At 60.6% G+C, this 56,548-nt stretch carries 51 protein-coding genes (1 of these 51 cut by a window edge); 24 read left to right on the top strand and 27 right to left on the bottom strand.

Annotated elements, in window-relative coordinates:
* The 4 genes from CKW24_RS23330 to rpsU all read right to left on the bottom strand — a co-directional run.
* Window positions 1-1,417, bottom strand: the start of a protein-coding gene (locus CKW24_RS23330; RefSeq protein WP_095170600.1) for a bifunctional diguanylate cyclase/phosphodiesterase. It extends 2,327 nt beyond the left edge of the window; 1,417 of the gene's 3,744 nt are visible here — the first part of the coding sequence; its start codon is at window positions 1,415-1,417; its stop codon lies off the left edge, out of view.
* A 123-nt stretch (window positions 1,418-1,540) separates the two neighbouring features.
* Entirely contained in the window at window positions 1,541-3,388 is a 1,848-nt protein-coding gene (gene rpoD / locus CKW24_RS23325) for an RNA polymerase sigma factor RpoD (protein WP_095170598.1), read from the bottom strand.
* A 67-nt stretch (window positions 3,389-3,455) separates the two neighbouring features.
* Complete coding sequence (dnaG, locus tag CKW24_RS23320; protein ID WP_095170596.1) at window positions 3,456-5,414, bottom strand: DNA primase; 1,959 nt, start codon at window positions 5,412-5,414, stop codon at window positions 3,456-3,458.
* A gap of 488 nt (window positions 5,415-5,902) precedes the next feature.
* A complete protein-coding gene (gene rpsU / locus CKW24_RS23315) occupies window positions 5,903-6,118 on the bottom strand; it encodes a 30S ribosomal protein S21 (RefSeq protein ID WP_002551877.1) in 216 nt (71 codons plus the stop codon).
* 199 nt (window positions 6,119-6,317) lie between these two features.
* Between rpsU and tsaD the strand changes: the two genes are divergently transcribed.
* Window positions 6,318-7,343, top strand: coding sequence for a tRNA (adenosine(37)-N6)-threonylcarbamoyltransferase complex transferase subunit TsaD (gene tsaD, locus CKW24_RS23310; RefSeq protein WP_095170594.1), 1,026 nt, complete (start codon window positions 6,318-6,320; stop codon window positions 7,341-7,343).
* Between the two features lie 34 nt (window positions 7,344-7,377).
* Here the strand turns inward: tsaD and plsY are convergent, their stop codons facing one another.
* On the bottom strand, window positions 7,378-7,947 hold the full coding sequence (gene plsY / locus CKW24_RS23305; protein WP_095170592.1) for a glycerol-3-phosphate 1-O-acyltransferase PlsY: 570 nt from the start codon (window positions 7,945-7,947) through the stop codon (window positions 7,378-7,380).
* A gap of 74 nt (window positions 7,948-8,021) precedes the next feature.
* Between plsY and folB the strand changes: the two genes are divergently transcribed.
* Together folB and folK are read left to right on the top strand one after the other, a co-directional pair.
* Entirely contained in the window at window positions 8,022-8,375 is a 354-nt protein-coding gene (folB, locus tag CKW24_RS23300) for a dihydroneopterin aldolase (RefSeq protein WP_095170590.1), read from the top strand.
* On the top strand, window positions 8,366-8,884 hold the full coding sequence (folK, locus tag CKW24_RS23295; protein ID WP_095170588.1) for a 2-amino-4-hydroxy-6-hydroxymethyldihydropteridine diphosphokinase: 519 nt from the start codon (window positions 8,366-8,368) through the stop codon (window positions 8,882-8,884). The genes folB and folK overlap by 10 nt, the downstream gene beginning before the upstream one ends.
* A gap of 78 nt (window positions 8,885-8,962) precedes the next feature.
* On the opposite strand, the gene CKW24_RS23290 is transcribed toward folK, so the two are convergent.
* The 11 genes from CKW24_RS23290 to CKW24_RS23240 form a co-directional block, all read right to left on the bottom strand.
* Window positions 8,963-10,192 carry a multifunctional CCA addition/repair protein gene (locus CKW24_RS23290; RefSeq protein WP_095170586.1) on the bottom strand — a complete coding sequence of 410 codons (1,230 nt, stop codon included), beginning with the start codon at window positions 10,190-10,192 and terminating at the stop codon, window positions 8,963-8,965.
* Window positions 10,193-10,255: 63 nt separating this feature from the next.
* On the bottom strand, window positions 10,256-11,818 hold the full coding sequence (locus tag CKW24_RS23285) for a SpoVR family protein (protein ID WP_095170584.1): 1,563 nt from the start codon (window positions 11,816-11,818) through the stop codon (window positions 10,256-10,258).
* Complete coding sequence (locus CKW24_RS23280; RefSeq protein ID WP_095170582.1) at window positions 11,815-13,086, bottom strand: YeaH/YhbH family protein; 1,272 nt, start codon at window positions 13,084-13,086, stop codon at window positions 11,815-11,817. The genes CKW24_RS23285 and CKW24_RS23280 overlap by 4 nt, the downstream gene beginning before the upstream one ends.
* Window positions 13,087-13,288: 202 nt before the next feature.
* Window positions 13,289-15,211 (bottom strand): PrkA family serine protein kinase, encoded by a 1,923-nt coding sequence (locus CKW24_RS23275; protein WP_095170580.1) that lies wholly within the window; start codon window positions 15,209-15,211, stop codon window positions 13,289-13,291.
* Window positions 15,212-15,497: 286 nt separating this feature from the next.
* A complete protein-coding gene (gene glpE / locus CKW24_RS23270; RefSeq protein WP_095170578.1) occupies window positions 15,498-15,827 on the bottom strand; it encodes a thiosulfate sulfurtransferase GlpE in 330 nt (109 codons plus the stop codon).
* A 33-nt stretch (window positions 15,828-15,860) separates the two neighbouring features.
* A complete protein-coding gene (locus tag CKW24_RS23265; RefSeq protein WP_095170576.1) occupies window positions 15,861-16,742 on the bottom strand; it encodes a symmetrical bis(5'-nucleosyl)-tetraphosphatase in 882 nt (293 codons plus the stop codon).
* Entirely contained in the window at window positions 16,742-17,122 is a 381-nt protein-coding gene (gene apaG, locus CKW24_RS23260) for a Co2+/Mg2+ efflux protein ApaG (protein WP_095170574.1), read from the bottom strand. The genes CKW24_RS23265 and apaG overlap by 1 nt, the downstream gene beginning before the upstream one ends.
* 208 nt (window positions 17,123-17,330) lie before the next feature.
* The gene (gene rsmA / locus CKW24_RS23255) at window positions 17,331-18,143 is read right to left on the bottom strand and encodes a 16S rRNA (adenine(1518)-N(6)/adenine(1519)-N(6))-dimethyltransferase RsmA (protein WP_095170572.1); all 813 of its coding nucleotides are present in this window, start codon (window positions 18,141-18,143) and stop codon (window positions 17,331-17,333) included.
* Window positions 18,140-19,129, bottom strand: coding sequence for a 4-hydroxythreonine-4-phosphate dehydrogenase PdxA (gene pdxA / locus CKW24_RS23250; RefSeq protein WP_095170570.1), 990 nt, complete (start codon window positions 19,127-19,129; stop codon window positions 18,140-18,142). The genes rsmA and pdxA overlap by 4 nt, the downstream gene beginning before the upstream one ends.
* Window positions 19,126-20,442, bottom strand: a complete 1,317-nt coding sequence (surA, locus tag CKW24_RS23245) for a peptidylprolyl isomerase SurA (RefSeq protein ID WP_143501275.1) — start codon at window positions 20,440-20,442, stop codon at window positions 19,126-19,128. The genes pdxA and surA overlap by 4 nt, the downstream gene beginning before the upstream one ends.
* A complete protein-coding gene (locus tag CKW24_RS23240) occupies window positions 20,423-23,224 on the bottom strand; it encodes an LPS-assembly protein LptD (RefSeq protein WP_095170566.1) in 2,802 nt (933 codons plus the stop codon). Before CKW24_RS23240 ends, surA begins: the two co-directional genes overlap by 20 nt.
* Window positions 23,225-23,354: 130 nt before the next feature.
* Between CKW24_RS23240 and CKW24_RS23235 the strand changes: the two genes are divergently transcribed.
* From CKW24_RS23235 to CKW24_RS23225, 3 genes are read left to right on the top strand one after another with little or no spacing between them, the layout of a single operon-like run.
* Window positions 23,355-24,380 carry an aminoglycoside phosphotransferase family protein gene (locus CKW24_RS23235; protein WP_095170564.1) on the top strand — a complete coding sequence of 342 codons (1,026 nt, stop codon included), beginning with the start codon at window positions 23,355-23,357 and terminating at the stop codon, window positions 24,378-24,380.
* Entirely contained in the window at window positions 24,377-25,048 is a 672-nt protein-coding gene (gene murU, locus CKW24_RS23230) for an N-acetylmuramate alpha-1-phosphate uridylyltransferase MurU (protein ID WP_095170563.1), read from the top strand. Before CKW24_RS23235 ends, murU begins: the two co-directional genes overlap by 4 nt.
* A 1-nt stretch (window position 25,049) precedes the next feature.
* Window positions 25,050-25,817: a TerB family tellurite resistance protein gene (locus CKW24_RS23225; protein ID WP_095170561.1), complete on the top strand. Its 768-nt coding sequence runs from the start codon at window positions 25,050-25,052 to the stop codon at window positions 25,815-25,817.
* A 27-nt stretch (window positions 25,818-25,844) separates the two neighbouring features.
* Here the strand turns inward: CKW24_RS23225 and CKW24_RS23220 are convergent, their stop codons facing one another.
* Window positions 25,845-26,834, bottom strand: coding sequence for an alpha/beta hydrolase family protein (locus tag CKW24_RS23220; protein ID WP_095170559.1), 990 nt, complete (start codon window positions 26,832-26,834; stop codon window positions 25,845-25,847).
* A gap of 74 nt (window positions 26,835-26,908) precedes the next feature.
* On the opposite strand from CKW24_RS23220, the gene CKW24_RS23215 reads away from it, so the two are divergent.
* The 10 genes from CKW24_RS23215 (at window position 26,909) to trpE (ending at window position 39,145) form a co-directional block, all read left to right on the top strand.
* Entirely contained in the window at window positions 26,909-29,311 is a 2,403-nt protein-coding gene (locus tag CKW24_RS23215) for a PAS domain S-box protein (RefSeq protein WP_095170557.1), read from the top strand.
* Between the two features lie 17 nt (window positions 29,312-29,328).
* The gene (locus CKW24_RS23210) at window positions 29,329-29,958 is read left to right on the top strand and encodes a response regulator transcription factor (RefSeq protein ID WP_084318557.1); all 630 of its coding nucleotides are present in this window, start codon (window positions 29,329-29,331) and stop codon (window positions 29,956-29,958) included.
* Between the two features lie 339 nt (window positions 29,959-30,297).
* Window positions 30,298-31,422 (top strand): ABC transporter ATP-binding protein, encoded by a 1,125-nt coding sequence (locus CKW24_RS23205; protein ID WP_095170555.1) that lies wholly within the window; start codon window positions 30,298-30,300, stop codon window positions 31,420-31,422.
* A 44-nt stretch (window positions 31,423-31,466) separates the two neighbouring features.
* Entirely contained in the window at window positions 31,467-32,510 is a 1,044-nt protein-coding gene (locus CKW24_RS23200) for an ABC transporter substrate-binding protein (RefSeq protein ID WP_095170554.1), read from the top strand.
* A 139-nt stretch (window positions 32,511-32,649) separates the two neighbouring features.
* Window positions 32,650-33,897: an ABC transporter permease gene (locus CKW24_RS23195; RefSeq protein ID WP_095170552.1), complete on the top strand. Its 1,248-nt coding sequence runs from the start codon at window positions 32,650-32,652 to the stop codon at window positions 33,895-33,897.
* A gap of 13 nt (window positions 33,898-33,910) precedes the next feature.
* The gene (locus CKW24_RS23190; protein WP_095170550.1) at window positions 33,911-34,735 is read left to right on the top strand and encodes an ABC transporter permease; all 825 of its coding nucleotides are present in this window, start codon (window positions 33,911-33,913) and stop codon (window positions 34,733-34,735) included.
* A gap of 139 nt (window positions 34,736-34,874) precedes the next feature.
* On the top strand, window positions 34,875-36,023 hold the full coding sequence (locus tag CKW24_RS23185; protein ID WP_095170548.1) for an iron-containing alcohol dehydrogenase: 1,149 nt from the start codon (window positions 34,875-34,877) through the stop codon (window positions 36,021-36,023).
* Between the two features lie 80 nt (window positions 36,024-36,103).
* A complete protein-coding gene (gene rpe, locus CKW24_RS23180) occupies window positions 36,104-36,778 on the top strand; it encodes a ribulose-phosphate 3-epimerase (RefSeq protein ID WP_095170546.1) in 675 nt (224 codons plus the stop codon).
* A complete protein-coding gene (locus CKW24_RS23175) occupies window positions 36,775-37,593 on the top strand; it encodes a phosphoglycolate phosphatase (RefSeq protein WP_095170544.1) in 819 nt (272 codons plus the stop codon). The genes rpe and CKW24_RS23175 overlap by 4 nt, the downstream gene beginning before the upstream one ends.
* A 70-nt stretch (window positions 37,594-37,663) precedes the next feature.
* Complete coding sequence (trpE, locus tag CKW24_RS23170; RefSeq protein ID WP_095170542.1) at window positions 37,664-39,145, top strand: anthranilate synthase component I; 1,482 nt, start codon at window positions 37,664-37,666, stop codon at window positions 39,143-39,145.
* Between the two features lie 66 nt (window positions 39,146-39,211).
* On the opposite strand, the gene estP is transcribed toward trpE, so the two are convergent.
* Entirely contained in the window at window positions 39,212-41,122 is a 1,911-nt protein-coding gene (gene estP, locus CKW24_RS23165; protein ID WP_095170541.1) for an esterase EstP, read from the bottom strand.
* Between the two features lie 400 nt (window positions 41,123-41,522).
* On the opposite strand from estP, the gene CKW24_RS23160 reads away from it, so the two are divergent.
* From CKW24_RS23160 to CKW24_RS23145, 4 genes are all read left to right on the top strand, one after another.
* The gene (locus CKW24_RS23160; RefSeq protein ID WP_095170539.1) at window positions 41,523-42,116 is read left to right on the top strand and encodes an aminodeoxychorismate/anthranilate synthase component II; all 594 of its coding nucleotides are present in this window, start codon (window positions 41,523-41,525) and stop codon (window positions 42,114-42,116) included.
* 9 nt (window positions 42,117-42,125) lie between these two features.
* Complete coding sequence (trpD, locus tag CKW24_RS23155) at window positions 42,126-43,175, top strand: anthranilate phosphoribosyltransferase (protein WP_095170537.1); 1,050 nt, start codon at window positions 42,126-42,128, stop codon at window positions 43,173-43,175.
* Entirely contained in the window at window positions 43,172-44,008 is an 837-nt protein-coding gene (gene trpC / locus CKW24_RS23150; protein ID WP_095170535.1) for an indole-3-glycerol phosphate synthase TrpC, read from the top strand. Before trpD ends, trpC begins: the two co-directional genes overlap by 4 nt.
* Before the next feature lie 66 nt (window positions 44,009-44,074).
* Window positions 44,075-44,776 (top strand): lipoate--protein ligase family protein, encoded by a 702-nt coding sequence (locus CKW24_RS23145; protein ID WP_095170533.1) that lies wholly within the window; start codon window positions 44,075-44,077, stop codon window positions 44,774-44,776.
* Here the strand turns inward: CKW24_RS23145 and crp are convergent.
* Complete coding sequence (gene crp / locus CKW24_RS23140; RefSeq protein WP_095170531.1) at window positions 44,773-45,417, bottom strand: cAMP-activated global transcriptional regulator CRP; 645 nt, start codon at window positions 45,415-45,417, stop codon at window positions 44,773-44,775. The two genes, CKW24_RS23145 and crp, sit on opposite strands and share 4 nt — an antisense overlap.
* A gap of 238 nt (window positions 45,418-45,655) precedes the next feature.
* Between crp and CKW24_RS23135 the strand changes: the two genes are divergently transcribed.
* Entirely contained in the window at window positions 45,656-46,078 is a 423-nt protein-coding gene (locus tag CKW24_RS23135; RefSeq protein WP_005792019.1) for an OsmC family protein, read from the top strand.
* Between the two features lie 109 nt (window positions 46,079-46,187).
* Here the strand turns inward: CKW24_RS23135 and coq7 are convergent, their stop codons facing one another.
* The 6 genes from coq7 to hemJ form a co-directional block, all read right to left on the bottom strand.
* Window positions 46,188-46,835 (bottom strand): 2-polyprenyl-3-methyl-6-methoxy-1,4-benzoquinone monooxygenase, encoded by a 648-nt coding sequence (gene coq7, locus CKW24_RS23130; protein WP_095170529.1) that lies wholly within the window; start codon window positions 46,833-46,835, stop codon window positions 46,188-46,190.
* Between the two features lie 107 nt (window positions 46,836-46,942).
* Window positions 46,943-47,281 carry a histidine triad nucleotide-binding protein gene (locus tag CKW24_RS23125; RefSeq protein ID WP_095170527.1) on the bottom strand — a complete coding sequence of 113 codons (339 nt, stop codon included), beginning with the start codon at window positions 47,279-47,281 and terminating at the stop codon, window positions 46,943-46,945.
* 81 nt (window positions 47,282-47,362) lie between these two features.
* Window positions 47,363-48,151, bottom strand: coding sequence for an SDR family oxidoreductase (locus tag CKW24_RS23120; protein ID WP_095170525.1), 789 nt, complete (start codon window positions 48,149-48,151; stop codon window positions 47,363-47,365).
* A gap of 62 nt (window positions 48,152-48,213) precedes the next feature.
* Window positions 48,214-49,119, bottom strand: a complete 906-nt coding sequence (locus CKW24_RS23115; protein ID WP_095170524.1) for a DUF805 domain-containing protein — start codon at window positions 49,117-49,119, stop codon at window positions 48,214-48,216.
* Between the two features lie 81 nt (window positions 49,120-49,200).
* Window positions 49,201-50,169 (bottom strand): nitronate monooxygenase family protein, encoded by a 969-nt coding sequence (locus CKW24_RS23110; RefSeq protein WP_095170522.1) that lies wholly within the window; start codon window positions 50,167-50,169, stop codon window positions 49,201-49,203.
* 33 nt (window positions 50,170-50,202) lie between these two features.
* Window positions 50,203-50,634, bottom strand: a complete 432-nt coding sequence (gene hemJ, locus CKW24_RS23105; RefSeq protein ID WP_095170520.1) for a protoporphyrinogen oxidase HemJ — start codon at window positions 50,632-50,634, stop codon at window positions 50,203-50,205.
* Between the two features lie 135 nt (window positions 50,635-50,769).
* Here hemJ and argC point away from each other — a divergent pair, with 135 nt between their 5' ends.
* Complete coding sequence (gene argC, locus CKW24_RS23100) at window positions 50,770-51,804, top strand: N-acetyl-gamma-glutamyl-phosphate reductase (protein WP_095170518.1); 1,035 nt, start codon at window positions 50,770-50,772, stop codon at window positions 51,802-51,804.
* A gap of 166 nt (window positions 51,805-51,970) precedes the next feature.
* Window positions 51,971-52,321 carry an iron-sulfur cluster insertion protein ErpA gene (erpA, locus tag CKW24_RS23095; RefSeq protein ID WP_027617200.1) on the top strand — a complete coding sequence of 117 codons (351 nt, stop codon included), beginning with the start codon at window positions 51,971-51,973 and terminating at the stop codon, window positions 52,319-52,321.
* Window positions 52,322-52,394: 73 nt separating this feature from the next.
* Here the strand turns inward: erpA and CKW24_RS23090 are convergent, their stop codons facing one another.
* Window positions 52,395-53,486, bottom strand: a complete 1,092-nt coding sequence (locus tag CKW24_RS23090; protein WP_095170517.1) for an anhydro-N-acetylmuramic acid kinase — start codon at window positions 53,484-53,486, stop codon at window positions 52,395-52,397.
* 3 nt (window positions 53,487-53,489) lie between these two features.
* Entirely contained in the window at window positions 53,490-54,908 is a 1,419-nt protein-coding gene (locus tag CKW24_RS23085) for a peptidoglycan DD-metalloendopeptidase family protein (RefSeq protein WP_095170515.1), read from the bottom strand.
* Window positions 54,909-55,117: 209 nt separating this feature from the next.
* Here CKW24_RS23085 and tyrS point away from each other — a divergent pair, with 209 nt between their 5' ends.
* Window positions 55,118-56,317, top strand: a complete 1,200-nt coding sequence (gene tyrS / locus CKW24_RS23080; protein WP_095170513.1) for a tyrosine--tRNA ligase — start codon at window positions 55,118-55,120, stop codon at window positions 56,315-56,317.
* Window positions 56,318-56,548: the final 231 nt, after the last annotated feature.

Here is a 56,548-nt window from a genome sequence, read left to right as displayed (position 1 = left end):
GGCCGATCTGCTCCTCGAAGGCCTCGTTGACTTCCAGCAGGCAACCGTCGGACAGGCGCGCAATCACCAGGATGTCCGGGCACTGCTGGAACACCGAGGCAAACTTCTGCTCGGAGAGGCGCAGGGCTTCTTCGGTGCGCTTGGCTTCGCTGATGTCGATCATCAGGCCACGCATGATCGGCTCGTGGCCGTGTTCGATCAGACTGACGATGTCGCGTACCCACAGGCAACGCCCGTCGGCCGTGATCACTCGGTAGTCGAGGCTGTGATCGCGCCCGGCCAGCACTTCGTGATCGCAGAAGCTCTGGGCCCGTGTCAGGTCGGCGGGGTGAATGATGTTGCGCCAGAAGCCGGGGATCAACCAGTGGGACAGGGGGTAACCGAGTAGATCTTCGGCGTGGGGCGACACGTAGCTGTAGGTGAAGTCACTGATGCGTGCTTCCCAGGCGATGGCGGACAGGCTCTCCACCAGGCCGCGGTAATGGTATTCGCTGCTGCGCAGTTCCTGTTCCAGGGCGACCCGCCGGGAAATTTCCGAGCTCAGGCGGCGATTGATGCGGATCACCACGGCGAGAATCGCGATCAGCAAGCCCACACCGGGCAGGCCATAGATCAACAGGTCGGACCAGAAGCCCCGGTGATCGAGGACGTTGCCTACCCAGTGCTCCTGGATGGCGCTGATTTCCCCGGGGCTCATGTCGGCCAGCACTTTGTCGAGGATGCTTACCAGCAGTTTGTTATCCCGTGGCACGGCCATCGCCAGTTGGTAGCGATAGGGGGTTTCGCCGCTGACGTAGAGCCCATCGAGCTTGAGTTGGCGCAGGCTCCAGACACTGGACGCGAGGTCGCCGACAACCGCGTCGACCTCATCGGTAGCCAGGGCCTGCAGCGCCGAGCTGACATTGGGCAAGGGCACCAGGTTGAGATCGGGGTGCTGGGTGCGCAGCAGTTCGTGCGGGGCGTAGTTTTCCACCACGGCGATTTTCAGGCCGTAGAGGTCCTCAAGGTTATGGGGCTGGGCGCCTCCCACATGGGCCAGGATAACGATGGGGAAATCCAGGTAGGGTCGGGTGAAGGCCAGGTAGTTCTGGCGCTCGGGGGTGGACATGATGCCGGGCAGCAGGTCGAGCTTGCCCTTTTTGACCTGGTCCAGCACCTCGGTCCAACTGACCGGCTCCACGGGAGTAACCTTGACGGCCAGACGATCGCGCACGACGTTGATGTAGTCCGCCGCCAGGCCCTGGTAGCGGCCTTGCTCGTCACGAAACTCGAATGGCGGCCACGACGCGTCGACGCCCAGGCGTAACTCTGGATGAGCCGCCAGCCAGCCACGTTCTTCGTCATTAAGAGTCAGCGCGCCAGCCGTTGCGGTCCAGGTCATCAGCGACAGTAGCAGCACGGCCGGGAGTCTGGGCATAACGGTCTCGTTATGGCTTGGGGGGGAATGTTTCGAGTGTAGACGGGCTGGGCGGCGGGAGCGATGTCGCGAGGATTTAATCTGCATAAAGCAAAACCCCCGGCAGGGCCGGGGGTTTTGTGATCACTCGTCGAGGAAGGAGCGCAGATGCTCGCTTCTCGTCGGGTGGCGCAGCTTGCGCAGCGCCTTGGCTTCGATCTGACGAATCCGTTCACGGGTAACGTCGAACTGCTTACCAACTTCCTCGAGGGTGTGGTCGGTATTCATGTCGATGCCGAAACGCATGCGCAGGACCTTGGCTTCACGGGCAGTGAGGCCGGAGAGTACTTCGCGAGTCGCTTCTTTAAGGCTCTCAACGGTAGCGACATCGATTGGCGACTGCATGGTCGAGTCTTCGATGAAGTCACCCAGGTGGGAGTCTTCGTCATCACCGATCGGGGTTTCCATGGAGATCGGCTCTTTAGCGATCTTCAATACCTTGCGGATCTTGTCCTCAGGCATTTCCATGCGTTCGCCCAGCTCTTCCGGGGTCGGTTCGCGACCCATTTCCTGCAGCATCTGCCGGGAAATACGGTTGAGCTTGTTGATCGTCTCGATCATGTGCACCGGAATACGGATGGTGCGGGCCTGGTCGGCGATCGAGCGAGTGATCGCCTGACGGATCCACCAGGTGGCATAAGTCGAGAATTTGTAGCCACGACGGTATTCGAACTTGTCCACCGCTTTCATCAAGCCGATGTTGCCTTCCTGGATCAAGTCAAGGAATTGCAGGCCACGGTTGGTGTACTTCTTGGCGATGGAGATCACCAGACGCAAGTTCGCTTCGACCATCTCTTTCTTCGCGCGGCGGGCCTTGGCCTCACCGATCGACATGCGACGGTTGATGTCCTTGATCTCGGCGATCGTCAAACCGGTTTCGGTTTGCAGTGCGGTCAGCTTCTGCTGGCAACGAATGATGTCCGGTTGCAGGCGACCGATGGCTTCAGCGTATTTGCTTTTGCCTTTGGCCAGTGCTTCGGTCCAGCTTTCGTCTACTTCGTTGCCCGGGAACTGGCGCAGGAAGTCGGCACGCGGCATACGTGCATCACGTACGCAGAGTTGCATGATCGCGCGCTCTTGCTGACGCAGACGATCCAGGGCACTGCGCACACGCTCGACCAGGCCTTCGAATTGCTTGGGCACCAGCTTGATCGGCATGAACAGCTCGGCCAACGCGACCATTTCGGCAATTGCTTGCTTGTGGTCACGACCGTGCTTTTTCAGGGCCTTGCGGGTAATTTCCATCTGGTCGGCAACAGCGCCAAAACGCTGGGCTGCGATGACCGGATCCGGACCGCTTTCGGCTTCTTCTTCGTCGTCACTGGCTTCAGCGTCGTCTTCTTCGGCATCGTCGGCAGCAGGCGCTGCTTTCGGGTCGACAGGCGGCGGCACTTCTGCAGCAGGCGGCGCAATGCCGTCGTCCGGGTCGATATAACCGCTCAGGACGTCAGACAGGCGACCACCTTCGGTGGTGACGCGAGTGTATTCGGAGAGAATGTGATCAACCGTGCCAGGGAAGTGCGCAATCGCGCCCATCACTTCACGGATGCCCTCTTCAATACGCTTGGCGATTTCAATTTCGCCTTCACGAGTGAGGAGCTCTACGGTACCCATTTCACGCATGTACATGCGCACTGGGTCGGTAGTGCGACCAATGTCGGTCTCAACCGCTGCCAACGCTGCTGCTGCCTCTTCGGCCGCGGCTTCGTCGGTATCGGCGTCGGCCAGCATAAGGGAATCCTTATCTGGCGCAACCTCGAATACGTTGATCCCCATGTCGTTGATCATGCGGATGATGTCTTCCACCTGTTCCGGATCTGAAATATCCTCCGGCAGGTGGTCGTTGACCTCCGCGTAAGTCAGGTAGCCCTGCTCACGACCGAGTGTGATCAACTCTTTGATACGAGACTGCTGTTGCGCTTTTCCGGACATAACACCCTATCCACTGAAGGTCTTGGCGGGCAAAAAACAAGCCGAGGATTATACCTGAGCTATGACCTCACGCGCCAGTTGAGGTCGGGCTTGATGCGGAAACATTGCGACTTAGAAGGTCGCGCAGTTGGTTTTTCTCATCGCTACTCAGCTCACTTTGACGTGCTTTCCTGAGCAGTTGTTCCAGGTTTCGCTCGCGTTGGCGGGCTGACAAGCTAGTTATGGTGTCGAAAAACTGTTGTTCAAGGTTGTCGCCATCAATCAACCATTCCTTTTCGGCCAATGCCTTGAGCAGGCGACCTTGTTCGGTCCCGTGCCAGCGCGCAATCAACTGAAATGAGTTTAGCTTGGGATTCTTCTGTACCGCTTCGAGCAGTGCCACCAGCAATTGCGTGTTGGAGTGGTCCTCGGCCGCGAAGTGCCCGGCGTCCTCGACTTTTTCCGCCAGTTGCGGGTGGTGCAGTAGCGTGCGTAAAGCGGCCAGTGTTGGTGGTTCGACGGCGGCTGGGACGCGCGGGGCACGTGGCTGATCGCGATCGCCGCCTCGCTTGCCTTTTTTGTCCCAGGGTTTGTCTTCCCATTTCTTGCCGCCGCCAGACTTTTTCGGCGTCCACTCCTGCTGGGGCGCGTAGGCTTCCTGCGGTTGATGGTAGTCGGAATAATCCGGCATGGCGTCGTAATCGATGCCTGGATCGTAGGCTGGCGGCGCTTCTTGTGGTGCGCTTTGCACCAGTTGGCTGACCGCTTCGCTGTTGAGGCCAGTGATTTCGCTCAGGCGCTGGCGCATCAGGGTGCGCAGATTTGCCCCGGGCACCTTGTCGATCAGCGGCGCGGCGAGGGTGGCCATGTGGGCCTTGCCCTCAAGCGAGCGCGGGTCGGACTCTTCGATCAACTGCTGGAAGAAATAGTCGGCCAGGGGTTGTGCGTGCTGGTTGATGCGGGCACGAAAGGCGTCGGTGCCTTCGGAGCGGACCAGGGTGTCCGGGTCTTCGCCTTCCGGCAGGAACAGGAAGCGTGCGCGTCGTCCGTCCTGCAGGCTCGACAGCGTCGACTCCAGGGCGCGCCAGGCGGCATTGCGCCCGGCTTGGTCGCCATCGAAGCAGAACAATACGCTGGGCACCACCCGAAACAGGCGCTTGAGGTGTTCTTCGCTGGTGGCGGTGCCGAGGGTGGCGACGGCGTTGCGCAGGCCTTGCTGGGCCAGGGCGATGACGTCCATGTAACCCTCGACGACGATGATCTCGTCGAGGTTGCGGTTGTTCTTGCGCGCTTCATACAGGCCGTAGAGTTCCTGGCCTTTATGAAAGACCGGGGTTTCCGGTGAGTTCAGGTATTTCGGCTTGTCGTCGCCCAGGACCCGGCCGCCAAAGGCGATGATGCGTCCACGGCTGTCGCGGATCGGGAACATCACGCGATCGCGAAAGCGGTCGTAGCGCTTGCCGCTTTCGGCGTTCTCGATCAGCAGGCCGGCATCGATCATGGCTTTCTGTTGCAGGGTGTCGCTGCTCAAGTGTTTGAACAGGTTGTCCCAGCCAGGAGGCGCAAAACCCAGGCCGAAATCCCGGGCGATCTCACCGGTCAGGCCGCGGCCCTTCAGGTAGTCGACCGCGGCTTTGCGCGCCGGATGGCTTTTCAGGGCCTGGCGGTAAAAGTCGGCAGCGGCGCTCAGGAGCGGGTACAGCGGCGAGTCGGTGGGTTGCCGGGGTTTGTGCGGGCGGCCACTTTCTTCGCGGGGAATTTCCATGCCGGCGGCTTTGGCCAAGTCCTCGACGGCCTGGGGGAAGTCCAGGTTGTCGTGGTCCATGAGGAAGCCGAGGGCATTGCCTCCGGCGCCGCAGCCAAAGCAGTAATAGAACTGTTTGTCCGGGCTGACGCTGAAGGAGGGGGTCTTTTCTTTGTGGAATGGGCAGCAGGCAGTGTAGTTCTTGCCGGCTTTTTTCATTTGCAGCCGCGAGCTGACCACATCGACGATGTCGGTGCGGTTCAGAAGGTCGTCAATAAAGCTCTGGGGAATCAGCCCGGCCATGGCGTTCTCGTCATCACTGCATGTGAGTATCTGGCCCACGCGAGAGGCGAGTGGATACCGGTCATGATTTTGAGGCGCGGCAAGTGTGCGGCTCGACCAGGTATCGTCTGCGTATTCGCGGTAGGGGAGTGTATCCGCCGAAAATCCACTGAGGTTAGTCCCAATCAGGGTTCGACTGTTCGAAAGTATTGCGCTGAGTCCCGCAGTGCCCGGTGACAGGCCTCGGATAGCTCAAAAGCAGGCACGCAAGAAGGCGCCTTGGGCTGATCGTCGTTGAGAGGAATCAGTAGGGTGTGCTCGTCAGTAGCCTTGGAAGGCTCGTCAGAAGAGACGTGCACTGCTGGCAAAAGAGCCAGGTCTGACGTGTAAAGCAGTTTGTCGCGGTCGCGTCTGCGGCTTTGACAGTGAAGCATCAAGCGATATCCGCAAATGCCATAAGCCCGGCTGAGGGCCGGGCTTGGCAGAAGCTTGCTACGATCGTCTGTGTATTAGTACAGACGAACGGCGCGGCGCTGTTCGCGCTGAACTTTCTTGGCGTGACGCTTAACAGCGGCTGCTGCTTTGCGCTTACGCTCAGAAGTTGGCTTCTCGTAAAATTCGCGGCTACGAACTTCAGCCAGTACACCGGCTTTTTCGCAGGAGCGCTTGAAACGACGCAGAGCTACGTCGAAGGGTTCGTTCTCTTTTACTTTGACGGCTGGCATCCAGAGCTACCTTCATTCATTACCGGGGTCAACATCCTCGCGGCAAAAGAGCACTTGAAGACGTCGGTTTTTAAGGGTTGCGGATGTTAACCCCTCATCGCTCGGAATGCAAAGCCTCTGATCGAAAACCGCTGGTCGGGGCATCCCATGGGGACTATTATGCGCGCCTTCGAATTTAGCCTAAACAAGGCGCAAACCCATGCTAGTACTGGGATTAGAAACCTCCTGCGACGAAACCGGCGTCGCACTTTACGACAGTGAAAAAGGTCTGCTGGCCGACGCACTGTTCAGTCAGATCGACCTGCACCGTGCCTATGGTGGCGTGGTGCCAGAGCTGGCTTCACGGGATCACGTCAAACGCATGCTGCCCTTGATCCGTCAGGTCTTGGCTGAGGCGGACTGCGTGCCGACCGAGATCGACGCGATCGCCTACACCGCGGGTCCCGGCCTGGTGGGCGCCTTGCTGGTGGGGGCTTCCTGCGCCCAGGCGCTGGCGTTTGCCTGGGGTATTCCGGCCCTCGGCGTGCACCACATGGAAGGGCATTTGCTGGCGCCGATGCTCGAGCCGCAACCGCCCGAATTTCCGTTCGTCGCTTTGTTGGTCTCCGGTGGGCATACGCAACTGGTGCGGGTCGATGCAATCGGTCAATACGAGCTGTTGGGCGAGACCCTCGACGATGCCGCGGGTGAAGCATTCGACAAGACGGCGAAGATGATGGGACTCAATTACCCCGGCGGTCCGGAAATCGCTCGTCTGGCAGAGCACGGTGTACCGGGACGATTCACCTTCCCGCGGCCGATGTGCGACCGGCCGGGCCTGGCGTTCAGCTTCAGTGGCCTGAAAACCTTTGCGCTGAACACCTGGCAGCAGTGCGTCAGCGCTGGAGACGACAGCGAGCAGACTCGTAGCGACATCGCACTGGCCTTCCAGCAGGCGGTGGTGGAGACTTTGACCGTCAAGTGCAAGCGCGCCTTGAAACAGGCGGGTCTCAAGCGTCTGGTGATCGCTGGCGGCGTGAGCGCGAACAAGGCTTTGCGGGTTTCCCTGGAGAAAATGCTCGGTGACATGAAGGGCGACGTTTACTACGCCCGCCCGGAGTTCTGCACCGATAACGGCGCGATGATCGCTTTTGCCGGCTGCCAGCGTCTGCAGGCTGGGCAGCATGAAAGCCTGGCGATCAGCGTGCAGGCACGTTGGCCAATGGAGCAGTTGTCGGCGCTGTAAACCGGGTCTGGTGAAGGTGGCTCAGGGGGCGGGGTTAAAAATGCCGTTCGCGCCCGGCAAACAGGTCGCGTAGATTGCCGCGGTGGCGCCAGACGATCAGGATCGTCAGGACGCTCATGGGCAGCAGCGCTGCTGGCTCCTGCCAGGCCAGCAATGGCAAGGTCAGGGGTGTGGCGATCAACGCCGCCAGCGAGCTGGTGCGGGTCAGGTAGAAGGTCAGCAGCCAGCCGCCAATGGCCAGGAGTGCAGCCGGCGGGTAGAGCCCCAGCAGCATGCCGGCGGCGGTCGCCACGCCTTTGCCGCCGCGAAAGCGAAAGTACAGCGGGAACAGGTGGCCGATGACGGCGCAGATACCGACCCAGGCCTGTTGTTGGATCGACAGCCCGGCGATGGCCGCCAGCAGAACCGGCAGCAGGCCTTTGCACAGGTCGCCCAGCAACGTCAGGACCGCGAGTTTTTTTCCCGCCAGGCGTAACATGTTGGTGGCGCCGGCATTACCCGAGCCACTCATTCGCGGATCGGGGTTACCGGTCAGGCGGCTGAGCAAAATGGCGAAGGACAGCGAGCCAAGCAGGTAGGCGAAAATCGCCAGTGACCAAAACATGCTAACTATTCCGGGCGAGGACGCCCTGATTCTAACGGCGCATTGCGCCCTTGTCGTGCTGCGGAGAAAAGTGCTTGGACAGAGTGTTTATCGAGGGCCTGGAAGTCGACACGGTAATCGGTGCCTACGACTGGGAGCGCGGCATCCGTCAGTGCCTGCGTCTTGATCTGAGCTTTGCCTGGGACAATCGTCCGGCAGCAGCCGGCGATGACCTGACCCTGGCGCTCGATTACGCCAGTGTTTCGACGCGTATCCAGGCGTTTGCCGAGCAAGCCCAGTTCCAGTTGGTGGAGACTTTTGCCGAGCGCCTGGCCGAAGTGTTGATGAGCGAATTCAAGATCACCTGGATGCGTCTCAAACTGACCAAGCCAGGGGCCGTTCCGGCTGCTACTGGCGTGGGCGTGGAGATCGAGCGCGGATGTCGCTAACTCAGGTATTTCTTGGGCTGGGCAGTAATGTCGAGCGTGAAACCCATTTGTTGGCGGGGCTGGAAGCGCTGAGTGGGTTTTTGGTGGATATGCGCTGCTCGGCGGTATTCGAAAGCCAGCCGGTGGGAATCAAGAGCGGGCCGTTTTTCAACTTTGTGGTGTCGGCGTTTACCGACCTGCCGTTGATCGAACTGGATCGCCGCTTGAAGTTCATCGAGGCCGATAACGGCCGTTACGCGCCGGATCGCAAGGGTTTGCCGCTGGATATCGACGTGTTGTTGTACGGCGATCTGGTGGGCAACTTTGACGGTTTGACTCTTCCGCGTGCCGAAATTCTGAAAAATGCTTTTGTGTTGTGGCCGTTGTCGCTGATTGCCCCGGACCGGGTGCATCCGGGCGCGGGAAAAAGCTTCGCGACGCTGTGGGCTGGGGCGCAGATTGATCAGGTGTTGGCGCCGGTGGCATTCGAGTGGCGTGGAGAGCCGCTGACGCCTTTGAATCTGCTCTGACCCCAGCTCCCACATCCAGGATGAACACCGTCCATGTGGGAGCTGGCCGGGCGGTGCTCCGCTTGCCCGCGATGCTTTTCAGGCAGATGCCGCCTCTTTGTAGGCTTTCAGTGCCTTGAGCCGTTCGCGCTTGAGCGCTTCGCCCAGTTCCGGGCCCTTGAATCCCTGTTCCAGCAACGGCTGAACCGCCACGTTGCGAGCGGCGGTCGCTGCGCCACGCAAGTAATCCGCTTGTGGATAACCTCTTTGCTCCAGGCCCTTGCGCCCACGAGCGTCCATCTCGCAGGCGACGATGAATTCTTCGAAGCGCTGCGGGCGCCGATAAACGTCAAAGCTTTGCAGCAGTTCGAGTAAGGTCGAGGGCTTTAGCTCCAGTGCGCGGTGGCCGTGGGTGTGGTACTCGCCCACCAGCAATGCCAGTTCCTGGCAGTCGCGCGGAGCCTTGAAGCGGTTATTGACCGCCTTGATCAACTTTAGGCCCTTGTGTTCATGGGCAATGTGCCGGGGCCACTCGTCTTGTGGGGTCAGGCCTTTCCCCAGATCGTGCAGCAAGCAGGCCCAGCGCACAGTCAGCGGTTGTTTGTGTAGGGCGGCCTGGTGCAGGACGCTCAAGGTATGCACGCCGCTGTCGATTTCCGGGTGATGGACTTCGGGTTGGGGCACGCCGAACAGCGCATCAATCTCCGGCAACAAAACCTTCAGTGCGCCACAGTCGCGTAGCACCTGAATGAACACCTGGGGCTGCTCCTCCATCAGGGCGCGGGAGATTTCCTTCCAGCTGCGCTCGGCAGTCAGTGCCTGCAATTCGCCGGATTCACTGAGTTGGCGCATCAGCTCCAGGGTCTCTGGGGCTACGGTGAAACCGAGCGCGGCATACCGGGCGGCGAAGCGGGCAACCCGCAGGACCCGTAGGGGATCTTCGGCGAACGCGGGGGAAACGTGGCGCAGTACGCGGGCCTGGAGGTCGCGTTGACCCTGGTAGGGGTCGGTCAATTGGCCGTGATCGTCTTCGGCCATGGCGTTGATCGTCAGATCCCGGCGAATCAGGTCTTCTTCCAGGGTCACTTCGGGGCTGGCGTGAAAGGTGAACCCGCCATACCCGCGCCCGCTCTTGCGTTCGGTGCGGGCGAGGGCATATTCCTCCCCCGTCCTGGGGTGCAGGAACACCGGGAAGTCTGCACCGACCGGGCGAAAGCCCTTGGCGAGCATCTCTTCGGTGCTGGCACCCACCACGACCCAGTCGATATCGGTAACAGGTTTGCCGAGCAGGCGATCTCGCACTGCGCCGCCGACTTTATAAATCTGCATAAAAAACCTCCGTTAGCTCGACAGGATAACCCTTGCATCGAGCCAACGGAGGCCAGGTTGGTTTCAAAGATGAATGACGGCCAGGTCGAGCCGGCCGTAGTCGCCCTCGCTGTGCTCCGATCTGGGCGGGACGTGATGGGTTTTCATGACCTGGTCGCCTTGCAGGGTTTCCAGGTGAATATCGAAGCCCCACAAACGGTGCAGGTGCTTGAGTACTTCCTCGGTCGACTCTCCCAGGGGTTTGCGATCGTGTTGTTGATGGCGCAAGGTCAGCGAGCGGTCGCCACGGCGGTCGATGCTGTAGATCTGCACGTTGGGTTCACGATTGCCCAGGTTGTACTGGGCCGCCAGGGTTTCCCGGATAGTCCGGTAACCGTCCTCGTCATGGATGGCGGGCACCAGCAGGTCGTCCTTCTGGTCGTCATCGAGGATGCTGAACAGCTTCAGGTCGCGGATCACCTTGGGCGACAGGTACTGCAGGATGAAGCTCTCATCCTTGAAGCTGCTCATGGCGAACTTGATGCTCGACAGCCAGTCGGTCCCGGCGACGTCCGGGAACCAGCGGTAATCTTCCTCGGTGGGCTCTTCGCACATGCGCCGGATATCGCGGTACATGGCAAAACCCAGGGTGTAGGGGTTGATCCCGCTGTAGTACGGGCTGTCGAACCCCGGCTGGTAGACCACGCTGGTGTGCGAGGTGAGGAACTCCATCATGAAACCGTCGGTGACCAGGCCTTCGTCATACAGGTCGTTCATCAAGGTGTAGTGCCAGAACGTCGCCCAACCTTCGTTCATCACCTGGGTCTGGCGTTGCGGGTAGAAATACTGGGCGATCTTGCGCACGATGCGCACGATTTCCCGCTGCCAGGGCTCCAGCAGCGGCGCGTGCTTCTCGATGAAATACAGGATGTTCTCCTGGGGTTCGGCGGGAAAACGCGCGTTGTCTTTCTCGTTGTACTTGTCGGCACCCTTGGGAATGGTGCGCCACAGGTCGTTGATCTGCTTTTGCAGGTGTTCTTCACGGTCTTTCTGGCGGCGCCGTTCTTCCTCCGCCGAGATCGGGTATGGGCGTTTGTAGCGGTCGACGCCGTAGTTCATCAAGGCGTGGCAGGAGTCCAGCAGGTCCTCGACGGCGTCGATGCCATGGCGCTCCTCGCATTGCATGATGTACTGCTTGGCAAACACCAGGTAATCGATGATCGAGCTGGCATCGGTCCAGGTGCGGAACAGGTAGTTGCCCTTGAAAAAGCTGTTGTGGCCGTAGCAGGCATGGGCCACCACCAATGCCTGCATGCAGATGGTGTTTTCTTCCATCAGGTAGGCGATGCAGGGGTCCGAGTTGATCACGATTTCGTAGGCCAGCCCCATCTGGCCTCGGCTGTAGGATTTTTCGGTGCTGAGGAAGTGTTTGCCATAGGACCAGTGGTGGTAGCCCAGGGGCATGCCCACGGAGGCGTAGGCATCCATCATTTGCTCGGCGGTGATCACTTCGATCTGGTTGGGATAGGTATCCAGCGCATAACGGGCCGCAATACGGCTGATTTCGCGGTCGTAGGCCTGGATCAGCTCGAATGTCCATTCGGAGCCGGTGGAGATGGGTTGGCGCTTCTGCTCTTTGGCGGTCATGTCACTAACCTGCGCTGGAAGAGTTCACGGAAGACCGGATAGATATCCCCGGCCGAAACCAGTTGCTGCTGGGCAAAATTGTCGGAAAAGGCTTCGGCAATACGCTCGTATTCGTACCACAGGGCCTGGTGTTCGCGCGGGGTAATCTCCACATAAGTGTAGTACTGCACGAACGGCATGATCTGGTTGATCAGGATGTCGCGGCAAATCGGCGAGTCGTCGTTCCAGTTGTCGCCGTCGGAGGCCTGGGCGGCGTAGATGTTCCAGTCGTTGCTTGGATAACGCTCGGCCATGATCTCCTGCATCAGTTTCAAGGCGCTGGAGACGATGGTGCCGCCGGTTTCGCGGGAGTAGAAAAACTCCTCTTCGTCCACTTCCCGGGCACTGGTGTGGTGGCGGATGAAGACTACGTCGATCTTGTCGTAGTTACGCTTGAGGAACAGGTACAACAGGATGAAGAAGCGCTTGGCGATGTCCTTGGTCGCCTGGGTCATGGAGCCGGAAACGTCCATCAGGCAAAACATCACCGCCTTGGAGCTGGGGTTGGGTTGCTTGATCAGCAGGTTGTACTTGAGGTCGAAGGTGTCCAGGAACGGTACGCGGTGAATACGTGCGCTAAGACGCTCGATTTCTGCTTCGATTTCCTGGATATCGCCGAAGTTGTCTGGTTCTTCCAGTTTCAGTCGTGCCAGTTCGTCCTTGGCGTCGCGCAGTTTGGCGCGGCTGCTGCCGGACAGGGCGATACGCCTGGCATGGGCTGAGCGCAGGGTGCGGATGATGTTGATCCGCGATGGGTTGCCTTCGTTGCTGATGCCGGCTCGCACGGTCTTGAAGGTGTCGGTACCGGTCAGGTTGCGCTTGACCAGGTTGGGCAGTTCCAGGTCTTCGAACATGAATTCGAGGAATTCTTCCTGGGTAATCTGGAAGACGAACTCATCCATGCCTTCGCCGGAGTTGCCGGCCTTGCCCGGGCCTTTACCGCCACCTCCACCGGGTGGACGGGCAATATGCTCACCGCTGGTGAATTCCTTGTTGCCCGGATGCACCACGGTCTGTTTGCCACCACGACCGTGATGAAGCACCGGTTCGTCGATATCGCGACCGGGAATGCTGATCTGTTCGCCGTGTTCCATATCGGTGATGGAACGCCGACTGACCGCCTCTTCGACGGCCTTTTTGATGTGATCACGGTAACGCCGCAGAAACCGCTGACGGTTTACCGTGCTCTTGTTCTTGCCATTGAGACGTCGGTCGATCACATAGCTCATGACTGCTCCTTAGAAGCTGTCCTGAAAGGGGCGAGCGGTGACGCAGCTGGACTCAGGCCAAGGGACGTTTCACGCTCCCCCAAGCGCTCAGGGTGCTGCCTGTACCTCGCTACCGACTTTCGAACACCTTCCAGAGGCCTGTGTAACAGAAAATACGTAGACAGGCCTCTGGCTAACGACAACCGGTCTGACCGGCAGCGGGTTACTGTGATTTTCTGACCCGCAGGTACCACTCGGAGAGCAGTCGTACCTGTTTGTCGGTATAGCCGCGCTCGACCATCCGTGTGACGAAGTCGTTGTGCTTTTGTTGGTCCTCTTTGCTGGCCTTGGCGTTGAAGCTGATGACCGGCAGCAGGTCCTCGGTGTTCGAGAACATTTTTTTCTCGATGACCACCCGCAGTTTCTCGTAGCTGAGCCAAGTCGGGTTCTTGCCGTTGTTGTTGGCCCGGGCACGCAGGACGAAGTTGACGATTTCGTTGCGGAAATCCTTCGGATTGCTGATGCCCGCCGGTTTTTCGATTTTCTCCAGTTCTTCGTTCAGGGCGACGCGGTTGAGGATCTCGCCGGTTTCCGGGTCGCGGTATTCCTGATCCTGAATCCAGAAGTCCGCGTACAGCACGTAGCGGTCGAAGATGTTTTGTCCATACTCGCTGTAGGACTCCAGGTACGCGGTCTGGATTTCCTTGCCGATGAACTCGATGTAGCGCGGTGCCAGGTATTCCTTGAGGAAGCGCAGGTACCGTTCGCGGGTTTCTGCCTGGAACTGCTCCTGCTCGATCTGCTGTTCCAGCACGTAAAGCAGGTGCACCGGGTTGGCGGCGATTTCGTGCGGGTCGAAGTTGAAGACTTTCGACAGGATCTTGAAGGCGAACCGGGTCGAAAGACCGTTCATGCCTTCGTCGACACCGGCGGTGTCGCGGTATTCCTGGATCGATTTGGCCTTCGGATCGGTATCCTTGAGGTTTTCACCGTCGTAGACCCGCATTTTCGAGTAGATGTTCGAGTTTTCCGGCTCCTTGAGGCGCGAGAGCACGGTGAACTGGGCGAGCATCTTCAAGGTGTCGGGGGCGCAGTGAGCCTTGGCCAGGGAGCTGTTGAACAGCAGTTTGTCGTAGATCTTCACTTCATCGCTGACCCGCAGGCAGTAAGGCACCTTGACGATGTAGATCCGGTCGATGAAGGCTTCGTTGTTCTTGTTGTTGCGGAAGGTGTGCCACTCCGATTCGTTGGAGTGCGCCAGCAGGATCCCGGTGAACGGAATCGCGCCCAGGCCTTCGGTACTGTTGTAGTTGCCTTCCTGGGTGGCGGTCAGCAGTGGGTGCAAGACCTTGATCGGCGCCTTGAACATCTCGACGAATTCCATCAGGCCTTGGTTGGCCCGGCACAGGGCGCCCGAGTAGCTGTAGGCGTCGGCGTCGTTTTGCGGGAATTCTTCGAGCTTGCGGATATCGACCTTGCCCACCAGTGCCGAGATGTCCTGGTTGTTCTCATCGCCCGGCTCGGTCTTGGCGACCGCGATCTGGTTGAGGATCGAAGGGTAGAGCTTGACCACGCGGAACTGGCTGATGTCGCCGCCGAATTCGGCCAGCCGTTTGGTCGCCCAAGGCGACATGATGGTGTTCAGGTAGCGCCGGGGAATGCCAAAGTCTTCTTCCAGGATCGCGCCGTCTTCGGTGGCGTTGAACAGCCCCAGTGGCGACTCGAATACTGGAGAGCCCTTGATGGCATAGAAGGGCACTTTCTCGATCAGTTGTTTGAGCTTTTCGGCCAGGGACGACTTGCCGCCGCCGACGGGGCCGAGCAGGTAGAGGATCTGTTTCTTCTCTTCCAGGCCCTGTGCGGCGTGGCGGAAGTAGGAGACGATCTGGTCGATGCATTCTTCCATCCCGTGGAAGTCCTCGAAGGCCGGATAGCGTCGGATCACCTTGTTGGAAAAAATGCGCGACAGCCTCGAGTTGGTCGAAGTGTCCAGCAATTCGGGTTCACCGATTGCCAGCAGCAGACGCTCGGCGGCGGAAACGTAGGCGCTACGGTCCTGTTTGCAGAGTTCCAGGTACTCCTGCAGCGAGAGTTCTTCCTGGCGTGTTGACTCGAAGCGTTGTTGGAAGTGGCTAAAGATACTCATGACGTCACCTCGCTCGATACGTGGAGCCGACGTCGGATCATTCAGTCGATGCTGGTCAGCAGCCGCAATTTCAGCTGCTTTTTACCCCCCCAGAACACCTTCAAAGCTATCAACCCTGAAAGCTACTCCCGATGACCCGCTCGCCGGTGTACCGGCTCTCCCCTGTTTTGGATGGCCTGAGGCTAAGGATAGTTGGTAATCCGCGAGGTAAAGGAGCAATGCGCAATTTGTTGTGTACGACCGTTCGTCAGCCCACGCGGGACGTGGGCTGGAGCGCTGAAAAAAATTATTCGTCGCTACTTTTCGCGGTTTCCGAAGGATACGTCGTACGCCACAGCTCGAAGCCACCGTCCATGCTGTAGACGTCGGAAAACCCCTGGCTGACCAGGTAGGCGGCAGCGCCCTGGCTGGAGTTGCCGTGGTAGCAGACCACCACCGTTGGCGCGTCGAGGTCGGCGGCGCGGATGAAGTCCGAGATGGAGTGGTTGTCCAGGTGCGTGGAGCCGCTGATGTGCAGCGCGGCGTAGGTCGCGGGGTCGCGGATGTCGACCAGCACGGCGCCTTGTTCGCGCAGGGCTTGGGCTTGTTCGGGGGGGATACGTTTGAATTCGCTCATGGCGGGCTCCTGTGGCCAGACTGACAGCGCAGCCTAGCGCTTGACGCTGGCCGACAATGGTTCGGGGGTAGGTGGGGCGACAGGCGACGCAACATGGCCGTGCTCGTCGCACTGGCAACTCAGGCGTACGCCGGTGTCGATGTTCAGCAGGGTCATGGCGCCGCCCCAGACACAGCCAGTGTCGAGGGCGATGACGCCGGGCTCGTCGCACCGGCCTTCGAGTGCGGCCCAGTGGCCAAAAATGATCTTCAGGCCGCGAGTCTTGCGATCCTTGTGCTTGAACCAGGGCGCGTAGCCGGGTGGCGCGGTGTCGGCGCCTTCCTTGCCCTTGAGGTCAAGCTTGCCCTCGCTGGTGCAAAAGCGCATGCGGGTGAAGTAGTTGGTGATCACCCGCAGGCGAGTCACGCCTTTGAGGTCGCTGTCCCACTTGGCCGGCTCGTTGCCATACATGCCGTCCAGATAGGGTGCGAACAGGTTGTCATCGCGCAGGGCGGCCTCGACTTCGGCGGCGCACTTGAGGGCCTTGCGCAAGGACCACTGCGGCGGGATGCCGGCATGCACCAGCACCATGTCGCGGATTTCGTCGTAGTGCAGGAGCTTTTGCTGGCGCAGCCACTCAAGCAGTTCCTTGGCGTCGGGCGCTTCGAGAATTTCGCGCAGGGTGTCGGCTTTCTTCAGGCGCTCGATCTTGTTCCCGGCGGCCAGCAGGTGCAGGTCATGATTACCCAGCACACAGACCAGCGACTGGCGGATGCTATAGAGGAAGCGCAAGGTTTCCAGCGACTGCGGGCCACGGTTGACCAGGTCGCCCACCAGCCACAGACGGTCGGTCTGCGGATCGAAGGCGACCTGCTTGAGCAGGCACTGCAGCGGCTCGAGGCAGCCCTGCAGATCGCCGACGGCATACGTCGCCATCAGTGCAGGGCTCCGGGCACCGCCAGGCGGAAGGGCGCGATGATGGCGTCGAAGTGTGTACCGTCTTCGGCGAGCATCTGGTAACTGCCCTGCATGTTGCCGACGCGGGTGGTCATTACGGTGCCGCTGCTGTAGGTGTGGCTCTGGCCGGCGGCGATCAACGGTTGCAGGCCAACCACGCCCGCACCACGAACCTCTTCGACATGGCCGTCACCATCGGTAATCACCCAGTGCCGCGAGAGCAACTTGGCGGGTAGCGAGCCGTTGTTGTGCACGGTGATGGTGTAGGCGAAGGCGAAACGGTTCTGCTCGGGTTGCGACTGTTCTGCCAGAAAGCGAGTGACGACGCTGACGTCGACCTGATAACGAGGATCGGACATGCAAGAAGGCCTTAAAAGCAAAAGCGCAGATTACCTAACGCGAGAGGTGATCAGTCTAGGCCAACTGGCAGGCAGTAGGCCAGAGATGCTGTGGCCGAGGACAGGAGAACGATGTGGTCTGCCTTGTAGGAGCTGGGTTGCCAGCGAGTGGATCTGTCGACTTTGCCGACGCCATCGCCAGCAAGCTGGCTCCTACAGGGGCTCTGAGTTATTCAGCGGCCGGCGCGGGCTGGATTGCCAACTGATCGGCCAGGCGCACGAAGGCTGCCAGGTCGAGCTGTTCCGGGCGCAGGCTGCCATCGACGCCGGCGGCTTCGATTTCAGCGTTGCTGAGCAAGGCCTTGAGGGTGTTGCGCAGGGTCTTGCGACGCTGGTTGAAGGCTTCGCGAACGACCCGCTCCAGCAGGCGGTGGTCCTTGGCCGGGTGCGGCAGTACCGCGTGGGGCACCAGGCGCACGATAGCCGAGTCGACTTTGGGTGGCGGGTTGAACGCGCCAGGGCCGACATTGAACAGGTGTTCGACCCGGCAGTGGTACTGGACCATGATCGACAGACGGCCCCAATCGCCACCACCAGGACCCGCCGCCAGGCGCTCGACCACTTCCTTTTGCAGCATGAAGTGCATGTCGCGAATGATCCCGGCGTTGTTCAGCAGGTGGAAAATCAACGGCGTGGAGATGTTGTACGGCAGGTTGCCGACCACGCGCAGGCTGTTGGGCGCGGCATTCAGGCTGTTGAAATCGAACTTCAGTGCATCGCCCTGGTGCAGGTTGAAGTTGCTCTTGCCGGCGAACTGCTGGTTGAGGATCGGGATCAGGTCCTTGTCCAGCTCCACGACATCAAGCTGCGCGCCGCTGTTGAGCAGGCCTTCGGTCAGGGCACCCTGGCCCGGGCCGATTTCCAGCAGGCGGTCGTCGGCCTTGGCGTGGATGGAGCGCAGGATACGGTCGATTACGCCGGCGTCGTGCAGGAAGTTCTGGCCGAAGCGCTTGCGCGCCCGGTGTTGGTAATGCTCGGTCATAAACGGGTCTCGGCCATCTGGTAGGCGGTTTCCAGGGCAACTTGCAGGCTGCCGGTGTCGATTTTTCCGCTGCCAGCCAAGTCCAGGGCGGTGCCGTGGTCGACTGAAGTGCGGATGATCGGCAAGCCCAGGGTCACGTTGACTGCCGCGCCGAAGCCTTTGTACTTCAACACCGGCAGGCCCTGGTCGTGGTACATCGCCAGCACTGCGTCGCAGTGCTCCAGATATTTGGGGGTAAACAGAGTGTCGGCGGGCAGGGGACCACGCAGGTCCATGCCTTCGCCGCGCAGACGCTCAAGGGTGGGTTCGATGATATCGATTTCTTCATGGCCCAGGTGGCCGCCTTCGCCAGCGTGGGGGTTGAGTCCACAGACGAGGATGCGTGGCTGGGCGATGCCGAATTTGTGTTGCAGGTCGGCGTGCAGGATCCGCGTGACCCGCTCCAGGCGCTGCGGGGTAATTGCGTCGGCAATCTCGCGCAACGGCAGGTGAGTGGTCACCAGGGCGACGCGCAAGCCACGGGTGGCAAGCATCATCACCACTTGGCTGGTATGGGTCAGGTCGGCCAGGAATTCGGTATGCCCGGAAAAGGCAATTCCGGATTCGTTGATCACGCCTTTGTGCACCGGGGCGGTGATCATTCCGGCAAAGTCGCCATCCAGGCAGCCTTGGCCCGCGCGGGTCAGGGTTTGCAGGACAAAGGCGGCATTGGCCGGGTCCAGTTGACCTGCAACGACCGGGGCGTTGAGTGGTGTATCCCAGACGTACAGGCTGTTGGCGGGCGCGGGAACGTCCGGCCAGTGCCCGGGGCTGACGCTCAGCAGATCAACGGCCACGCCCAGCTGCGCGGCCCGCTCGAGGAGCAGGTCGCGGCTGGTGATGGCTATCAGGGGGTGTGGCTGGGCGTGCGAGGCGAGCAGCAGGCACAGGTCGGGACCTATGCCGGCTGGTTCGCCGGGTGTCAGAGCGAAACGTCTGGGTTTCACTTCGGCGCCTGGTCGACGCCAGGGAGCTTGATTTCAACGTAGGCTTCGTCACGGATCTGACGCAACCAGGTTTGCAGCTCTTCGTCGTACTTGCGGTTACGCAACACAGTCATCGCTTGTTGATCGCGCGCCTGGCTGGTGCTGTCGGTGGCGCGACGGCCAAGGACTTCCAGGACGTGCCAGCCATACGGGCTCTTGAACGGTTTGGACAACTGACCTTGCGGGGTGTTGTTCATCACGGTACGGAATTCCGGTACCAGTGCGTTCGGATCGATCCAGTTCAGGTCGCCGCCGTTGAGGGCAGAACCTGGGTCTTCGGAGTAGGTCTTTGCCAGTTCGGCGAAGTCTTCACCCGCTTCGATGCGCTCGTAGAGTTTCTGCGCCAGGCGCTTGGTTTCTTCTTCGCTGCGGATTTCGCTCGGCTTGATCAGGATGTGACGAACGTGGACTTCGTCACGGGTCTGATTACCACCGCCGCGTTTTTCCAGCAGCTTGAGGATGATGAAACCGCCAGGGGTACGTGCTGGTTGGGTGATGTCACCGACGGACATGGCACTCAGTTCACGGTCGAACGGCGGTGGCAGTTGAGCGGCCTTGCGCCAGCCCATGTCGCCGCCTTCCAGGGCGTTGTCGCTGCCGGATTTGGCAATCGCCAGTTGGGTGAAGTCGGCGCCCTGCTTGAGTTGCTGGTAAACCTCCATCGCCTGGCGGTACGCAGCCTGAATCGCTTCGGAGTTGGCGCTTTCCGGGGTCGGAATCAGGATGTTGGCCAGGTGCAGTTCTTCCGACAGCTGCATCTTGCCCAGGTCAGAGGCGAGGAAATTCTTCACTTCCTGCTCGGTGACCTGGATGCGCTCGGCGACTCGACGCTGACGCACACGGCTGATGATCATTTCACGGCGCACTTGCTCACGAGCGTCTTCATAAGACAGGCCATCGCGGGACAGGGCGGCGCGGAATTGGTCCACGGTCATGTTGTTGCGCTGGGCAATGGTGCCGATCGCCTGGTTCAGCTCTTCATCGGTGATGCGGATGCCGGAACGTTCGCCGATCTGCAGTTGCAGGTTTTCGACGATCAGGCGCTCAAGCACCTGTTGTTCCAGCACGCCGGCCGGTGGAACAGCCGAGCCACGCTTGGCGATGGTTTGTTGGACTTCGTGAACCCGTTGGTCCAGTTGGCTCTGCATGACCACGTCGTTGTCGACGATGGCCACCACTTTGTCGATGGACTGTACCGCGGCGCTGGCCGCGGTACTCAGGAACAGCGCGCCCAGCATCAGCGGGCGCAGACAATCAGAAAGCTTGGTCTTCACGTTCACGATAACCTTGGATGCCTTTGTCGAGGAAGCTCTCTACTTTGGTGCCAACTACGCCACCGAGACCTTTCAGAACGATTTGGAGGAAGATGCCGTGGTCGCCTTTTTCGTTTTGCGGGGCTTCCTGACTGAATTCGTCATAGGACACCCAGTAACGGTTGATCAGGCGCAGTTTCCAGCAGCAGTTGTCGTATTCGAAACCACCGAAGGCTTCCAGCGTACGGTTGCGGTTGTAGTCGTACTGCCAGCGGCTGATGGCATTCCATTGCGGCACGACAGGCCAGATGACCGAGAAGTCGTGCTGTTGGATCTTGTAGTAATCCTTGACGTAGCCAGGCTGGCCCGGGGTGCCGTAGTCGCCGCCGAACTGCCACTTACCAGTGTTCTGGTTGTAGATCACCTGGTCGTTGCGATAGCGATAACCGGCGTTGATAACCTTGTTCGGGTTGTCTTCAGGCTGGTAGTGGAACATCGCGCTGCCCGAGCGAGGGCTGTGGCTGTCCGGATCCCAGTTGTAGTCGGCCGTAGTGCTCCAATCACGGTTCCAGTTGTATGCGTATTCCAGGGCATACGGTGAAACATTCGACTGAGCATCTTTGCGATCTTTCGCATCAATCCCCGGCAGTTGGACTTCACGGTCTTTAAAGTACACGGCCTGGCCGACGCTGATGCGTTGACGCTCGAAGCCGTTGTCTTCGATCCAGCGGTTGGTTACGCCCAGCGACAGCTTGTTCTCGTCACCCACGCGGTCGGAGCCCGAGAAGCGATTGTCGCGGAACAGCGAGGCGTAGTTGAAGGTGTACTCGCTGGTGTCGAATACCGGAATATCTTCCTGGTTCTTCTCTGGGACGTAGAGATAGAACAGGCGAGGTTCCAGGGTCTGGCGATAGTTCTTGCCGAACCATTGGGTGTTGCGGTCGAAGTACAGGCCGCTGTCGATGCTGGCGATCGGCACACCGCGATTTTGCGAACTGTCGAAGCTTTCACCGGGAAGCAGCGTGTTTTTACCTTTCTGATCAAGATCCAGATCGTACTGGGTGTATTGGTACTTGAGCGTAGGTTTCACGAAACCGTAGGCCGCGTTAAGCGGCAGGCTCATGGTGGGTGCCAGATTGAGACGATTGCCGTTGGATCGTGCTAAACCAGCAACATTATTGTCGAGGCGAGGAGTACCAACCGGATTGCCTGCCGCGTCAAAAGCACCACCATCTTTATCGAAGTAGTTACCCGTCAGCAAATCACGATCAAATCGCACGAGCTCTGTCTGATAGGCGAAGTTCAGGCCGCCCGGTGTCTGCGGCAAGAAGCCATTGAAGGTGATCTGCGGCAGGCGATCATATGGGGTGATATTGGACACCGACGCCAGTTCATAGGCCTGGGCGTTGATACGCGCAGTGTAAGTGTCGCCACGATAGGAGACGGCACCCTGCTGATTGACGTAATCGGAAACGCTTTTAACGCCCAACTGGTCGGTCTGCAGATCCTGGAAGTAGTAGGGATCGCTGATCTTGGTGTAGTCGACTTCGGTGAATACCCGCGAGTCCAGGCCACCCTTGTGCTGCCAGTTATACATGTAGCGAGTTTTTTCGGAATCGGTCTGTAGCTCACGGTCATCGTCCTGGTCATCCAGGTACGCAGCACCGAACTGGCCCTCGCTCGACTTGGTCAGGTAGCGAGCCTCGCCTTCCAGCAACATGCCGCGCTTGCTCATGTAGCGCGGGTACAACGTGGCATCGTAGTTCGGTGCCAGGTTGAAGTAGTACGGCGTGACCAGCAGCATCCCGGTATCGCTGCCGCTGCCGATGGTCGGCGGCAGGAAGCCGGACTGGCGGCGGTCATCGATCGGGAAATAGATGTACGGCGTGTACAGGACTGGAATGTCCTTGACCCGCAGCGTCACGTTGGTCGCGGTACCGAAGCCGGTCGCCGGGTTCAGCGTGATGTTGTTGCCCTTGAGCTGCCAGGCGTTGCTGTTCGGCTCACAGGTGGTGTAGGTACCGTCCTTGAGGCGGATGATCGCGTTTTCTGCACGCTTGGCGTACAGCGCGTTACCGCGCACACGGGACTTGTGCAACACGTATTCGGCGTTGTCGACCTTGGCTTCGCCAGTGTCCAGTTGCACGTCGGCGTGGTCGCCGACGATCAGCGCGCCGTTGTCGCGCACCCGGACGTTGCCGTTGAGCTCGCCACGGTTCTCGGCCTGGTACAGGCTGGCCTCGTCGGCCTCGACCTGCATGCTGCCCTGGCGCATGACCACGTCACCGGCGAGGGTGGCAATCTGCTGTTCCTGCTGGTAGCGGGAAGCCTTGGCACCGATAAAGGTCGGCGCGTCGCTTTTGCTCGTCTTGTCATTCATTCCAGGACGAGTCGGTTCGACATAGGCACCGGAGCAGTACGGACCGGTTTCGGCCAGTTGGGCAGCGGTAAGCTGTTCACGCGGGACCCAGTCGAGGTGACTGTAGTCGGCGCTGCGCGACTTCAGGCCGCGGCCCTTGGCTTCGGTAACCAACGCCGGTTTGTCGGCGCTTTCGCCGGCAACGCTGGTGTCTGCTGCCGATTCGTTGCCCGAGCTGACCGCACTGGCATCATGCACAGGGCGCGGAGGCAGTTGAGCCGCGTTGGTTTTCGGCGCGCAATCCCAGGCACCCGAAGCAGAGACTGAGCAGTCATACTGTTCCGCGGCGACCACGAAGGAAGTGGCTAGAGGTTGCAGGGCCAGCAGACTGCCGGTAACCAACAACGGAAATTTTTTACGAAACGCGGGGGATTTCAATGCCATCTTATTAGTCCGGGCTTCCTGCGTGCCATCTGCCCGCGGTGTGGGCCGCACGCCTCTCGATGGTCTGAAAAAGATGCTGGATAATAAAGCATGACCCGCTTGACGGCTAGCGCCGTCGGAGACCCTTGCAATGCCTGATCAAGATGTACGCTTGCTACACCTGAAAGTTTGGCTCGATGAGCAATTGGCCAGCCTGTTTGCCGCACAAGGCTGGGGGGCTGTGCCCCAGGCCACGTTGACTGCGGCCAGCAGCGACGCGAGTTTCCGCCGTTACTTCCGCTGGGAAGGTGATGGCAGGAGTTTTGTCGTCATGGATGCACCACCGCCCCAGGAAAACTGCAAACCGTTCGTGGATATCGCCTTTTTGCTGGCGAAATCCGGGATTAACGTGCCGAAAATCTACGCAGAGGACCTCGAGCGCGGATTTCTTTTGCTCAATGACCTGGGTAACCAGACCTATCTGGACGTGATCAACGACGAAAACGCCGATCGCTTGTTCGATGACGCCCTGCAGGCGTTGCTGGCTTTCCAGCAGCTGCCGATGGTGGCGCCGTTGCCCAGTTATGACGTTCCCCTGTTGCGTCGCGAGCTGGAGCTGTTCCCCGAGTGGTACGTGAAGCGCGAACTGGGGATCGAGTTCGACTCGCACCAGCAAGCCCTCTGGCAGCGTGCCAGCGACCTGCTGATCGACAGCGCCCTGGCCCAGCCGAAAGTGCTGGTGCATCGTGACTATATGCCGCGCAACTTGATGATCAGCGAGCCGAATCCAGGCGTGCTGGATTTCCAGGACGCGGTGTACGGCCCGGTGACCTACGACGTGACCTGCCTGTTCAAGGACGCCTTCCTCAGTTGGCCCGAGGCCCGCGTGCTCGGCTGGCTGGAGCGTTACTGGCAACAGGCCGGTGAACTCGGGATTGCAGTCCAGGCGGACTTCCAGGAGTTCCTGCGAGCCAGCGACCTGATGGGTGTGCAGCGGCATCTGAAGGTGATCGGGATCTTCGCCCGTATCTGCCACCGCGACGGCAAGCCGCGCTACCTGACGGACGTGCCGCGGTTCTTTGCTTATATAGAAGCCGTATTGGCCCGTCGGCCAGAACTGGCGGAGTTGGCTGAGCTGCTGGCCAGTCTGCGCCCGGCGCCCGGAGCTAGTGTATGAAGGCGATGATTCTGGCGGCCGGCAAGGGCGAGCGCATGCGCCCCTTGACACTGACCACGCCCAAGCCACTGGTGCAGGTCGGCGGCGTACCGCTGATCGAGTACCACCTCAAGGCCCTGGCGGCGGCGGGTTTCACGGAGGTGGTGATCAACCACGCCTGGTTGGGGCAGCAGATCGAAGACTACCTGGGAGACGGTTCGCGTTATGGCCTGAGCATTCAGTACTCGCCGGAAGGCGAGCCACTGGAAACCGGGGGCGGGATCTTCCGTGCCCTGGAGATGCTGGGCGAGGACGCCTTTGTGGTGGTCAATGGCGACATCTGGACCGATTACGACTTCAGTGTCTTGCGCCGGCCACTGGCCGGCTTGGCCCACCTGGTGCTGGCCGATAACCCGGCCCACCACCCAGGAGGGGATTTTGCCCTGGTCGAAGGACAGGTCTTCGACGGCCAGGCCGATGCGCCGACCCTGACCTACAGCGGCATCGCCGTGCTCGACCCCAAGCTGTTCACCGGTTGCAGCGACGGTGCGTTCAAATTGGCGCCGCTATTGCGCAACGCCATGGCCCAAGGGCAGGTGAGTGGCGAGCGGTTGTCAGGTCATTGGGTGGATGTCGGCACCCACGAGCGTCTGGCCGAAGTCGAACACTTGCTGCAAGCGAGCCGCTGAGATGTTGTGGCCAGGGACTCTGATCGGAGCCGGGGCGGGTTTTGCCATCGCCAGCATTCCGGGGGCCATGCTTGGCGCATTGTTGGGGCAGGCGCTGGATCGGCGCTTGCAACTGCAAAGCCTGGGGCATCTGCGCGAGCGCCTGGGCGGGCGCGCGATGTTGCGCAACGATGAATTGCTGTTCGTGCTGCTCGGGCGCCTGGCCAAGAGCGACGGCCGGGTGGGCGACGGCCATATCTACCAGGCGCGCCAGGAAATGCGCGCACTGGAGATGAACGAATTTGCCCAGAAACGCGCGATTGCGGCGTTCAACCGTGGCAAGAGCGGGCACGATCGGTTGCGTGGCTACCTGCGCCGTTTGCGCGCACAGCCCCATGCTGCCGAAGGGGTGTTGCGGGCGTGCTGGCGGATGGTCTGGGCAGACGGGCGTGCGGGCCGTGCCGAGCGCGAGCTGCTGGCCCAATGGGGCAAATGGCTGGACTGGACGCCGGAGCAGGTGCAGGCCCTGACCCAGGATTACGAACTGCACAAGCGACCCTTGGCCAACAGTGGCGAGGCTTACCAACACGCCATGCGCCTGCTGGGGGTGACGCTGAGCAGCGAGCCGGAGCAGATCAAGCGGGCCTACCGACGCCTGCTCAGTCGGCATCACCCGGACAAGATCGCTGGCAGCGGGGCTTCGCCGTCCCAGGTGCGCGAAGCAACGGAGAAGACCCGGGAGTTGCACAGCGCCTATGCGTTGATTCGTCAGCGCCGCGATTTTCGCTAGGGAGCATCGAGCGCAGTAGCGCCCTGTCTAGGGCAACTGCGCGGCGTTGTCCTGCGGGATCAACCAGCCTCGCACCCGGCGTACCAATTGTTCCTGTTGGGCGGCGTTGTTGCCGGGCAGGGCGTTCAGGGAAATCTGCCGGAAACTCGAATCCTTCAGCCGTTTGCTGGCCTGCAGGCGTTCCTGGGCTGCGCGCTGCAGCAGCGGTTTGTCGTTGTAGTACAGATCCAGGGTTGGCAATTTCAATCCGCTGGTCAGTTCCGCCAGCCCGGGTGTGCTGGAGGCGGGTACCTGGGCGGCGACCATCACCAGCTTCGCGACTTGGGCAGGCTGTTTTTCGCTCAGGTAACGGGCGGCCCAGTAAGCTCCGGTGCCGTGGCCGAGCAGGACGATACTGCGGGCGCTCTGTTGCTCGGCAAAGGCCAGGGCGGCGTCGATGCGCAAGAAGATTCGCTGGGCATCGGCCTTGAGTTGCTCATCGTGGGTCTGCGGCACCGGCTGATCAGGCACCTCACCTTCGCCACCGGCCACTTGCTCGATAGGGGCCGCGGTGTTGGCGTCTTTACTCGGGGGTTCGGTGCTGACCGGTGCCGTTGCACTTTCGAGGATGCGCGGCTGTGGGGCATTGCTTTGCAGGTCCGGCAGGGTAAGACTCAGGCTGCTCCAGTCGGCGTCGGGCAATTTTTGCCGCAACGGCGCGACGGCTTGAGGCCAGTCAGCTGTTTCGCCCGTACCCGGGATGATAATCACCGTACCTTGGGGCTCGCTGGTGTTGGCCGGCTGCCACAGGGCCAGGAAGGTCTCGCTGCCTGCCGACAACTGTTGCTGTTCGCCAGGGGGCAGGCTGCGTTGCAGGGCAAAAGCTTCTTCCTGGCTACGCTCAGGCAGGGGCTGGCGTTGCTCGGAGGGTGCGCTGGCAGCAGGTTCCGTTGGCTCGGCAGCCTGGGCGGAAAAGGCGCCAGGCAAGATCAACGACAGGCACAATACTGGCAGTGCCAGGCGGTAGACAGGGGGCATCGGATATTCCAGGCCAGAAGTATTCCCGGCAGCCTAATGGGTTGGTCAGTATTTGTCAGTGTGTGAGAGTTCGCATGAAACGTCTTTGCTGCCTGTTGCTTATCGGCTGTTTCTGGCTTCCCTTGATGGCCTGGACGGCTGCCGCGCCGCCTGCGCGCGTGGCGCAACTGAGCAGCGAGCAACGGCAATGGCTGACCCGTCACTCTGAGCTGCGGGTCGGTGTGGTGCTGCAGGCGCCTTACGCGCAGTACGACCGGCGGCTACAGCGCCTGTCCGGGGCCAATATCGAATTGATGCAGTGGCTGGCCAGCGCCCTGAAGGTCGAGCTGACCTGGCGCAACTTTCCCGATGTCGCGCAGTTGGAGCAGGCGGTGCGTGAGGGGGAGGTCGACCTGGCCCCAGGCCTGACCCAAACCCCGGCCGCCCTGCGCTTGTGGCAATTCACTGACCCCTATATGCGCGTGCCGCAATTGGTGGTGGGTCAACAGAAGGGCGCCGGCGCGGTGGATCTTGAGAAGCTCGACGATCAGTCACGGGTCGCGGTGCGGATGCCCAGTGCGATCGCCGATTACCTGCGCAGCAACTACCCCAACCTCAATTTGCAGGGCGTGCCCCAGGAACGCCAGGCCCTGCAACTGTTGCTCTCCCAGCAAGCGCGTTACGCGGTCATCGATGAGGCCCAACTCAGCCGGCTGTCCGCCGAGTCCGAGTTTGCCGGGTTGGCCGTAGTGGGGGATATCGGCCTGCCGCAGTTGCTGCGGGTGGCTACCCGTCGCGATTGGCCGGAGTTGGCCGGCATCGTCGAAAGCGCCTTGCACGCGATTCCGGCCAAGGACCTGGAGCAATTGCACGCACGCTGGTTGCAACCCAAGTACCCACGTTTGTCGGAGTCCCCGGGGTTCTGGCAGAACCTCTGCCTGTTGCTGGGGGTATTGCTGCTGAGCGCCATGGCCATCGTGATCTGGCAACGGCGCCAGCAACACCTGCTCGAGCAGCGCTTGCTCGCCGCCCGCGAGGACATTGCCCTGCGCGCGGCCAGCGAAGAAGCGTTGCGCCTGACACAGTTCTCCATCGATCAAAGCACCGTCGGGATCCTCTGGGTCAATTGGGACAGCCACGTGCGCTACGCCAACCGGGCGGCCGAGGACATGCTCGGGTATGTCTCGGGCGGGGTGATCGACCGACCGCTGATCGACTTCGAACCCAACTTGCACATGGACCGTTGGTTGAACCTGTGGAAACGCGCGCGGGCCAGCGAGGAGGGGCCGCAAAGCTTCGAAACCAATTGCCTGCGCGCCGATGGCAGCATTTTGCCGGCTGACGTGACCTTGAGCTTCCTGCGCTTTCGCGACAGCGAATACCTGGTGGTCTACCTCAATGACGTCACTGAGCGCCGGCGGGCCTTGGCGGCCTTGCGCGAAAGCGAGGCACGGTTGCAGGGCATTGCCGCCAACGTACCCGGACTGGTATTTCGTCTTGAGCGGGCGCCGGTGACCGGGCAAATCGACTTTGCCTACATCAGCGAAGGCAGTGAGAGCCTGGTGGGCTACTCGCCCGCCACCTTGAGCCATCGCGACATGGGCCTGCGCAGCGTGGTACATCCGCAGGACAGAGCCAGTTACCACCGCACCCAGGATCACGCGCTGGACACCGACAGTGACTGGTCGTGGCAAGGCCGCATCCTCACCCGCCAGGGGCAGCAACGCTGGGCCGAGATCAAGGCCATCACTCGGCGCCTCGACGATGGCGCCTTTGTCTGGGACGGGATCGTCTGGGACATCAGCGAGAGCAAGCGCATCGAACTGGAACTGGCCAGCTCCCGCGAGCAACTGCGTGAGCTGTCGGCGCATCTGGAGAGTGTGCGCGAAGAGGAAAAGGCGCGGATTGCCCGGGAAGTCCACGATGAGTTGGGACAGATGCTGACGGTACTCAAGCTGGAAACCTCGATGTGCGAATTGGCCTACGCCGAACTGGACCCGGGCCTGAGTGATCGGCTCAACAGCATGAAACGCCTGATCGCCCAGCTGTTCCAACTGGTGCGGGACGTGGCCACGGCGCTGCGTCCGCCGATTCTGGACGCCGGCATCGCCTCGGCCATCGAGTGGCAGGCCCGGCGTTTTGAGGCGCGTACCCAGATTCCCTGCCTGGTGCAGGTGCCCGACAACCTGCCGGTGCTGAGTGACGCCAAGGCGATTGGCTTGTTCCGGATCCTCCAGGAGGCACTGACCAATGTCATGCGCCACGCCCAGGCGCATACTGTCGAATTGACACTGGTGCTGGAAGACGAGCAGTTGTGCCTGACCGTCAGCGACGATGGTGTAGGTTTTGTCGCTCAAGCCGGTAGGCCAACTTCCTTTGGGGTAGTGGGCATGCGCGAGCGAGTGTTGATCATGGGTGGCACACTGCAGCTCGACAGCGTGCCGGGCGAGGGCACCACCCTTGAGGTCCGTGTGCCTTTGCATGAAGCGTGCAACTGATTTTTCTGGAGAAGCCTGTGATCCGTGTACTGGTAGCCGAAGACCACACCATCGTGCGTGAAGGCATCAAGCAATTGATCGGCCTGGCCAAGGATCTGTTGGTGGTGGGGGAAGCGAGCAATGGCGAACAGTTGCTCGAAACCTTGCGCCACGTGCCCTGTGAGGTGGTGTTGCTGGACATTTCCATGCCCGGGGTGAATGGCCTGGAGGCGATCCCGCGGATTCGCGCGCTGAACAATCCACCGGCGATTCTGGTGCTATCGATGCACGACGAGGCGCAGATGGCCGCCCGAGCCTTGAAGGTCGGGGCCGCCGGTTATGCCACCAAGGACAGCGACCCGGCACTGCTGCTGACGGCGATTCGCAAGGTGGCGGCTGGCGGGCGCTATATCGATCCGGAGCTGGCGGATCGAATGGTCTTCGAAGTCGGCCTGACTGATTCACGGCCCCTGCATTCGCTACTCTCGGAGCGCGAGTTCTCGGTGTTCGAGCGCCTCGCGCAGGGCGCCAACGTCAATGACATCGCCCAGCAACTGGCGTTGAGCAGTAAGACCATCAGCACCCACAAGGCGCGGCTGATGCAGAAACTCAACATCACCTCACTGGCGGAGTTGGTGAAGTACGCCATGGAGCACAAGCTGCTCTGAACAATACGCGATCCCCTGAGCGAGGCTTGCCCGCGAAGATGTCAGCACATTCAACATCAATGTGACTGACACACCGCCTTCGTGGGCAAGCCTCGCTCCTACAGAACACCGTGTCGGCATATCCATTTACGACAACCCACCAAACCGCTTTTGCCGGTTCTTGTGGCTTGTAGCGGAAAACTCGCTGCCGACCTGTCCAAACGCGCCATCCTTGTAGGGCAATCCCTACCCCCAACCTTCCATCTGGCTGAGGCGATTCTCTCCTGCGCCCCGATTTGCGCGGCTGTGCGTAGCCACTAGGCTTAATCCACGGCAGTCATCAACAATAAAGGTGTGGGTATGAGCGAGGTCGATTCAAGCGCGGGGACCAATGATGTACTGGTCAGCTTTCGTGGCGTACAGAAGAGCTACGACGGCGAGAACCTGATCGTCAAAGACCTCAACCTGGATATTCGCAAAGGCGAGTTTCTCACCTTGCTCGGGCCTTCCGGCTCCGGCAAGACCACCAGCCTGATGATGCTCGCCGGTTTCGAAACCCCGACCGCCGGCGAGATCCTGCTGGCCGGGCGTTCGATCAACAACGTGCCGCCGCACAAGCGTGACATCGGCATGGTGTTCCAGAACTACGCCCTGTTCCCGCACATGACGGTGGCCGAGAACCTGGCGTTCCCGCTGACCGTGCGTGGTCTGAACAAGAGTGACGTCAGTGACCGGGTCAAGCGTGTCCTGAGCATGGTTCAGCTCGATGCCTTCGCCCAGCGTTACCCGGCCCAGCTTTCCGGTGGCCAGCAGCAGCGGGTGGCCCTGGCCCGGGCGCTGGTGTTCGAGCCGCAACTGGTGCTGATGGACGAACCGCTCGGCGCTCTCGATAAACAGCTGCGTGAACACATGCAGATGGAGATCAAGCACCTGCACCAGCGCCTGGGTGTGACCGTGGTCTATGTGACCCACGACCAGGGCGAAGCCCTGACCATGTCCGACCGGGTGGCGGTGTTCCATCAAGGCGAAATCCAGCAGATCGCCCCACCTCGCACCCTGTACGAAGAACCGAAAAATACCTTCGTGGCCAACTTCATTGGCGAAAACAACCGCCTCAATGGCCGTCTCCACAGTCAGACCGGCGAGCGCTGCATTGTCGAGCTTGGGCGCGGGGAAAAGGTCGAGGCACTGGCGGTGAATGTCGGCAAGACCGGCGAGCCAGTGACTCTGTCCATTCGTCCGGAGCGGGTCAGCCTCAACGGCTCCAGTGAGGCGTGTGTCAACCGCTTCTCTGGGCGGGTGGCGGAATTCATCTATCTGGGCGACCACGTCCGTGTGCGCCTGGAAGTCTGCGGCAAGACCGATTTCTTCGTGAAACAGCCGATCGCCGAGCTGGATCCGGCGCTGGCCGTCGGAGACGTGGTGCCGCTTGGCTGGCAGGTCGAACACGTCCGTGCTCTCGATCCCCTTCTAGAGGCGAATTGATCGCCCCCTTGCTTCACCAACCCTGCACGTGGAGAGAACAATAAATGTTGAAATCCCTGAAATTCACCGCCCTGGCTCTGGGCATGATGGGTGCGGCACACGCGATGGCCGCGGGCTCGGACCTGACCGTGGTGTCGTTTGGCGGCGCGAACAAGGCCGCACAGGTCAAGGCCTTCTATGCGCCTTGGGAAGCAGCGGGCAACGGCAAGATCGTCGCCGGTGAATACAACGGTGAAATGGCCAAGGTCAAGGCCATGGTCGACACCAAGAGCGTATCCTGGGACCTGGTGGAAGTAGAGTCACCAGAGCTGTCCCGCGGTTGCGACGAGGACATGTTCGAGCAACTCGACCCTGCACTGTTCGGCAACACCGAAAATTACGTCAAGGGTGCGATCCAGCCTTGCGGCGTTGGTTTTTTCGTCTGGTCGACCGTACTGGCCTACAACGCCGACAAGCTGAAAACCGCGCCGACCAGTTGGGCCGACTTCTGGGACACCAAGAACTTCCCGGGCAAACGCGGCCTGCGTAAAGGCGCCAAGTACACCCTGGAATTTGCCTTGATGGCCGACGGCGTGGCGCCGAAAGATGTCTACAAAGTGCTGGCCGGTAAAGATGGCCAGGACCGTGCCTTCAAGAAGCTCGACGAACTCAAGCCGAGCATCCAGTGGTGGGAAGCTGGCGCCCAGCCGCCGCAGTACCTGGCGTCCGGTGACGTGGTCATGAGCTCGGCGTACAACGGCCGGATCGCTGCCGTGCAAAAGGAAAGCAACCTGAAGGTGGTGTGGAACGGCGGTATCTACGACTTCGACGCCTGGGCCATTCCTAAAGGCCTGGACAAGACCCGCGCTGAAGCGGCGAAGAAATTCATCGCGTTCTCGGTCATGCCACAACAGCAGAAAACCTATTCGGAAAACATTGCCTACGGCCCGGCCAATACCCAGGCGGTACCCCTGTTGAACCCGGAAATTCTGAAAGACATGCCGACGACCCCGGAAAACATCGCCAACCAGGTGCAGATCGACGTCAGCTTCTGGGCGGACAACGGTGAGCAACTGGAGCAGCGCTTCAACTCCTGGGCAGCGAAGTAAACGCGACCCTGTGGCAGAGGGCTTGCCCAATGCCAGTCAGTTAGAGGTTTGACAGCGTAATCCGTGTTGGAGCGAGCGTGCTCGCTCCAACAGGTTGTTTGTCTGCCTCTGTAACGATCAAAGATTTTCGGAGTTCGCCATGGCCATCGCCGTTCCCCTGAACGAGGGCACCCATCGCACCTTGAAGCAGCGCCTGGCGCGTGCCGAGCGGGTCAACCGCTGGAAGGCCCAAGCCCTGATTGCGCCGTTGGTGCTGTTTCTGTTGCTGGTGTTTCTGGTGCCGATTGTGGCGCTGCTCTATAAAAGCGTCGGTAACCCGGAAGTGGTCGGCGGCATGCCGCGCACCGTAGCAGCGATCGCTGCCTGGGATGGCCGAGGCCTGCCAGCGGACCCGGTGTACAAGGCCGCCAGTGAAGACCTGGCCGAAGCTCGCAAGAATCAAACCTTGGGCGACCTGTCCAAGCGCCTGAACATGGAGTTGGCCGGCTACCGCAGCCTGCTGACCAAGACCGCCCGCGCGCTGCCGTTCAAGAGCGAGCCGGCGTCTTATAAAGACGCGCTCGAAGCGCTGGACGAGCGTTGGGGCGACCCGGCCTATTGGCAGGCCGTGCGCCGCAATACCAGCAGCCTGACGCCGTACTACCTGTTGGCGGCGGTTGATCACCGCATCGACGACCTCGGCGAAGTCGCCCCGGCCACGCCCGACCAGGCGATCTACCTCGACATCTTTGCCCGCACCTTCTGGATGGGCCTGGTGATCACGGCCATCTGTCTGGCGCTGGCCTATCCCCTGGCCTACCTGCTGGCCAACTTGCCGGCCCGGCAAAGCAACCTGCTGATGATCCTGGTGTTGCTACCGTTCTGGACCTCGATCCTGGTGCGGGTGGCCGCGTGGATCGTGTTGCTGCAGTCGGGCGGGCTGATCAACAGCGCAATGATGGCCATGGGCATTATCGATAAACCCCTGGAGTTGGTGTTCAACCGCACTGGGGTGTACATCTCGATGGTGCACATTCTGCTGCCGTTCATGATCCTGCCGATCTACAGCGTGATGAAAGGCATCTCGCCGACCTACATGCGGGCGGCGATTTCCCTGGGCTGCCATCCGTTCGCCAGCTTCTGGCGGGTGTACTTCCCGCAGACCTATGCCGGTGTCGGCGCCGGGTGCCTGTTGGTGTTCATCCTGGCGATTGGTTACTACATCACCCCGGCACTGCTGGGTAGCCCGAACGATCAGATGGTCAGCTACTTCGTCGCCTTCTACACCAACACCAGCATCAACTGGGGCATGGCGACGGCGCTCGGCGGGCTGCTGCTGTTGGCGACCATCGTGCTTTATCTGATTTACAGCTGGCTGGTGGGCGCCAGCCGCCTGCGCCTGAGCTAAGGGGAGAATCGAAATGCTGAGTCCTTATATGTCCCCCGTTGAACGGGTGTGGTTCTACAGCTTGCGGATTCTCTGCGGCTTGATTCTGTTGTTCCTGATCTTGCCGGTGCTGGTGATCATCCCGCTGTCGTTCAACTCAGGCAGCTTCCTGGTCTACCCGCTGCAAGGATTTTCGCTGCACTGGTACCAGGACTTCTTTGCCTCTGCCGAGTGGATGCGCGCCCTGAAGAACAGCATCATCGTGGCCCCGGCCGCGACCGTACTGGCGATGATCTTCGGGACGCTGGCGGCCATTGGCCTGACCCGCGGCGATTTTCCGGGCAAGGCGCTGGTGATGGCCCTGGTGATTTCGCCGATGGTGGTGCCCGTGGTGATCATCGGGGTGGCCAGTTACCTGTTCTTCGCTCCGCTGGGGCTGGGTAACAGCTTCTTCTCGCTGATTGTGGTGCACGCGGTGCTGGGCGTGCCGTTCGTGATCATCACGGTGTCGGCGACCCTGCAAGGCTTCAACCACAACCTGGTGCGCGCCGCGGCCAGCCTCGGAGCCTCGCCCTTGACGGCGTTCCGCCGGGTGACTTTGCCGTTGATCGCCCCCGGGGTGATTTCCGGTGCGCTGTTTGCGTTTGCCACCTCGTTCGATGAAGTAGTGGTGACCCTGTTCCTCGCCGGCCCCGAGCAAGCGACCTTGCCGCGGCAGATGTTCAGCGGTATCCGCGAAAACCTCAGCCCGACCATCGCCGCCGCCGCAACGCTGCTGATTGCCTTCTCGGTGATCCTGCTGCTGACCCTGGAGTGGTTGCGTGGGCGCAGTGAGAAATTGCGTACTGCACAGGTCTGACATCAAACCCAGTGGGAGCCGGTTCGCTCCCACCGGGGTGTCCAGTGGGCTTAAAGCCATTCACTGGCTGAATAACAGACAAAACCCAATCGACAGCTACTATTGTGCCCAGCTCCCCCATCTATAAGAGGCTGCGCACATGAGTCTTTGTTCTTTCAAAATCGCTCATAAGCTGCTCACCGGCACCGGTGCCATCGAGCAACTGGCCGCTGAGCTGACCCGCCTGGATGTCGACCACCCGCTGATTGTCACCGATGCGGCGCTGGTCAAGTCCGGCACCGTGGAGCTGGCGCTGGCGCAACTGGGTGGACGCACCTACGAGATTTTCGACCGGGTGTTGCCCGACCCGGAAATCGCCATCGTCGAGGACTGCATGCGTGTCTACCGCGAGGGCGGGCATGACGGCCTGATCGGCCTAGGCGGCGGCAGTGCCATCGATATCGCCAAAAGCGTCGCGGCCTATGCCGGTTATCACGGCGCGCTCGAGGATTTGTTCGGCGTCGACCAAGTGCCGCGCAAGGGCCCGCCGCTGATCGCGATCCCGACCACCGCCGGCACTGGCTCGGAAGTCACCAACGTGGCGATCCTCTCCGACAAGCAGGCCCAACTGAAGAAAGGCATCGTCAGCGACTACCTGTTGCCTGACGTGGCGCTGGTCAGCCCGCAAATGACCCTGACCTGTCCGCGCAGCGTCACCGCCGCCAGCGGGGTGGATGCCCTGGTGCATGCGGTCGAGTCCTACCTGTCGGTGAATGCTTCGCCGATTACCGACGCCCTGGCCATCGGTGCCATCAAGCTGATCGCCAAGGCGCTGCCCAAGGCCTATGCCAATCCCGCGAACCTGCAGGCCCGTGAGGACATGGCCACTGCCAGCCTGATGGCCGGCATGGCGTTCGGCAACGCCGGGGTCGGCGCGGTGCATGCCCTGGCCTATCCGCTGGGCGGGCGCTTCAACATTGCCCATGGCGTGAGCAACGCGCTGTTGCTGCCCCATGTGATGGCCTGGAACAAGATGGCGTGCGTGGAGCGCATGCAGGACATTGCCCAGGCCTTTGGCCTCAATATCACGCACCTGAGTGCCGATGAAGCGGCGGACCAGGCGGTCGCGGCGATGGCGCGACTGTGTGCCGCAGTGGAAATTCCCCAGGGCTTGCGCAGTTTCGGCGTGCCCCAGGAGGCGATCCCGGCCATGGCGCTGGAGGCCGCGGGAATCGAGCGTTTGATGCGCAATAATCCGCGCCAGTTGACGGCCCTTGATATCGAGAAGATCTATCGAGCGGCTTACTGATCGTTACAGCCACGGTGCGCGCGTCAAAGCATGAGGTATACAATGCGCGCCATCGTGATCCTGCTCAAAAAAGGTGCGTCATGCAGCCCTTCGCTATTGCTCCGTCGATTCTCTCCGCCGACTTCGCCCGCCTGGGTGAAGAAGTGGACAACGTTCTGGCCGCGGGTGCCGACATCGTCCACTTCGATGTCATGGACAATCACTACGTGCCCAACCTGACCATCGGCCCGATGGTCTGCTCGGCACTGCGCAAGTACGGCGTTACCGCGCCGATCGACGCACACCTGATGGTGTCTCCGGTCGACCGCATCATCGGTGACTTCATCGAGGCCGGCGCCACCTACATCACCTTCCACCCGGACGCCACGATTCACGTCGATCGCTCCTTGCAGATGATCCGCGAAGGCGGTTGCAAGGCCGGCCTGGTGTTCAACCCGGCGACTCCGCTGGACGTACTCAAGTACGTGATGGACAAGGTCGACATGATCTTGCTGATGAGCGTCAACCCGGGTTTTGGTGGCCAGAAGTTCATTCCGGCAACCCTCGACAAACTGCGTGAAGCGCGCGCGCTGATCGACGCCTCGGGCCGTGATATCCGCCTGGAAATCGACGGCGGGGTGAACGTCAACAACATCCGCGAAATCGCCGCGGCTGGCGCTGACACCTTCGTGGCCGGCTCCGCGATCTTCAACGCGCCGAACTACCAGGAAGTGATCGAGAAGATGCGTGCCGAACTGGCGCTGGCTCGTCCATGAGTGGTTTTGAGCAGTTGTTCCCAGGGCAATTGCCGCGGCTGGTGATGTTCGATCTGGATGGCACCCTGATCGATTCGGTACCGGACCTGGCAGTGGCCGTGGATCACATGCTGCTCAAGCTGGGGCGCGCACCGGCCGGCCTGGGCGCCGTGCGCGAGTGGGTCGGCAACGGGGCGCCGGTGCTGGTCCGTCGGGCCCTGGCCGGTGATATCGATCACAGTCGGGTCGACGACGTCGAGGCCGAACATGCGCTGGAGATTTTCATGGACGCCTATGCAGACGGCCATGAATTGACGGTGGTTTACCCTGGCGTGCGCGACACCCTCAAGTGGTTGCACAAGCAGGGTGTCGAGATGGCGCTGATCACCAACAAGCCGGAGCGCTTCGTCGCGCCCTTGCTGGATCAGATGAAAATCGGCCGCTACTTCAAGTGGATCATCGGCGGCGATACCCTGCCGCAGAAAAAACCTGACCCGGCGGCGCTGTTTTTCGTGATGAAAATGGCCAACGTACCGGCGTCGCAGTCGTTGTTCGTTGGCGACTCGCGCAGTGACGTCCTGGCGGCCAAGGCGGCGGGCGTCAAGTGTGTGGCCCTGAGCTACGGCTATAACCATGGCCGGCCGATTGCCGAAGAGTCGCCGGCGCTGGTGATCGACGATCTGCGCAAGCTAATTCCCGGTTGCCTGGATTCTGCCGCTGGGATAACGTTGCCCGACGCTGTCCAATCCCCTCCTGGAAATGCCATCGTGGTGGTTACCCGCAAACTCTGGATGAAAGTCATCAAGGCCCTGGCCCGCTGGCGTTGGCGCGCCTGACGTGATCCTGGCCGGCTAGCCGGCGCGTTTGCACACCTGACCGTTAGACCCTCATGCCACGAGGCACCTCATGATCCGCGAAGAATTCCTGCGTTTGGCCGCTGCCGGCTACAACCGCATCCCGCTTGCCTGCGAAACCCTTGCCGACTTCGACACGCCGCTGTCGATCTACCTGAAACTGGCCGATCAACCCAACTCCTACCTGTTGGAGTCGGTGCAGGGCGGGGAGAAGTGGGGGCGCTATTCGATCATTGGCTTGCCGTGCCGCACGGTACTGCGGGTGCATGACCTGCATGTGAGTGTGACCGTCGACGGGGTCGAGGTCGAAAGCCACGATGTCGAAGACCCGCTGGCCTTCGTCGAGACCTTCAAGGCGCGCTACAACGTGCCGACCATTGCCGGCCTGCCGCGCTTCAATGGCGGCCTGGTGGGGTACTTCGGCTATGACTGTGTGCGCTACGTGGAGAAGCGTCTGGGCAAGTGCCCGAACCCTGATCCGCTGGGCGTGCCGGACATCTTGCTGATGGTCTCCGATGCGGTGGTGGTGTTCGACAACCTGGCGGGCAAGATGCACGCCATCGTGCTGGCCGATCCGGCGCAGGAAAACGCCTTTGAACAAGGGCAGGCGCGCCTCGAGCAATTGCTGGAGCAACTGCGCCAGCCGATTACCCCGCGCCGTGGCCTGGATTTCAGCCAGCAGCAGGCGGCGGACCCGGTATTCCGTTCCAGTTTCACCCAAGCCGATTACGAGCGCGCCGTCGACACCATCAAGGAGTACATCCTGGCCGGTGATTGCATGCAGGTGGTGCCGTCGCAACGGATGTCCATCGACTTCAAGGCGGCGCCCATTGATTTGTACCGCGCCCTGCGTTGCTTCAACCCGACGCCGTACATGTACTTCTTCAACTTCGGCGACTTCCATGTGGTTGGCAGTTCGCCAGAAGTCCTGGTGCGGGTTGAAGACAACCTGATCACCGTACGCCCGATTGCCGGTACGCGTCCTCGTGGCGCGAACGAAGAAGCCGACCTGGCGCTGGAAGAGGACCTGCTGTCGGATGACAAGGAAATCGCCGAGCACCTGATGCTGATTGACCTGGGCCGGAACGACACCGGACGGGTTTCGGAGATCGGTTCGGTGAAGCTGACCGAGAAAATGGTCATCGAGCGTTATTCCAACGTGATGCACATCGTTTCCAACGTCACGGGCCAGTTGAAAGCCGGCCTGACTGCAATGGATGCGCTGCGGGCGATTCTGCCAGCGGGCACCTTGTCGGGCGCGCCGAAGATTCGCGCGATGGAAATCATCGACGAACTGGAGCCGGTCAAGCGCGGTGTGTACGGTGGGGCGGTGGGTTACTTCGCCTGGAATGGCAATATGGACACGGCGATTGCGATCCGCACGGCAGTGATCAAGAACGGCGAATTGCACGTACAGGCCGGCGGCGGCATCGTTGCCGACTCGGTGCCGGCGCTGGAATGGGAAGAAACCCTGAACAAGCGCCGCGCGATGTTCCGTGCCGTGGCACTGGCCGAGCAGACACCCCGGGATTGAGGGTGTAGCGCGGCACAAAAAAACGCTGCCCCCGTGAGGAGGCAGCGTTTTTTTTGGCTGCGGGTTTTAGAAGTCCAGTACCACGCCGACATTCAACCCTTGCTGGGTGAAGTCATCGTCCTTGCGGATGTTGTAGCCGGCCCGCAACGCCAGGTCGGCCGTCAGCTTGTGGCTGACGCCCAGGTTCAGGCGGTTGGTGTGGGATTGCGGGGTGTAGCCGGCCAGGGTGTACTGGTTGCCGGGCAGGGTGTTGAGGTTCATGGTCACGTCTTGGGTATCGTCTTCATACTCGCGCTCGTGGGCGTATTCGCCATACACCTGGGTCTGCGGGGTGAACAGGTACTTGCCCTGCAAACCGATACCCAGGCGGCGCGAGTTGCGGGTCTGGTCGTCGTAGGTCAGCGCAGTGGCGGTGTTGTCGTCCTCGGAGTAACCGTCGACTTTGACCTTGGCGAAGTCCGCGCTGAGGAACGGTGACAGGTGCCACGGGCTGCTCGCCTGTTGCGCGATGTCGTAGCCGATCCGGCCGCTGGCTGCCAGCACGGTGCCGCTGGTATCGCCTTTTTCGCCGCGTTCGTTGACGCCCAGGTCGAACTTGCGCTTGAGGCTGTCGTAGTCCAGGTGCCCGGCTGTCAGTGCACCGTCCGCCCACCAACGATTTTCCTGGTACTGCGCAAAGGCGGTGCCCATGTAGGTGTTGAGTTTGTAGTCCGAATCGTTGTGACCGGCTTCCAGGCTTTGACGATAGAACCCGGCTGCGACGCCGACACGCCAGGCATCGTTGAGGCGGTAGCTGCCACCGATGTTCAAGTTGTAGCCAGTGCCATCTGCGCTGGCGGCACTGTTCTGGCCGTCGAAGTCCAGGTGCTGGCCACCGCCAGCGACAATGGCTCGCCATTGGCCGACGCCCTGCCAATTTTCCCAGTCGGCTTGCCATTGGTTGCGCAGTTCATCCTGGTGCGCACGCAGGGTGCCGTGGGCCATTTCTGGCAACAGTGAGGCTTCCCAGGGCGCGGCCAGCAAGGAGTAGGCGTAGTCGGCGATCAGGCGCTGGCCGGCTTCCGTGGGGTGGACCGAGTCGTTGTAGATCAGCTTGCTTGGGTCGGGGGTCGCACTGTTGATGCCGTACCGGGCGTTTTCCGTGCAGCCATTGCCGCTGAAGCAGGTGGCGGTGAGGTTCTGGTCGGTGGCCAGGCCGAATTGCGCCGGGTTGGCGAAGGCTTCGTTGAGCAATACTGGAATGTTCAGCGGGATGATTTCGGCGTCAACGGTCTGTAGTTGTCGCACCAACTCGGTGTTGAACTGTGTGCTGAGTTGGGAAACGAAACCTTGTAGTGGGCTGCCGTTGATTGCCGGCGTCAGGCCGATATCCGGGAGCAGCCAGACCATGATGTATTTGGCACCTGCCTGCTGCAGGGTTTGCACGCTATCGACCAACCGGCCGGCTGCCGCGTCGGCCTGGGCAGGGTTGAGAATCCGGCCCTGGAGAAAATCATTGCCGCCCCCGGAGAGGTAATAGAGGGCGTTGGGATCGGCGCGCAAGCCATTACTCGGCAGATAGCCTGGGCGTGAGCGCTCGCCGGTGGCTGAGGTGGTGGTGATGGAGTCGAGAATCTGGTCGGTGCGATAACCGCCAACCGCCCAGTTGCTGCCATCGACCAGGCCCTGCTCGGCGCGGACCGCCGAGGTCGAGGCGGCGGTCTGATCATCCGAGAACCCCAGTTTGCCCCCCAGCAATTGTGTCGAGTTGGCAGAACGGACTTCCCCGCTGCCGTCCCGGTAGGTTGGCCCCACCCGGTTGGTGTAGCGCTGCGTGGCGCCTGCCGGGCCGTCCGGGTCAGCGAACTGGCCGGCATCGTTGAGGCTGTCGCCAAAGACCACGAAGTTCGAGTAGGGCGTCGGTGCAGCGATCGCTTGGGCGCAAGCCATCGCGAGAAGGCCTCCTGCCAGCGGTACAAACAGCGTCTGTCTGATCATGATCAAGTCCGTTTATTTATTGTTGTGTTGAACAAAACGACAGTACCAAAAACTTTTGCGCTTTAGCTATGGCTAAAGGCCGTATCCCCCGCTAGCGTTACGCCATATTGCACCCTCTGCCCAGCTAAGTTACTGTGCTGGAATGTATGAATGAGACCTTCCCCGTGTTGATCGTCAGCAAACTCTTGGATCAAGTCGTCAAGGCACACGCCCGTTGGCGTTGGCGCGCCTGAACTTTCTCTGCCGGCTCGGCCGGACCTGTACCCGTTTGCCTTCTATACCCGTATGAACTGCCGCTTTTGCTGGCTCCACTTCCAGCATCTGACCGAGCGACGCCACTGTGCGGGTCAATCATTCGAAGGCTGTTTTAAAAGTCAGTGAACTCAAGAGGTTTGAACCCATGTTGCTGATGATTGATAACTACGACTCCTTTACCTACAACGTTGTGCAGTACCTCGGCGAGCTGGGCTCAGAGGTCAAGGTCGTGCGCAACGATGAGCTGACCATCGCCCAGATCGAAGCACTCAACCCCGAGCGCATTGTCGTGTCCCCCGGCCCATGCACGCCGACCGAAGCCGGTGTGTCGATCGAAGCCATCAAGTATTTCGCCGGCAAGCTGCCGATCCTCGGCGTCTGCCTGGGGCACCAGTCGATCGGCCAGGCGTTTGGTGGCGATGTGGTACGTGCCCGTCAAGTCATGCACGGTAAGACTAGTCCGGTATTCCACGAGGACAAGGGCGTGTTTGCAGGTCTGAACCACCCGCTGACCGTCACTCGTTATCATTCCCTGATTGTGCAGCGCGAAACCCTGCCCGATTGCCTGGAACTGACCGCCTGGACCCAGCTCGAAGACGGTTCGGTCGATGAGATCATGGGCCTGCGCCACAAGACGCTGAACATCGAGGGTGTGCAATTTCACCCTGAGTCGATCCTCACCGAGCAGGGCCACGAACTGTTCGCCAACTTCCTCAAACAAACCGGCGGCACGCGCTAAGGACTTTCCATGGATATCAAGACTGCCCTGAGCCGTATCGTCGGCCACCTCGACCTGAGCACTGAGGAAATGAGCGATGTGATGCGCGAAATCATGACCGGGCAATGCACGGATTCGCAGATTGGTGCGTTCATGATGGCCATGCGCATGAAGAGCGAGAGCATCGACGAAATCGTCGGCGCCGTCTCGGTGATGCGCGAGCTGGCTGACCGGGTCGAGCTGAAAACCCTCGATGGCGTGGTGGATGTGGTGGGCACTGGCGGCGACGGTGCGAATATCTTCAACGTCTCGACCGCCTCTTCTTTTGTGGTGGCGGCTGCCGGCTGCACCGTGGCCAAGCACGGTAACCGCGCCGTCTCGGGCAAGAGCGGCAGTGCCGACTTGCTGGAAGCGGCCGGGATCTACCTGAACCTGACACCGGTGCAGGTGGCGCGCTGCATCGACAACGTTGGTATTGGTTTTATGTTTGCCCAATCCCACCATCGTGCGATGAAATACGCGGCAGGTCCACGGCGTGACCTGGGCTTGCGCACACTGTTCAACATGCTCGGCCCGCTTACGAATCCGGCCGGTGTGAAGCATCAGGTGGTGGGGGTGTTCAGTCAGGCTTTGTGCCGGCCTTTGGCCGAAGTATTGCAACGTCTGGGCAGCAAACACGTGCTGGTGGTGCATTCCAAGGATGGCCTGGATGAGTTCAGTCTGGCGGCGCCGACGTTTGTCGCCGAATTGAAGAATGACCAGGTCACTGAGTATTGGGTCGAACCTGAAGACCTGGGCATGAAGAGCCAGAGCTTGCACGGTCTGGCTGTGGACAGCCCGGCCGCTTCGCTGGAACTGATTCGCGATGCACTGGGTCGCCGTAAAACCGAGAACGGCCAGAAAGCGGCCGAAATGATTGTGCTCAACGCTGGTGCTGCGCTGTACGCCGCTGATCATGCGAGCAGTCTGAAAGAGGGGGTTGCCCTGGCTCATGACGCGCTGCACACCGGCCTTGCGCGAGAAAAGCTCGAAGAGTTGGGTGCATTTACTGCAGTATTCAAAGTGGAGAATGAGGCATGAGTGTACCGACGGTGCTCGAGAAGATTCTCGCCCGCAAAGTTGAGGAGGTGGCCGAGCGTAGCGCTCGCGTGACACTGGCCGAACTGGAAGCCATGGCAAAAGTGGCGAACGCCCCTCGTGGCTTCGCCCAGGCGTTGATCACCCAGGCCAAGCTCAAGCAACCGGCGGTCATTGCCGAAATCAAGAAAGCGTCGCCAAGCAAAGGGGTGATCCGCGAGCACTTCGTCCCCGCCGAAATCGCAGTCAGCTACGAGAAGGGCGGGGCAACCTGTCTTTCGGTGCTGACCGATGTCGACTTCTTCCAGGGTGCGGACAGCTATCTGCAGCAGGCTCGTGCGGCCTGCAACCTGCCGGTGATTCGCAAGGACTTCATGATCGATCCGTACCAGATCGTTGAAGCCCGTGCACTGGGCGCCGATTGTGTGTTGCTGATCGTCTCCGCGCTGGACGACGTCAAGATGGCTGAGCTGGCTGCCGTTGCCAAAGGCGTTGGCCTCGACGTACTGGTGGAAGTTCACGACGGTGACGAGTTGGAGCGGGCATTAAAAACCCTCGACACACCGCTGGTCGGGGTTAACAACCGCAACCTGCATACGTTTGAAGTGAATCTGGAAACCACCCTCGATCTATTGCCGCGCATCCCTCGCGATCGCCTGGTGATCACTGAAAGTGGCATTCTCAACCGTGCGGATGTCGAGCTGATGGAAATCAGTGAGGTCTATTCGTTCCTGGTGGGCGAAGCCTTCATGCGCGCCGAGAGCCCGGGGGCGGAGCTGCAACGCCTGTTCTTCCCGGAGCGCGGTGTACCGGTCAGCGGTTCTACACTCGACTGAACCTGATTTAATCAAGAAGCCGGCGATGCCGGCTTTTTTGTATCCACAGCCAAGGATTTGCCTGCCATGACCCAACCCATTGCCTTGACCGTCGAAGCGGGCCTGCAAGCTGAGCAGGATTTGCTGGCGACGGTGTGTGCTGGTGACCAGGATTTCGCTCTGTTGTTCTGGCAACCGAGCGATCGTGCGCTGGTCATGCCCCGGCGCTTGAGTCGTTTGCCGGGGTTCGACGCTGCCTGTGTAGCGTCGGCGGAGAATGGCTGGCCGGTGTTACTGCGCGAAACCGGGGGCGAGCCGGTGCCGCAGTCGGCGGCCACCATCAACATTGCGCTGGTCTACGCGCCGCCACGCAGCGAAGGTGATCACGGACGTATCGAAACCGCCTATCGGCGCCTGTGCGATCCGATTTGCATGTTGCTGACAGAGCTGGGGGGCGAGGCGTCTTTGGGGGAAGTGGAGGGCGCGTTCTGTGATGGACGCTTCAACGTCAATCTCGACGGTCGCAAGATGGTTGGCACCGCGCAACGCTGGCGCCAGAGCAAAGGTGGGCAGCGGCCGGTAGGGCTGGTGCATGGCGCATTGTTGCTGGACGATGAACGCGAATCGATGGTGCAGGCGGTCAACCGTTTTAACCAGGTGTGCGGCCTTGAGCAGCGGGTGCGTGCGGCAAGCCATATCGCCCTGCACGAACGATTCGCCGCGCCCCAGGCGATTGAGCGCCTGGACACGCTGTATCGGCAGATGCTGGCCCAGGTGCTGGCGCCTTAGCGGGTGCCGAACACCACCATAGTCTTGCCCTTGACGTTCACCAGGTTGCGCTCTTCCAGGTCCTTGAGCACGCGCCCGACCATTTCCCGCGAGCAGCCGACGATCCGGCCGATTTCCTGACGGGTGACTTTGATCTGCATGCCGTCGGGGTGGGTCATGGCGTCGGGTTGTTTGCACAGCTCCAGCAAGCAGCGCGCAACCCGACCGGTGACGTCGAAGAAGGCCAGGTCGCCGACCTTGCGTGTGGTGTTACGCAGGCGCTGGGCAATCTGCCCGCTGAGCACGTAGAGGATGTCCGGGTCGTGCTGGGACAGTTCGCGGAATTTGCTGTAGCTGATCTCGGCCACTTCGCACTCGACCTTGGCGCGTACCCAGGCACTGCGTTCCTGCTCCTGGCCTGCTTGTTCAAACAAACCCAGCTCGCCAAAAAAGTCCCCGTTGTTGAGGTAGGCGATGATCATTTCCCGGCCGTCGTCATCCTCGATCAGGATGGTGACTGAACCCTTGATAATGAAAAACAGTGTGTCGGAACGGTCACCTGCACAAATGATATTGCTCTTGGCCTGGTAGCGACGGCGCTGGCAATGCATCAGTAGCTTGTCGAGGTTCTTGATCTTGGGGGTTGGGGCAATAGCAACCATGGTTGAATCCCGAAAAGACTGCACGGTGTGACGTGGTTGTTTTTATGAGGCGCTGCAGAGCGTGTGCTCTAGGACGGGTGTTGCGCCAGTGAATTGGCGCCAGCTTAACAGACACATTCTGGTGTCATTAGAGAAATTATCAATGCGCGCGGCCGCCGGCTTGCACTGCAGTGGCACGCTGTCTATCCCAAGCCCTGTGCTAAGCTGGCGACCCTTTTTTTACAGTGGAGACTTGGCGATGAAGGCACGCATCCAATGGGCTGGCGAAGCCATGTTCCTCGGTGAATCCGGCAGTGGTCACGTCGTGGTCATGGACGGTCCGCCCGAGGCCGGTGGTCGCAACCTGGGGGTTCGGCCGATGGAAATGCTCCTGCTCGGTGTGGGCGGTTGCAGCAATTTCGACGTAGTCAGCATCCTCAAGAAGTCGCGCCAGGCGGTGGAAAGCTGCGAAGCCTTCCTTGAAGCCGAGCGTGCGACTGAAGATCCCAAGGTGTTCACCAAGATTCACATGCATTTTGTAGTCAAGGGCCGAGCGCTCAAGGAAGCCCAGGTCAAGCGCGCCATCGAGTTGTCGGCAGAGAAGTACTGCTCGGCATCGATCATGCTGGGGGCCGCAGGCGTGGCCATTACCCACGACTACGAAATCATCGAGCTGGGTTGAGTCGGGTTCGTTATCGCGAAGAGGGCCAGTCCTTTTTGATGCGGTGGCTGCGAGCACAAAAAAGGGCGCTGATATCAGCGCCCTTTTTTGGTCTCGGTGTCGAGGTGCGTCAAATGCGGTAGGTGCTTTTGGTCATCACCTTGGCCAACAGGCTCATGCCGAACTTCACCGGCGCCGGGAAGCGGAAACCACCGGCATCCAGCGCACTTTCAGCGTGCTGTTCTTCGTCGATGCGCATCTGCTCAAGAATGGCTCGCGACTTTTCGTCCTCGGCCGGCAGTTGCTCCAGGTGTTCGTTCAGGTGCTTGCAGACCTGATCTTCGGTCGCTGCCACGAAGCCCAGGCTGACTTTGTCGCTGATCAGCCCGGCCACTGCACCGATGCCGAACGACATGCCGTAGAACAATGGGTTGAGGATGCTGGTATGGCTGCCCAGTTGGCGGATGCGTTGCTCGCACCAGACCAGGTGATCGATCTCTTCCTCGGCCGCATGCTCCATCGCCGCCCGCACCTGCGGCAGCTTGGCGGTCAGGGCCTGGCCTTGATACAGCGCCTGGGCACAGACTTCACCGGTATGGTTGATGCGCATCAGGCCGGCGACGTGCCGGGTGTCCTCGTCGCTCATTTTGCTCTCTGGCTGCAGGATGGCCGGCGACGGGCGATAAGGCTGGCCACTGAAGGGCAGCAAGGTGCGCATCGCGGTATCGGCTTGCAACAGAAGACGGTCAATGGGCGAGTAGTGACGTTGGGTAGTCATGCTGACCTCCGGGAAGAATCTCGGCGGCCAGTTTACCGCAATCGGCGGGGGAAGGTTTGCCCTAGGTCATGACGATCGGCGACACAACCCGGAGCAACAGGGTGGGATCAGCCCGGTGGCCAGTGCATCTGGCGTTGACCCAGGACGTGCATATGAATGTGGTAGACGGTCTGCCCACCCAGTTCATTGCAGTTCATCACCACGCGAAAGCCTTCTTCGCAGCCCAGTTCCAGCGCCAGGCGTTGGGCGGTGAACAGAATATGCCCGGCCAGCGCCTTGTCGTCCTCGGTGAGGTCGTTGAGGGTGCGCACCGGCTTCTTCGGGATGACCAGGAAGTGCACGGGGGCCTGCGGGGCAATGTCGTGGAAGGCCAGGACCTGGTCATCCTCGTAAATAATCTTGGCAGGTATTTCTCTGTTGATGATCTTGGTGAACAGAGTATCCACAGCTGTTTCTCCATGTTGATGGGCCGCACTGAGTGTACTGAAGGGGCCACTGCGGCGCCCGACCTTTTATTGCGTGGGTGCTCAGCGCGGGCAATAGGCCTTGTTGACCATGCCGACGATGGTCCGGGTCAACCAGCGCGAGCCCAGGCGCGGCAGGAAGGCGAACCAGCGATTGCGCCGTCCAGGGATGATGATTGCACGGTTCTTATCCAGTGCCCGCACGGTGTACAACGCCACTTCCTCGGGGCTCATCAGCAGCTTGCTGGCGTTCAGTTTGCTGTCGTCCAGCTGTGCGGTGCGAAAGAAGGCGGTCCGGGTTGGGCCGGGGCACAGCACCGAAACCTTGACCGCACACTTTTTCAGCTCCACCCGCAGGCCTTCGGAAAAGTGCAGCACGTAGGCCTTGCTGGCGTAGTAGGTGCTCATCCACGGGCCTGGATTGAAGGCCGCCACGGACGCTACGTTGAGAATCTGTCCGCCACCCTGCAGGGCCATGCTGTTGCCAATGGCATGGCACAGGCGTGTGAGGGCGAGGATGTTGACTTCAATCAGGTCTTGCTCAGTCATCCAGTCCTGGGCCAGGAATGGCCCGCAGGTGCCGATGCCGGCGCAATTGACCAGCAGGTCGATCTGCCGTTCGCCTTCTTCGAGCTCCAGCAGAAAGCCGGACAAGCGCAGCGGTTCACCCAGGTCGCAGGCGCGAAACAGCACCTCGACGCCAAAGCGCTGGGTCAATTCGATGGCGATGCTTTCCAGCTGATCACGTTGGCGAGCCACCAGAATCAGGCTGCGGCCGCGGCGCGCCAGGGCTTCGGCCATAGCCAGGCCGATGCCGCTGGAAGCACCAGAGATCAGAGCGTAACGGGTCATGCAGTTCTCCATCGCAACGGCTCGAGGCCTGTGGACAGAGAGCTCACAGGTCGCCAGCGCGTTTATTCTTGTCCATAGTCTACAGGGGGCTGGGCAGGTTGCGCCGCATCGTCTGCCTCAACGTTTTCAGCCGACTCGTCGATCTCATAGCTGCTGCTCATGGTGCTTTCGTATTCTTCAGTGACGGCGCTGAGGCCGCCAGCCAATGCGCCGACAAACACCACGGCAATCACCACCAGCCAAAGCCCGGCCAATACTTTCACCGCCGTGCTGTTGGGCGGTTGCGGTGCGCCGTAGCGGTTGGCGCCGGGGTTGCCCGGGATGACCGCCAGTGCGATGGGAAAGAGGCCGCCGACAATGGGCACCAGGTTCAGGAACCACAGCCAGCCAGACCATCCCAGGTCATGCAGGCGCTGCACGCTGATGGTGATATTCACATAGAAGTAGGCAAGCAGGCCGACGACACAAACAATTGCCGCCAATACCATGTTATCGCCCGCCAACAGGCCCAATCCCAATGTGCCGGCGGCCCCGCCCATGATCAGCAGCGCAGCCAGCGACCAGGCCAGATACCGCAAGCGACCGATACGTCCCTGGACACTGAAGACCTTGAGTTCGGAAAACGTGGTGTTGACCTCACCCACTGGCGCGTGGGGCGGAGCGTAGGGAGAGGTGTTGGCCTCCGGCAGTGGGGCCGTGATGGGTTTGACTTCGCTCAGGTTGAGCTCGATCGAAGGCTCGGCCTCGATCCGCGCATCAACGCCGGTCTTTGCCAGGGCTGTGAGATAGGTCTGCGCATCGGCCTGGGAAAGGTTGTGCTTGAGGGCGACGGGTTCGCCACGAAATAGCCGCTCGATGGCGCTGACGTCACATTTGAACAGTTCGGCGAGATTGAGTTTCGCCGTGGTGATCTCGACCCCTGGCAGCAGGGCGCCGTCGAAGACAATCTTGAAACGGTTTTCGCTCATGCCAGTACTTCCTTGTCGCGATTGATCGGGGTGTGCGCGTTACCGGGGCCAGCCGTACCCGGCTGACCCAAGGTAGGTGGCTTAACGTGGCCAGCGTTTGGGCAGTTGAGCTGCCAGTTCCTGCGCTTTGCGGTACTCGGCATCCAGCCGCGCGACCAGTTCGTCAACGCTGGGCAGGTCGTCGATTTCACCGACGCCCTGACCGGCTGACCACACGGTTTTCCACGCTTTGGCTTCATCGCTGATGGGCTTGAGCTTGGCGCCGAAGTTGATTTCGCCTTTGCCTTGCAGCGCGTCGAGATCAAAACCGGCGTTGAGCAGGCTTTGGCGCATGAAACTTGCCGGTACGCCCGAGACCGCTGGCGTATGAACGATGTCGGCTGCTCTGGAAGTCAGCAGCATCTCTTTGTAAGCCTCAGGTGCATGGCTTTCAGTGGTACCGATAAACCGTGTGCCGAAGTAGGCCAGGTCCGCGCCGAGCAGTTGCGCGGCGAGAATTTCATGGCCGTGGTTCAGGCAGCCGGCCAGTAACAGGGTCTTGTCGAAGAACTGCCGGATCTCGGCAATCAGCGAGAAGGGGCTCCACGTGCCGGCGTGACCACCGGCACCGGCGGCAACCGCGATCAAACCATCGACCCCGGCTTCGGCGGCTTTCTCGGCGTGCCGACGGGTTGTCACGTCGTGGAACACCAGGCCGCCGTAGCTGTGCACCGCATCCACCACTTCTTTCACTGCACCCAGGCTGGTGATCACGATCGGCACTTTATGCTCGATGCAGATCGCGAGGTCGGCCTGCAGCCGTGGATTGCTGTTGTGCACAATCAGGTTCACGGCATAGGGCGCGGGGTTCTGCAGCAGCGCCAGACCCGCTTCGATTTCCTCCAGCCAGGCCTTGAAGCCGCTGCTTTCGCGCTGGTTCAGGGCCGGAAAGCTGCCGACCACGCCATTGCGGCAGCACGCCAGCACCAGCTGTGGATTGGAGATCAGGAACATCGGCGCCGCCACTACGGGCAGGCGCAGGTGTTGTTCAAGCAAAGCGGGCAGCGACATTGGAAGTACCCCGATGGAAAGCGTTCAGTAGGATTAGAACGGCCGTACGACGACCAAAATTACAATAGCCAGCAATATCAGAACCGGCACTTCGTTGAACCAGCGATAAAAGACATGGCTGCGGGTGTTTTCGCCACGGGCAAAACGCTTCACCTGGGCGCCGCACATGTGGTGGTAGCCAATCAGCAGCACCACCAGGGTCAGCTTCGCGTGCATCCAGCCGCCCTGGGTGAAGTAGGCGCTGGGGTTGAGGCTGATCAGCCAGCCGCCAAAGATCAACGTGGCGATCATTGCCGGGCCCATGATGCCCCGGTACAGCTTGCGCTCCATGAGACTGAAGCGCTCCTTGCTGATGCTGTCTTCGCTTTGAGCGTGGTAGACGAACAGGCGCGGCAGGTAAAACAGGCCGGCAAACCAGCACACGACGCTGATGATATGAAAAGCTTTTAGCCACAGATAAAGCATTTTTAGTTATTCCCAGGTTCACGGTAGCCCGAATAGTAGAGGCTTGAGCGCCCGCACGTCACCTTGACGGTTGTCGCAGGGGCGCGCGGCCCCTATTATCGACGGCTTTCCAGTGGGTTCGTTGAGGGCAGGTTTATGGTCAAGGTCGGTATCGTCGGCGGCACGGGTTACACCGGTGTCGAATTGCTGCGTCTGTTGGCGCAGCATCCGCAAGCAGAAGTGGTGGTAATCACTTCCCGATCCGAGGCCGGTCTGGCCGTGGCAGACATGTACCCGAACCTGCGTGGCCACTACGATGGCCTGGCGTTCAGCGTTCCGGACATCAAGACCCTGGGTGCCTGCGATGTAGTGTTCTTCGCCACCCCTCATGGCGTAGCCCACGCCTTGGCTGGCGAGCTGCTCGCGGCCGGGACCAAGGTCATTGACCTGTCTGCCGACTTCCGTCTGCAGGACGCGGATGAGTGGGCCAAGTGGTACAACCAGCCGCACGGTGCACCGGAACTGCTGGAGGAGGCGGTTTATGGCCTGCCGGAAGTTAATCGCGAGCAGATCAAGCAGGCTCGCCTGATCGCTGTGCCGGGTTGCTACCCAACGGCCACTCAACTGGGCTTCCTGCCATTGCTGGAAGCGGGTCTGGCCGACACTTCGCGCCTGATCGCCGACTGCAAGTCCGGGGTCAGTGGTGCGGGTCGCGGCGCCGCTGTTGGTTCGCTGTACTCGGAAACGTCGGAAAGCATGAAGGCCTACGCAGTCAAAGGCCACCGGCACCTGCCAGAAATTCGCCAGGGCCTGCGCCGCGCCGCTGGCCAGGACGTTGGCCTGACTTTCGTGCCGCACCTGACCCCGATGATTCGCGGCATTCACTCCACGCTGTACGCTACAGTGGTCGATCGCTCCGTGGACCTGCAGGCATTGTTCGAGAAGCGCTATGCCAACGAACCGTTCGTCGATGTCATGCCGGCTGGCAGCCACCCGGAAACTCGCAGCGTACGCGGTGCCAATGTTTGCCGGATCGCGGTGCACCGCCCGCAGGATGGCGACCTGGTGGTGGTGTTGTCGGTGATCGACAACTTGGTCAAAGGCGCCTCGGGCCAGGCGGTACAGAACCTCAACATCCTGTTTGGCCTGGACGAACGCCTGGGGCTGTCCCACGCGGGCATGCTGCCTTAAGCGTCGCAGCGTCGAACAAAAAGGCCCGTCAAACGGGCCTTTTTGCTGTCTGGGAAACGGCTAGGTTGATTGCTATACCATAACAATAGTTGACCGATTTTCTGGGAGAAGCGGATAATGCCCGTCATCACGCATTATGGCGGCGTAACGCCGGGAGATAGTCAGCATGAGCGTCGAATCCTTCACCCCCACGGCTTTGCAATTCACCCACGGTGCCGCGCACAAGGTGAAGAGCCTGGTCGATGAAGAGGGTAATGATCGCTTGAAGCTGCGCGTATTTGTTACGGGCGGCGGTTGTTCGGGGTTTCAATACGGCTTTACCTTCGATGAAGAAGTGGCCGATGACGACACCATCGTCGAGCGCGAAGGCGTCAGCCTGGTGGTCGACCCGATGAGCTACCAGTACCTGGCCGGTGCCGAGGTGGATTATCAGGAAGGTCTGGAAGGTTCACGGTTTGTGATCAAGAACCCGAATGCGACAACCACCTGCGGTTGTGGCTCCTCGTTCTCGATCTGATCGCTATACGTAGTATCCGCTGTACTCAACGCCGCAGGGCCCAAGGCTTTTGCGGCGTTTTGCTGTCTGGGGTTCAGGCGGGGTAGATGGCGCCAAGGACTCGCAGGCCGCGGGCGCCAGTGACGCTCGGGCGATTGGCCGGGATGCCTTCGAGGCAGCAATGGGCCAGCCAGGCAAAAGCCATGGCTTCGACCCAGTCCGGATCGACGCCGTACGCTGCGGTGCTGTCGACACCTGCGTTGGGTAGCAGGCTGGCAAGGCGGGCCATCAGTGTTGCGTTGTGGGCACCGCCACCGCACACCAGCAGGGTCTGGGTGTCGAGTTGCGCGGCTTGCAGTGATTCAACAATGGTCAGGGCAGTCAGCTCAAGCAGCGTGGCCTGTACGTCTTGGGCGGCGAATCCCGGCAGGCGGGCCAGGTGCTGGGTCAGCCAGGGCAGGTTGAACACTTCCCGGCCGGTGCTTTTCGGACCCTTGGTCAGGAAGAAGGGGTCGCTGAGCAAGGCGTTCAGCAAGGCCGGCTCGACACGGCCACTGGCCGCCCAAGCGCCGTCGCGGTCAAAGGTTTCCCCGCGTTGCTGATGAATCCAGGCATCCAGCAGGACGTTGCCGGGGCCACAGTCGAATCCCGAGACCGGCTTGCCTGTCTCAATCAGGCTCAGATTGCTGAAGCCGCCCACGTTCAACACGGCACGATTACCGTGATGCTGGCCGAACAGGGCTTCATGGAAGGCCGGTACCAACGGTGCACCTTGGCCGCCGGCTGCGACATCACGGCTGCGGAAATCGCTGACGACGCTGATTCCAGTCAGCTCGGTTAGCAGGGCCGGGTTGCCGATTTGCACGGTGAACCCGCGTGCGGGTTCGTGGCGAATGGTCTGGCCGTGGCTGCCGATCGCACGGATGTCGGCGGCTTGGAGCTGTTGCGTGGCTAGCAGGGCGTTGATGCCTTCGGCCGCCAGGGTGACCCAGTTGTGCTGGGCAAGCGCTGATCGGGCGATCTCGTCCGGCCCGCTGGCGCACAAGCCAAGCAGCTCGGTGCGCAGGGAGTCAGGCATGGGGATGTAGTGGGTGGCGATCAGCTTGATCGCCCCCTCGTACTCGATCAGCGCAATGTCCAGGCCATCCAGGCTGGTCCCGGACATCAGGCCGATATAGAGCGCCATGGCTTAGCGTTTGCTCGAAGCGAGCAGGGTGGATTTTTCTTGCTCCATGCGCGCCATCAGTGGCTGGCTCTGCTGCAGGAAGCGCGCACGTTCGGCCTTGGCGATCGGGTCGGCCATCGGCAGCTTCTGGCCCAGAGGGTCGACGTGAACGCCGTTGACCTGGAACTCATAGTGCAGGTGCGGCCCGGTCGACAGGCCGGTGGTGCCGATGTAGCCGATCACCTGGCCCTGCTTGACGCTGCCGCCGGTCTTCACGCCTTTGGCAAAGCCTTGCATGTGGCCGTACAGGGTGCGGTAGGAATTGCCATGCTGAATGATCACGGTGTTGCCGTAGCCACCGCGGCGGCCCGCCAGCAGGACCTTGCCGTCGCCGGCAGCCTTGATCGGCGTACCGCGCGGTGCGGCGTAGTCGACGCCTTTGTGGGCGCGAATTTTGTTCAGAATTGGATGCTTGCGGCCCATGGAGAAACGCGAGCTAATACGGGCGAAGTCCACCGGTGTACGGATGAACGCCTTGCGCATGCTGTTGCCATCGGCGGTGTAGTAGCTGCTGCTGCCTTGTTTGTTGGTGTAGCGCACGGCGGTGTAGGTCTTGCCGCGGTTGGTGAAGCGGGCGGACAAGATCGGGCCATTGCCGACAGCCTTGCCGTTGACCACTTTCTGTTCGTAGATCACGTCGAACTCGTCACCCTGGCGAATGTCCTGGGCAAAGTCGACGTCGTAGCCAAACACGCTGGCCATGTCCATGGTCAGGCTGTGGGACAGGCCGGCACGCGCTGCCGACTGGGACAGCGAGCTGTTGATCACGCCGTGGACATAAGCGGTACGTACGGTCGGCTTGGCCGTAGTGCGATTGAACGCATAGCCTTTGGCATTCTTGGTCAGGCTGATGCTATCGAGGTCGCTGATCTTGCTGTGCAGCGTCGTCAACTGGCCGTCTGGACCCAGTTCGAACTCGAGTTTCTGGCCGCGCTTGAGCTGGGTGAAGAGCTTGGCTTGCTTGTCGCTGGCCAGGATCTCGTTGACGGAAGTGGAGGGCAGTCCAACCTTCTCGAACAGCGTGGACAGCGTGTCGCCCTTGGCGACAATTACTTCGCGGTGGCTTGGTGCCTTTTTCTCTTCGACCACCGGTGCAGGGGCCGCTTCAGCGGTTTGCGGGGTGTCTTCGGTGCTGTTTTCGATCTGGGCGAAGGGCGGTTCTACGGGTTCAATTGTGGCTTGAGCGGCGTCGGCAGCGTCTTGATCTTGTGTCAGTTGTTCTAGGGGGCTTTCCAGCTCAAGGCTCAGAGTGGTCTTTTTGGCTTCGACGTCACTGGATGGAAACACCAGGAGCGCCAGGCTGAGCAAGGCGGCAATGCCGCTCGCAGCGAGCAGGTGGGTCTTCGGATAAAGCGGCGGCGCTTTAGACGGTTCTGTGGTCATAGGTAATTTGACTTTGGAAAAGATGAATTGGAAAAGATGAATGACATGATGAAGATGAAATAACTGTATAAAATATAACCAAATCATCTCTTAAGCAAGTCGCGAGTGCTCTGTTCGTGGATTGCTGGCCGTGCGCCGGGCAAAACTTGTATTTGGTGCGCGATCTTGTATGGTTGGGTCCCTTTGAATCTGAGCCTTGCAGGTTGGTTATGAAGTCGGTTGAAGAGCAGCTAGCGCTGATCAAACGTGGTGCGGAAGAACTGTTGGTCGAGTCCGAGCTGATCGAGAAGCTCAAGCGTGGCCAGCCGCTGCGTATTAAGGCTGGCTTCGACCCGACTGCGCCGGATTTGCACCTGGGCCACACGGTGCTTATTAATAAGCTGCGCCAGTTCCAGGATCTGGGTCACCAGGTGATCTTCCTGATTGGTGACTTCACCGGGATGATCGGTGATCCGAGCGGCAAGAGCGCAACCCGTCCGCCCCTGACCCGCGAGCAGGTCCTCGAGAATGCCGAGACCTACAAGACTCAGGTGTTCAAGATCCTTGATCCAGCCAAGACCGAAGTGGCGTTCAACTCCACCTGGATGGATCAGATGGGGCCGGCGGACTTCATTCGCCTGACTTCGCAGTACACCGTGGCGCGGATGCTCGAGCGCGATGACTTCGACAAGCGCTACTCGACCAACCAGCCTATCGCGATTCACGAGTTCCTCTATCCGTTGGTCCAGGGTTACGACTCGGTGGCTTTGCGCGCCGACGTCGAGCTGGGCGGTACCGACCAGAAGTTCAACCTGTTGATGGGGCGTGAGCTGCAGCGCGGCTATGGTCAGGAAGCCCAGTGCATTCTGACCATGCCGTTGCTTGAGGGGCTGGATGGCGTGAAGAAGATGTCCAAGTCCCTGGGCAACTACGTCGGGATCCAGGAAGCGCCGGGCGTCATGTACGGCAAGCTGGTCTCGATTCCGGATGCGTTGATGTGGCGTTACTTCGAGCTGCTCAGTTTCCGCTCCATGGCAGAGATCGATGCATTGCGCGCTGATGTCGAGGCAGGTGCCAATCCGCGGGATATCAAGATCAAGCTGGCGGAAGAGATCGTTGCGCGTTTCCACGGCGAAGAGGCTGCGGCCAATGCTCACCGTGCTGCGGGTAATCGCATGAAAGAAGGCGAGCTGCCAGACGACTTGCCGGAAATCGAACTGACAGCCACTGAGGATATGCCGATCGCAGCCGTCCTTAATAAGGCAGGGCTGGTAAAGAACTCGGCAGTTGCTCGTGACCTGCTCGGTTCGGGCGGTGTGCGCATTGATGGTGAAGTGGTTGATCGCACCTTTATATACGTACTGGGCGCGACCCATGTTTGCCAGGCCGGCAAGAAAGCATTTGCGCGTATTACGCTTAAATCCGAGTAATGCTGAAATAAGGGCTTGACGGCGAATTGTAACGGTCTATAATTCGCCCCACTTCCGGCGCAGTCGAAACGGAAAACTCCTTGGTAAACAATGAGTTACGCAGCTTTCGGCAGCAGGTTGCTTCAGTTCATCGAAGCGCGAAAGGAGTTGAAAAAGAGGTGTTGACAGCAGCGTGTAACGCTGTAGAATTCGCCTCCCGCTACCGAGTGATCGGAAGCGCAAGTGGTTGAA

Source organism: Pseudomonas sp. Irchel 3H3, from assembly GCF_900187635.1.
GTDB lineage: Bacteria > Pseudomonadota > Gammaproteobacteria > Pseudomonadales > Pseudomonadaceae > Aquipseudomonas.
The sequence above is the reverse complement of the archived record's forward strand: the minus strand, read 5'-3'. Positions and strand labels throughout refer to the sequence as shown.

What these genes read in the sequence shown, in the direction of transcription:
- rpoD (WP_095170598.1), bottom strand. Translation starts at nt 3,388, where the DNA reads ATGTCCGGAAAAGCGCAACAGCAGTCTCGTATCAAAGAGTTGATCACA.
- dnaG (WP_095170596.1), bottom strand. Translation starts at nt 5,414, where the DNA reads ATGGCCGGGCTGATTCCCCAGAGCTTTATTGACGACCTTCTGAACCGC.
- rpsU (WP_002551877.1), bottom strand. Translation starts at nt 6,118, where the DNA reads ATGCCAGCCGTCAAAGTAAAAGAGAACGAACCCTTCGACGTAGCTCTG.
- tsaD (WP_095170594.1), top strand. Translation starts at nt 6,318, where the DNA reads ATGCTAGTACTGGGATTAGAAACCTCCTGCGACGAAACCGGCGTCGCA.
- plsY (WP_095170592.1), bottom strand. Translation starts at nt 7,947, where the DNA reads ATGTTTTGGTCACTGGCGATTTTCGCCTACCTGCTTGGCTCGCTGTCC.
- folK (WP_095170588.1), top strand. Translation starts at nt 8,366, where the DNA reads ATGTCGCTAACTCAGGTATTTCTTGGGCTGGGCAGTAATGTCGAGCGT.
- CKW24_RS23290 (WP_095170586.1), bottom strand. Translation starts at nt 10,192, where the DNA reads ATGCAGATTTATAAAGTCGGCGGCGCAGTGCGAGATCGCCTGCTCGGC.
- CKW24_RS23285 (WP_095170584.1), bottom strand. Translation starts at nt 11,818, where the DNA reads ATGACCGCCAAAGAGCAGAAGCGCCAACCCATCTCCACCGGCTCCGAA.
- CKW24_RS23280 (WP_095170582.1), bottom strand. Translation starts at nt 13,086, where the DNA reads ATGAGCTATGTGATCGACCGACGTCTCAATGGCAAGAACAAGAGCACG.
- CKW24_RS23275 (WP_095170580.1), bottom strand. Translation starts at nt 15,211, where the DNA reads ATGAGTATCTTTAGCCACTTCCAACAACGCTTCGAGTCAACACGCCAG.
- glpE (WP_095170578.1), bottom strand. Translation starts at nt 15,827, where the DNA reads ATGAGCGAATTCAAACGTATCCCCCCCGAACAAGCCCAAGCCCTGCGC.
- CKW24_RS23265 (WP_095170576.1), bottom strand. Translation starts at nt 16,742, where the DNA reads ATGGCGACGTATGCCGTCGGCGATCTGCAGGGCTGCCTCGAGCCGCTG.
- apaG (WP_095170574.1), bottom strand. Translation starts at nt 17,122, where the DNA reads ATGTCCGATCCTCGTTATCAGGTCGACGTCAGCGTCGTCACTCGCTTT.
- rsmA (WP_095170572.1), bottom strand. Translation starts at nt 18,143, where the DNA reads ATGACCGAGCATTACCAACACCGGGCGCGCAAGCGCTTCGGCCAGAAC.
- CKW24_RS23240 (WP_095170566.1), bottom strand. Translation starts at nt 23,224, where the DNA reads ATGGCATTGAAATCCCCCGCGTTTCGTAAAAAATTTCCGTTGTTGGTT.
- CKW24_RS23235 (WP_095170564.1), top strand. Translation starts at nt 23,355, where the DNA reads ATGCCTGATCAAGATGTACGCTTGCTACACCTGAAAGTTTGGCTCGAT.
- murU (WP_095170563.1), top strand. Translation starts at nt 24,377, where the DNA reads ATGAAGGCGATGATTCTGGCGGCCGGCAAGGGCGAGCGCATGCGCCCC.
- CKW24_RS23225 (WP_095170561.1), top strand. Translation starts at nt 25,050, where the DNA reads ATGTTGTGGCCAGGGACTCTGATCGGAGCCGGGGCGGGTTTTGCCATC.
- CKW24_RS23220 (WP_095170559.1), bottom strand. Translation starts at nt 26,834, where the DNA reads ATGCCCCCTGTCTACCGCCTGGCACTGCCAGTATTGTGCCTGTCGTTG.
- CKW24_RS23215 (WP_095170557.1), top strand. Translation starts at nt 26,909, where the DNA reads ATGAAACGTCTTTGCTGCCTGTTGCTTATCGGCTGTTTCTGGCTTCCC.
- CKW24_RS23205 (WP_095170555.1), top strand. Translation starts at nt 30,298, where the DNA reads ATGAGCGAGGTCGATTCAAGCGCGGGGACCAATGATGTACTGGTCAGC.
- CKW24_RS23200 (WP_095170554.1), top strand. Translation starts at nt 31,467, where the DNA reads ATGTTGAAATCCCTGAAATTCACCGCCCTGGCTCTGGGCATGATGGGT.
- CKW24_RS23195 (WP_095170552.1), top strand. Translation starts at nt 32,650, where the DNA reads ATGGCCATCGCCGTTCCCCTGAACGAGGGCACCCATCGCACCTTGAAG.
- CKW24_RS23190 (WP_095170550.1), top strand. Translation starts at nt 33,911, where the DNA reads ATGCTGAGTCCTTATATGTCCCCCGTTGAACGGGTGTGGTTCTACAGC.
- CKW24_RS23185 (WP_095170548.1), top strand. Translation starts at nt 34,875, where the DNA reads ATGAGTCTTTGTTCTTTCAAAATCGCTCATAAGCTGCTCACCGGCACC.
- rpe (WP_095170546.1), top strand. Translation starts at nt 36,104, where the DNA reads ATGCAGCCCTTCGCTATTGCTCCGTCGATTCTCTCCGCCGACTTCGCC.
- CKW24_RS23175 (WP_095170544.1), top strand. Translation starts at nt 36,775, where the DNA reads ATGAGTGGTTTTGAGCAGTTGTTCCCAGGGCAATTGCCGCGGCTGGTG.
- trpE (WP_095170542.1), top strand. Translation starts at nt 37,664, where the DNA reads ATGATCCGCGAAGAATTCCTGCGTTTGGCCGCTGCCGGCTACAACCGC.
- estP (WP_095170541.1), bottom strand. Translation starts at nt 41,122, where the DNA reads ATGATCAGACAGACGCTGTTTGTACCGCTGGCAGGAGGCCTTCTCGCG.
- CKW24_RS23160 (WP_095170539.1), top strand. Translation starts at nt 41,523, where the DNA reads ATGTTGCTGATGATTGATAACTACGACTCCTTTACCTACAACGTTGTG.
- trpD (WP_095170537.1), top strand. Translation starts at nt 42,126, where the DNA reads ATGGATATCAAGACTGCCCTGAGCCGTATCGTCGGCCACCTCGACCTG.
- trpC (WP_095170535.1), top strand. Translation starts at nt 43,172, where the DNA reads ATGAGTGTACCGACGGTGCTCGAGAAGATTCTCGCCCGCAAAGTTGAG.
- CKW24_RS23145 (WP_095170533.1), top strand. Translation starts at nt 44,075, where the DNA reads ATGACCCAACCCATTGCCTTGACCGTCGAAGCGGGCCTGCAAGCTGAG.
- crp (WP_095170531.1), bottom strand. Translation starts at nt 45,417, where the DNA reads ATGGTTGCTATTGCCCCAACCCCCAAGATCAAGAACCTCGACAAGCTA.
- CKW24_RS23135 (WP_005792019.1), top strand. Translation starts at nt 45,656, where the DNA reads ATGAAGGCACGCATCCAATGGGCTGGCGAAGCCATGTTCCTCGGTGAA.
- coq7 (WP_095170529.1), bottom strand. Translation starts at nt 46,835, where the DNA reads ATGACTACCCAACGTCACTACTCGCCCATTGACCGTCTTCTGTTGCAA.
- CKW24_RS23120 (WP_095170525.1), bottom strand. Translation starts at nt 48,151, where the DNA reads ATGACCCGTTACGCTCTGATCTCTGGTGCTTCCAGCGGCATCGGCCTG.
- CKW24_RS23115 (WP_095170524.1), bottom strand. Translation starts at nt 49,119, where the DNA reads ATGAGCGAAAACCGTTTCAAGATTGTCTTCGACGGCGCCCTGCTGCCA.
- CKW24_RS23110 (WP_095170522.1), bottom strand. Translation starts at nt 50,169, where the DNA reads ATGTCGCTGCCCGCTTTGCTTGAACAACACCTGCGCCTGCCCGTAGTG.
- hemJ (WP_095170520.1), bottom strand. Translation starts at nt 50,634, where the DNA reads ATGCTTTATCTGTGGCTAAAAGCTTTTCATATCATCAGCGTCGTGTGC.
- argC (WP_095170518.1), top strand. Translation starts at nt 50,770, where the DNA reads ATGGTCAAGGTCGGTATCGTCGGCGGCACGGGTTACACCGGTGTCGAA.
- erpA (WP_027617200.1), top strand. Translation starts at nt 51,971, where the DNA reads ATGAGCGTCGAATCCTTCACCCCCACGGCTTTGCAATTCACCCACGGT.
- CKW24_RS23090 (WP_095170517.1), bottom strand. Translation starts at nt 53,486, where the DNA reads ATGGCGCTCTATATCGGCCTGATGTCCGGGACCAGCCTGGATGGCCTG.
- CKW24_RS23085 (WP_095170515.1), bottom strand. Translation starts at nt 54,908, where the DNA reads ATGACCACAGAACCGTCTAAAGCGCCGCCGCTTTATCCGAAGACCCAC.
- tyrS (WP_095170513.1), top strand. Translation starts at nt 55,118, where the DNA reads ATGAAGTCGGTTGAAGAGCAGCTAGCGCTGATCAAACGTGGTGCGGAA.